56 protein-coding genes (1 of these 56 only partly in view) are annotated in these 55,173 nt (G+C 71.5%); 29 read left to right on the top strand and 27 right to left on the bottom strand.

Annotated elements, in window-relative coordinates:
- The 5 genes from ACFWEE_RS08345 to ACFWEE_RS08325 form a co-directional block, all read left to right on the top strand.
- Positions 1-424, top strand: the 3' portion of a protein-coding gene (locus tag ACFWEE_RS08345) for an ABC transporter permease (protein ID WP_386887530.1). It extends 404 nt beyond the left edge of the window; only the last 424 of its 828 coding nucleotides appear in the window; its start codon lies off the left edge, out of view; the stop codon is at positions 422-424.
- Positions 421-1,623 carry a sensor histidine kinase gene (locus tag ACFWEE_RS08340; RefSeq protein ID WP_386887528.1) on the top strand — a complete coding sequence of 401 codons (1,203 nt, stop codon included), beginning with the start codon at positions 421-423 and terminating at the stop codon, positions 1,621-1,623. The genes ACFWEE_RS08345 and ACFWEE_RS08340 overlap by 4 nt, the downstream gene beginning before the upstream one ends.
- Positions 1,620-2,231 carry a response regulator transcription factor gene (locus tag ACFWEE_RS08335; protein WP_386887527.1) on the top strand — a complete coding sequence of 204 codons (612 nt, stop codon included), beginning with the start codon at positions 1,620-1,622 and terminating at the stop codon, positions 2,229-2,231. Before ACFWEE_RS08340 ends, ACFWEE_RS08335 begins: the two co-directional genes overlap by 4 nt.
- Positions 2,232-2,641: 410 nt before the next feature.
- Complete coding sequence (locus ACFWEE_RS08330) at positions 2,642-3,820, top strand: MarR family transcriptional regulator (protein WP_386887526.1); 1,179 nt, start codon at positions 2,642-2,644, stop codon at positions 3,818-3,820.
- 286 nt (positions 3,821-4,106) lie between these two features.
- The gene (locus ACFWEE_RS08325) at positions 4,107-4,949 is read left to right on the top strand and encodes an IS5 family transposase (protein ID WP_386887524.1); all 843 of its coding nucleotides are present in this window, start codon (positions 4,107-4,109) and stop codon (positions 4,947-4,949) included.
- Positions 4,950-4,975: 26 nt separating this feature from the next.
- Here the strand turns inward: ACFWEE_RS08325 and ACFWEE_RS08320 are convergent, their stop codons facing one another.
- Positions 4,976-5,380: a hypothetical protein gene (locus ACFWEE_RS08320; RefSeq protein ID WP_386887523.1), complete on the bottom strand. Its 405-nt coding sequence runs from the start codon at positions 5,378-5,380 to the stop codon at positions 4,976-4,978.
- Between the two features lie 322 nt (positions 5,381-5,702).
- On the opposite strand from ACFWEE_RS08320, the gene ACFWEE_RS08315 reads away from it, so the two are divergent.
- The 3 genes from ACFWEE_RS08315 (at position 5,703) to ACFWEE_RS08305 (ending at position 8,706) form a co-directional block, all read left to right on the top strand.
- Positions 5,703-7,061 (top strand): HEPN domain-containing protein, encoded by a 1,359-nt coding sequence (locus ACFWEE_RS08315; RefSeq protein WP_386887521.1) that lies wholly within the window; start codon positions 5,703-5,705, stop codon positions 7,059-7,061.
- A 65-nt stretch (positions 7,062-7,126) separates the two neighbouring features.
- Entirely contained in the window at positions 7,127-7,714 is a 588-nt protein-coding gene (locus ACFWEE_RS08310) for an Imm21 family immunity protein (RefSeq protein WP_386887519.1), read from the top strand.
- A 266-nt stretch (positions 7,715-7,980) separates the two neighbouring features.
- Positions 7,981-8,706, top strand: a complete 726-nt coding sequence (locus tag ACFWEE_RS08305; protein WP_386887518.1) for a dienelactone hydrolase family protein — start codon at positions 7,981-7,983, stop codon at positions 8,704-8,706.
- Between the two features lie 180 nt (positions 8,707-8,886).
- Here ACFWEE_RS08305 and ACFWEE_RS08300 read toward each other — a convergent pair whose 3' ends face one another.
- A complete protein-coding gene (locus ACFWEE_RS08300) occupies positions 8,887-9,825 on the bottom strand; it encodes an aldo/keto reductase (protein WP_386887516.1) in 939 nt (312 codons plus the stop codon).
- A 121-nt stretch (positions 9,826-9,946) separates the two neighbouring features.
- Here ACFWEE_RS08300 and ACFWEE_RS08295 point away from each other — a divergent pair, with 121 nt between their 5' ends.
- Positions 9,947-10,540, top strand: a complete 594-nt coding sequence (locus tag ACFWEE_RS08295) for a TetR family transcriptional regulator (protein WP_386887515.1) — start codon at positions 9,947-9,949, stop codon at positions 10,538-10,540.
- 196 nt (positions 10,541-10,736) lie between these two features.
- On the opposite strand, the gene ACFWEE_RS08290 is transcribed toward ACFWEE_RS08295, so the two are convergent.
- Positions 10,737-11,195: a MarR family transcriptional regulator gene (locus ACFWEE_RS08290; protein ID WP_386887513.1), complete on the bottom strand. Its 459-nt coding sequence runs from the start codon at positions 11,193-11,195 to the stop codon at positions 10,737-10,739.
- A 185-nt stretch (positions 11,196-11,380) separates the two neighbouring features.
- Between ACFWEE_RS08290 and ACFWEE_RS08285 the strand changes: the two genes are divergently transcribed.
- Positions 11,381-12,802: a DHA2 family efflux MFS transporter permease subunit gene (locus tag ACFWEE_RS08285; RefSeq protein ID WP_386887511.1), complete on the top strand. Its 1,422-nt coding sequence runs from the start codon at positions 11,381-11,383 to the stop codon at positions 12,800-12,802.
- Between the two features lie 64 nt (positions 12,803-12,866).
- Here ACFWEE_RS08285 and ACFWEE_RS08280 read toward each other — a convergent pair whose 3' ends face one another.
- The 3 genes from ACFWEE_RS08280 to ACFWEE_RS08270 all read right to left on the bottom strand — a co-directional run bounded on the left by ACFWEE_RS08280 (position 12,867) and on the right by ACFWEE_RS08270 (position 14,883).
- Complete coding sequence (locus ACFWEE_RS08280; RefSeq protein ID WP_386887509.1) at positions 12,867-13,304, bottom strand: hypothetical protein; 438 nt, start codon at positions 13,302-13,304, stop codon at positions 12,867-12,869.
- Positions 13,301-14,446, bottom strand: coding sequence for a methyltransferase type 11 (locus tag ACFWEE_RS08275; RefSeq protein ID WP_386887507.1), 1,146 nt, complete (start codon positions 14,444-14,446; stop codon positions 13,301-13,303). The genes ACFWEE_RS08280 and ACFWEE_RS08275 overlap by 4 nt, the downstream gene beginning before the upstream one ends.
- A gap of 176 nt (positions 14,447-14,622) precedes the next feature.
- The gene (locus tag ACFWEE_RS08270) at positions 14,623-14,883 is read right to left on the bottom strand and encodes a hypothetical protein (protein ID WP_386887505.1); all 261 of its coding nucleotides are present in this window, start codon (positions 14,881-14,883) and stop codon (positions 14,623-14,625) included.
- 104 nt (positions 14,884-14,987) lie between these two features.
- Here ACFWEE_RS08270 and ACFWEE_RS08265 point away from each other — a divergent pair, with 104 nt between their 5' ends.
- The 4 genes from ACFWEE_RS08265 (at position 14,988) to ACFWEE_RS08250 (ending at position 17,159) form a co-directional block, all read left to right on the top strand.
- The gene (locus tag ACFWEE_RS08265; protein WP_386887504.1) at positions 14,988-15,827 is read left to right on the top strand and encodes a Scr1 family TA system antitoxin-like transcriptional regulator; all 840 of its coding nucleotides are present in this window, start codon (positions 14,988-14,990) and stop codon (positions 15,825-15,827) included.
- Complete coding sequence (locus tag ACFWEE_RS08260; RefSeq protein ID WP_386887502.1) at positions 15,824-16,033, top strand: DUF397 domain-containing protein; 210 nt, start codon at positions 15,824-15,826, stop codon at positions 16,031-16,033. Before ACFWEE_RS08265 ends, ACFWEE_RS08260 begins: the two co-directional genes overlap by 4 nt.
- 199 nt (positions 16,034-16,232) lie before the next feature.
- Positions 16,233-16,442, top strand: coding sequence for a DUF397 domain-containing protein (locus tag ACFWEE_RS08255; protein WP_386887501.1), 210 nt, complete (start codon positions 16,233-16,235; stop codon positions 16,440-16,442).
- A 183-nt stretch (positions 16,443-16,625) separates the two neighbouring features.
- Entirely contained in the window at positions 16,626-17,159 is a 534-nt protein-coding gene (locus ACFWEE_RS08250; protein ID WP_386887499.1) for a GNAT family N-acetyltransferase, read from the top strand.
- A gap of 44 nt (positions 17,160-17,203) precedes the next feature.
- On the opposite strand, the gene ACFWEE_RS08245 is transcribed toward ACFWEE_RS08250, so the two are convergent.
- The 11 genes from ACFWEE_RS08245 to ACFWEE_RS08195 all read right to left on the bottom strand — a co-directional run bounded on the left by ACFWEE_RS08245 (position 17,204) and on the right by ACFWEE_RS08195 (position 32,488).
- Complete coding sequence (locus ACFWEE_RS08245; protein WP_386887497.1) at positions 17,204-18,928, bottom strand: DUF4157 domain-containing protein; 1,725 nt, start codon at positions 18,926-18,928, stop codon at positions 17,204-17,206.
- Between the two features lie 182 nt (positions 18,929-19,110).
- Positions 19,111-20,379: an MFS transporter gene (locus tag ACFWEE_RS08240; protein ID WP_386887496.1), complete on the bottom strand. Its 1,269-nt coding sequence runs from the start codon at positions 20,377-20,379 to the stop codon at positions 19,111-19,113.
- A 205-nt stretch (positions 20,380-20,584) separates the two neighbouring features.
- The gene (locus ACFWEE_RS08235) at positions 20,585-22,903 is read right to left on the bottom strand and encodes a beta-glucosidase (RefSeq protein WP_386887495.1); all 2,319 of its coding nucleotides are present in this window, start codon (positions 22,901-22,903) and stop codon (positions 20,585-20,587) included.
- 438 nt (positions 22,904-23,341) lie between these two features.
- Positions 23,342-24,022 (bottom strand): GntR family transcriptional regulator, encoded by a 681-nt coding sequence (locus ACFWEE_RS08230; protein WP_386887493.1) that lies wholly within the window; start codon positions 24,020-24,022, stop codon positions 23,342-23,344.
- A gap of 139 nt (positions 24,023-24,161) precedes the next feature.
- Positions 24,162-25,094, bottom strand: coding sequence for an NAD(P)-dependent oxidoreductase (locus tag ACFWEE_RS08225; RefSeq protein ID WP_386887491.1), 933 nt, complete (start codon positions 25,092-25,094; stop codon positions 24,162-24,164).
- Positions 25,095-25,266: 172 nt separating this feature from the next.
- Positions 25,267-26,691 carry a gluconate:H+ symporter gene (locus ACFWEE_RS08220; protein WP_386887489.1) on the bottom strand — a complete coding sequence of 475 codons (1,425 nt, stop codon included), beginning with the start codon at positions 26,689-26,691 and terminating at the stop codon, positions 25,267-25,269.
- A gap of 69 nt (positions 26,692-26,760) precedes the next feature.
- On the bottom strand, positions 26,761-27,273 hold the full coding sequence (locus tag ACFWEE_RS08215) for a ribose-5-phosphate isomerase (RefSeq protein ID WP_386887487.1): 513 nt from the start codon (positions 27,271-27,273) through the stop codon (positions 26,761-26,763).
- Between the two features lie 89 nt (positions 27,274-27,362).
- Positions 27,363-29,105: a dihydroxyacetone kinase family protein gene (locus tag ACFWEE_RS08210; protein WP_386887485.1), complete on the bottom strand. Its 1,743-nt coding sequence runs from the start codon at positions 29,103-29,105 to the stop codon at positions 27,363-27,365.
- Between the two features lie 223 nt (positions 29,106-29,328).
- On the bottom strand, positions 29,329-30,264 hold the full coding sequence (locus ACFWEE_RS08205; protein WP_386887483.1) for a sugar phosphate isomerase/epimerase family protein: 936 nt from the start codon (positions 30,262-30,264) through the stop codon (positions 29,329-29,331).
- A 238-nt stretch (positions 30,265-30,502) separates the two neighbouring features.
- Positions 30,503-31,369: a transglutaminase-like domain-containing protein gene (locus ACFWEE_RS08200; protein WP_386887701.1), complete on the bottom strand. Its 867-nt coding sequence runs from the start codon at positions 31,367-31,369 to the stop codon at positions 30,503-30,505.
- A gap of 117 nt (positions 31,370-31,486) precedes the next feature.
- On the bottom strand, positions 31,487-32,488 hold the full coding sequence (locus tag ACFWEE_RS08195) for a GNAT family N-acetyltransferase (protein WP_386887482.1): 1,002 nt from the start codon (positions 32,486-32,488) through the stop codon (positions 31,487-31,489).
- Positions 32,489-32,605: 117 nt separating this feature from the next.
- On the opposite strand from ACFWEE_RS08195, the gene fdxA reads away from it, so the two are divergent.
- Positions 32,606-32,926, top strand: coding sequence for a ferredoxin (gene fdxA, locus ACFWEE_RS08190; protein WP_065490770.1), 321 nt, complete (start codon positions 32,606-32,608; stop codon positions 32,924-32,926).
- A gap of 121 nt (positions 32,927-33,047) precedes the next feature.
- Entirely contained in the window at positions 33,048-34,148 is a 1,101-nt protein-coding gene (dapC, locus tag ACFWEE_RS08185) for a succinyldiaminopimelate transaminase (RefSeq protein WP_386887480.1), read from the top strand.
- A gap of 106 nt (positions 34,149-34,254) precedes the next feature.
- Here the strand turns inward: dapC and ACFWEE_RS08180 are convergent, their stop codons facing one another.
- Positions 34,255-34,665: an ATP-binding protein gene (locus ACFWEE_RS08180; protein ID WP_386887478.1), complete on the bottom strand. Its 411-nt coding sequence runs from the start codon at positions 34,663-34,665 to the stop codon at positions 34,255-34,257.
- Between the two features lie 290 nt (positions 34,666-34,955).
- Entirely contained in the window at positions 34,956-36,026 is a 1,071-nt protein-coding gene (locus tag ACFWEE_RS08175) for a hypothetical protein (protein WP_386887476.1), read from the bottom strand.
- Between the two features lie 107 nt (positions 36,027-36,133).
- Here ACFWEE_RS08175 and dapE point away from each other — a divergent pair, with 107 nt between their 5' ends.
- Together dapE and ACFWEE_RS08165 are read left to right on the top strand one after the other, a co-directional pair.
- Complete coding sequence (dapE, locus tag ACFWEE_RS08170) at positions 36,134-37,213, top strand: succinyl-diaminopimelate desuccinylase (protein ID WP_386887474.1); 1,080 nt, start codon at positions 36,134-36,136, stop codon at positions 37,211-37,213.
- Between the two features lie 84 nt (positions 37,214-37,297).
- Positions 37,298-38,083: a TIGR00730 family Rossman fold protein gene (locus ACFWEE_RS08165; protein WP_386887473.1), complete on the top strand. Its 786-nt coding sequence runs from the start codon at positions 37,298-37,300 to the stop codon at positions 38,081-38,083.
- A 130-nt stretch (positions 38,084-38,213) separates the two neighbouring features.
- Here ACFWEE_RS08165 and folP read toward each other — a convergent pair whose 3' ends face one another.
- Positions 38,214-39,086 carry a dihydropteroate synthase gene (gene folP, locus ACFWEE_RS08160; RefSeq protein WP_386887471.1) on the bottom strand — a complete coding sequence of 291 codons (873 nt, stop codon included), beginning with the start codon at positions 39,084-39,086 and terminating at the stop codon, positions 38,214-38,216.
- Positions 39,087-39,245: 159 nt separating this feature from the next.
- Here folP and ACFWEE_RS08155 point away from each other — a divergent pair, with 159 nt between their 5' ends.
- Both ACFWEE_RS08155 and ACFWEE_RS08150 read left to right on the top strand, forming a co-directional pair.
- Positions 39,246-39,620, top strand: a complete 375-nt coding sequence (locus tag ACFWEE_RS08155) for a DivIVA domain-containing protein (RefSeq protein WP_386887469.1) — start codon at positions 39,246-39,248, stop codon at positions 39,618-39,620.
- Entirely contained in the window at positions 39,617-40,204 is a 588-nt protein-coding gene (locus ACFWEE_RS08150) for a DNA-3-methyladenine glycosylase I (protein ID WP_386887467.1), read from the top strand. Before ACFWEE_RS08155 ends, ACFWEE_RS08150 begins: the two co-directional genes overlap by 4 nt.
- 99 nt (positions 40,205-40,303) lie before the next feature.
- On the opposite strand, the gene ACFWEE_RS08145 is transcribed toward ACFWEE_RS08150, so the two are convergent.
- On the bottom strand, positions 40,304-41,116 hold the full coding sequence (locus ACFWEE_RS08145) for an enoyl-CoA hydratase/isomerase family protein (protein ID WP_386887465.1): 813 nt from the start codon (positions 41,114-41,116) through the stop codon (positions 40,304-40,306).
- A 315-nt stretch (positions 41,117-41,431) separates the two neighbouring features.
- Here ACFWEE_RS08145 and ACFWEE_RS08140 point away from each other — a divergent pair, with 315 nt between their 5' ends.
- A complete protein-coding gene (locus tag ACFWEE_RS08140) occupies positions 41,432-41,599 on the top strand; it encodes a DUF3117 domain-containing protein (protein WP_003966491.1) in 168 nt (55 codons plus the stop codon).
- Between the two features lie 139 nt (positions 41,600-41,738).
- On the opposite strand, the gene ACFWEE_RS08135 is transcribed toward ACFWEE_RS08140, so the two are convergent.
- A complete protein-coding gene (locus ACFWEE_RS08135; protein ID WP_386887463.1) occupies positions 41,739-42,404 on the bottom strand; it encodes an O-methyltransferase in 666 nt (221 codons plus the stop codon).
- A gap of 179 nt (positions 42,405-42,583) precedes the next feature.
- Here ACFWEE_RS08135 and sigE point away from each other — a divergent pair, with 179 nt between their 5' ends.
- The 5 genes from sigE (at position 42,584) to ACFWEE_RS08110 (ending at position 47,565) form a co-directional block, all read left to right on the top strand.
- Complete coding sequence (sigE, locus tag ACFWEE_RS08130; protein ID WP_386887461.1) at positions 42,584-43,345, top strand: RNA polymerase sigma factor SigE; 762 nt, start codon at positions 42,584-42,586, stop codon at positions 43,343-43,345.
- A complete protein-coding gene (locus ACFWEE_RS08125; RefSeq protein ID WP_386887460.1) occupies positions 43,342-44,397 on the top strand; it encodes a zf-HC2 domain-containing protein in 1,056 nt (351 codons plus the stop codon). The genes sigE and ACFWEE_RS08125 overlap by 4 nt, the downstream gene beginning before the upstream one ends.
- A gap of 145 nt (positions 44,398-44,542) precedes the next feature.
- A complete protein-coding gene (locus tag ACFWEE_RS08120; protein ID WP_386887458.1) occupies positions 44,543-46,141 on the top strand; it encodes a trypsin-like peptidase domain-containing protein in 1,599 nt (532 codons plus the stop codon).
- 120 nt (positions 46,142-46,261) lie between these two features.
- Positions 46,262-46,774, top strand: a complete 513-nt coding sequence (locus tag ACFWEE_RS08115; RefSeq protein ID WP_386887456.1) for a sec-independent translocase — start codon at positions 46,262-46,264, stop codon at positions 46,772-46,774.
- Positions 46,775-46,896: 122 nt separating this feature from the next.
- Positions 46,897-47,565, top strand: a complete 669-nt coding sequence (locus tag ACFWEE_RS08110) for a hypothetical protein (protein ID WP_386887454.1) — start codon at positions 46,897-46,899, stop codon at positions 47,563-47,565.
- A 68-nt stretch (positions 47,566-47,633) separates the two neighbouring features.
- Here ACFWEE_RS08110 and ACFWEE_RS08105 read toward each other — a convergent pair whose 3' ends face one another.
- The 3 genes from ACFWEE_RS08105 to ACFWEE_RS08095 are packed head-to-tail and all read right to left on the bottom strand — an operon-like array spanning position 47,634 to position 50,634.
- On the bottom strand, positions 47,634-48,767 hold the full coding sequence (locus ACFWEE_RS08105) for an Mrp/NBP35 family ATP-binding protein (protein WP_386887452.1): 1,134 nt from the start codon (positions 48,765-48,767) through the stop codon (positions 47,634-47,636).
- Positions 48,768-48,809: 42 nt separating this feature from the next.
- A complete protein-coding gene (locus ACFWEE_RS08100) occupies positions 48,810-49,370 on the bottom strand; it encodes a DUF1003 domain-containing protein (RefSeq protein WP_386887450.1) in 561 nt (186 codons plus the stop codon).
- Positions 49,357-50,634 carry a magnesium transporter MgtE N-terminal domain-containing protein gene (locus tag ACFWEE_RS08095; RefSeq protein WP_386887449.1) on the bottom strand — a complete coding sequence of 426 codons (1,278 nt, stop codon included), beginning with the start codon at positions 50,632-50,634 and terminating at the stop codon, positions 49,357-49,359. The genes ACFWEE_RS08100 and ACFWEE_RS08095 overlap by 14 nt, the downstream gene beginning before the upstream one ends.
- A gap of 230 nt (positions 50,635-50,864) precedes the next feature.
- On the opposite strand from ACFWEE_RS08095, the gene ACFWEE_RS08090 reads away from it, so the two are divergent.
- A complete protein-coding gene (locus ACFWEE_RS08090) occupies positions 50,865-51,638 on the top strand; it encodes a hypothetical protein (RefSeq protein ID WP_386887447.1) in 774 nt (257 codons plus the stop codon).
- Between the two features lie 188 nt (positions 51,639-51,826).
- The gene (locus tag ACFWEE_RS08085) at positions 51,827-52,354 is read left to right on the top strand and encodes an SRPBCC domain-containing protein (RefSeq protein ID WP_386887445.1); all 528 of its coding nucleotides are present in this window, start codon (positions 51,827-51,829) and stop codon (positions 52,352-52,354) included.
- A 48-nt stretch (positions 52,355-52,402) separates the two neighbouring features.
- Here ACFWEE_RS08085 and ACFWEE_RS08080 read toward each other — a convergent pair whose 3' ends face one another.
- Both ACFWEE_RS08080 and ACFWEE_RS08075 read right to left on the bottom strand, forming a co-directional pair.
- Complete coding sequence (locus ACFWEE_RS08080; protein ID WP_386887443.1) at positions 52,403-52,921, bottom strand: hypothetical protein; 519 nt, start codon at positions 52,919-52,921, stop codon at positions 52,403-52,405.
- A gap of 66 nt (positions 52,922-52,987) precedes the next feature.
- The gene (locus tag ACFWEE_RS08075) at positions 52,988-54,115 is read right to left on the bottom strand and encodes a magnesium and cobalt transport protein CorA (protein ID WP_386887441.1); all 1,128 of its coding nucleotides are present in this window, start codon (positions 54,113-54,115) and stop codon (positions 52,988-52,990) included.
- Between the two features lie 418 nt (positions 54,116-54,533).
- Between ACFWEE_RS08075 and ACFWEE_RS08070 the strand changes: the two genes are divergently transcribed.
- Positions 54,534-55,118, top strand: coding sequence for a suppressor of fused domain protein (locus ACFWEE_RS08070; protein ID WP_386887439.1), 585 nt, complete (start codon positions 54,534-54,536; stop codon positions 55,116-55,118).
- The last annotated feature ends 55 nt before the right edge of the window (positions 55,119-55,173 follow it).

Here is a 55,173-nt window from a genome sequence, read left to right as displayed (position 1 = left end):
GATCGTCACCCTGCCCTGCATCGTCGTCGTGTTCGTGGTGGCCGCCGCGGTCAAGGGCGTACGCCTCGAAACCTGGCAGTGGTTCGCGCTGACCGGGGTCATCTGGGCCGGGTCGCTGGTCTTCGCCGCCCTCGGCGTGGCCATCGGCTACGTGGCGAGCGGTGACGCGGTCCGCCCGATCACGATGATCATCTACTTCGGGCTGTCGATCCTCGGCGGGCTGTGGATGCCCGCCTCCACCTTCCCGCAGTGGCTCCAGAACATCGCCCAGTGGCTGCCCACCCACGCGTACGCTGCTCTCGGCCAGGCCATCGAGACGGGCGGCGCCCCGCATGCCAAGGACGTCCTCCTGCTCCTCGCGTACTTCGTGGTCTTCGCGGGCGGCGCGGCCTGGCTCTACCGGAAGGACACTCTGAAGGCGTGAGCGACGACGTCACGGCGATGGGCATCGGCCGCCCGCCGATCACCCGCCGCCAGATCGCGGTGAAGCTGCTCTGGATCTGCGTCTGGCTCGCGTTCCTGAGCGCGCCGGTCTCCGACCTCGTCGGGGGAGACCACAGCCCGTGGGCCACGGCGCTCGGCTGCCTCGGGCTGGCCACCTTCGTCGCCGTGTACCTCCGGCTGTTCTTCCGCCACACCTCCCGGTCCCCGGCCCTCACCCTGGCCGCCTGGACCATCGCCGTCCTGATCGCCTTCGCCACCGCCCTCAGCCTGACGCTCGGGCCGCAGTGGCTGGTGCTCTTCGTCTACGTCAACGTCTCGGCCGGTACCGCGCTCACCCTGCGGGCCGCAGTCCGGCTGATCCCCGCCGTGACGGCGCTGATGGCGGGGATCGGCCTGGCCGACGGCGCCGACAGCGCGGGGGATCTGGTGCTCGGCCTGCTGGTGCCCGCTCTGCTCGGCGGGTTCGCCATGACCGGCGTAAGGGAACTGATCCGCACGACGGTCGAACTGCGCGAGGCCCGCGCCACCGTCGCCCAACTCGCGGCCAACGAGGAGCGGTTGCGGCTCGCCCGTGATCTGCACGACCTGCTCGGCCACTCGCTCTCGCTGATCACGCTGAAGAGCGAGCTGGCCGGGCGGATGCTCCCCGGCCACCCCGAGCAGGCGGCCCTCCAGGTCGCCGACATCGAACGGGTCAGCCGCCAGGCCCTGGCGGACGTACGCGATGCCGTCACCGGCTACCGCCGCCTCACGCTCCCCGGCGAACTGGCCGGAGCCCGTACCGCGTTGGCGGCGGCGGGCATCACCGCGGCCGTCCCCGCCGACGCCCCGGACGCGGACGGCCTGCCCGCAGCCCGCGAGGAGGCCCTCGCCTGGGGGCTGCGGGAAGCCGTCACCAACGTCGTACGCCACAGCGGGGCCAAGACCTGCACGGTCACCCTCGCTTCCCGGCAGACCCTGGCCGGCCGGTTCCTCGAACTGGCGGTCGTGGACGACGGTCGGGGCGGTGCCGTTGTCACCCCCGGCAACGGGCTCACCGGCCTCCGGGAACGCCTCGCCGCCGTGGACGGCACCCTCCTCGCCGGTCCCGCCGACACCGGCCGGGGCTTCCGGCTCACCCTCAGCGTCCCGCTGGACCCGGATCCGGCCGGTGAACGCCCTCTAGAATCACCGGAATGAGCGTGATCAGACTCCTCCTCGCCGAGGACCAGTCCATGGTGCGTGAGGCCCTTGCCGCGCTGCTCGGCCTGGAACCCGACATCGAGGTGGTCGCCCAGGTGGCGCGCGGTGACGAGGTCCTGGACGCCGCCCGTAACCACGGGGTCGACGTGGCCCTGCTGGACATCGAGATGCCGGGCATGACCGGCATCGAGGCCGCCGGAGAGCTGCGGCGCGCACTCCCGGCCGTGAAGATCGTGGTGGTCACGACCTTCGGCCGCCCCGGCTATCTCCGCCGCGCGATGGAGGCGGGCGCCGACGCGTTCCTGGTGAAGGACGCGCCCGCCGCCCAACTCGCGGAGGCGGTACGGAAGGTGGTCGCCGGGGAGCGCGTCATCGACCCGGCACTCGCCGCCGCCGCGCTCGCCGAGGGCGCCAACCCGCTGACCGAACGCGAACGGGACGTGCTGAGCGCCGCGGCGGACGGCTCCACCAACGCCGAGATCGCCGCCGCACTCCACCTCTCGCACGGCACCGTCCGCAACTACCTCTCCGTCGCCATCCAGAAGACCGCCGCCCGCAACCGGGCGGACGCGGTACGGATCGCGGCGGACAAGGGCTGGCTGTAGGCCGTCCCGGTTCCGGGTGCGGCGTGGTGTGGCGCGATGCCGGTTCCGGAGCTCGGCCCTCGGGCCTTGGGTCTCGGGGTCCGGTATCCGAGCTTCGCTGTCGGGTCTCTCACTCGTTCGAGGGAATCGGAGAGGTGCGCGGACCGACGCTTGAGCTTCGGGATTCGGGGGCCGGGACGCGAGGTCCGGGATTCGAGCGGTGTTGTTCATCCGGGAGGTAGGTAGGGGGGTTTGAGGGAACCTTCCCCCCTCCCACCCCCGTCACGGCCAGCAAGTATGACTAATGGTGCTGAAGTTGTGGCGAACCGTCACCCACGTTTACGGTGCCCACAATGAATCGACCCCGACGCGGTGTTGGAGCACCAGGCCGGGGTCTCACCAAAGATCGACAACCCAGAAAGTCCGATCTCGTGGCTACTCAGCACTTTAGCCCTGCCCTGCCCGCGCTTGCAGCTTCCCGCCCCTACCGTCGGGCGAGCGTCGGCTACGGAAAGCAGTCGGTGTCCGGCCAAGTCGCAGCCGGGCCAGATGACTTCGCGTTCCTGTCGGAGCGTGAGCGGTATGTCGCCGCCTATGTGGACCACTTGCCCGACGGCGCGGCGATGGACATCAAGTCGTTGGCCAAGGACCTGCCCCTGTACGGCCAGATGGCCATCGGTACGGCGCTGCGCGCGCTCGGCGTGGCCGGGCACCTGCGGCGGGTACGCAGGCGGGCGGAGGGCGGTGGTCCATGCCGGTGGGTGACGCTCACCTTCTGGTCGCGTACCGCCCACGACAACGAGTGGTGGACCGCCAGGCTCGACGCGGGCGCCGCCGCCGCACCGGAGCAGCCCCTGACGCACCTTGCCGAGCCGTGTCCCGAGCCGTCGTGCGCCGATCCCGTGGTTCCCCGGCAGCGCACTGCGGAGGCGTCCCCGGACCGGCCTCAGATCCCGGGCCGACCCGGGGTCGCGGAGGGGCCGTCGGTGGAGTGCGCCCCGGCCGCAACGGGACCGGACATGCCGGGACACCTCGCCGCACCTCCCGCGCCGGGGCGCACCATGGGGGCATCCGTCCCTCCGGTTGCCGACGCTCCTCCGGCTGCCGATGCCTCTCCGGCGGTCGCGGGCCCCTCGCCCGCCTATGTCGCCCTGGCCGAACTCGGGCGTCGCGAGCCGCGCTTGACGCTCTCGGCGGCGGACTGCGAGGTGCTGGAGCCGCTTGCCGCCGCCTGGTTCGCGCGGGGTGTCAGTGCCGGGTACCTGACGTCGGCGCTCACCGCCGGACTTCCCGAGCAGGTCGGCTCACCCGTCGGGCTGGTGCGCCGCCGCCTCACCGACAAGCTGCCGCCCCGCCTGTCCCCGACCCCCACCCCGCCGCCGCTCCCGGCACCGGGCACCCCCGGCTCCCCAGCACACCGTCTCCTGGTCGAGTGCACCGACTGCGGGCGCCCCGCCCGCGCCGAAGCACTCCCGGACGGCCTCTGCGCCCCCTGCCGTGCCGCCCATCAGGCCCCGGAACCCGCCGACCCGGGTGCGGCCCCGGCCGAGGTCGAACGCGACGTCCCGGCCCTCGTCGCCGGACTCCGCAACCTGATGCGGACCCCATGAAGTCGATTTGATATCACCCGCCACTCGAACTGCAATGAAACGCCCGTTGGAGGATCAAACGCTCTTTAAAAGAGCGTTTCATCCCGACGGGAGTGCTTCGTTGCCATTCAGATGGCAGACCACTTCGAGTTACTTGAGGCGTTAGACGCTTGTTGTGGAAGATGGGGCGGGTGACAGCCTTCGAGGGACCGTTTCGGCCCCTTCGCTCCTGTCTGATCCCAACACGCCCCCAGTCGCGCCTGTTTGCGCCCTGTGGCGGGACGGCGGTTATCGGTACTACGGAAACATGCCTCTCCGAGAGCGGCCGTACCCGAGCGACCTGTCCGATGCCCGTTGGAAACTGCTGGAACCAACCCTGACAGCCTGGCGAGCAGAACGCAGAGGGAAGGGCCTGGACATCGGGCGGCCGCCCGAACACGACCTGCGCCGGATCATGGACGCCATCCTCTACGTCGACCGCACCGGCATCCCCTGGCGCTACCTCCCACACGACTTCGCCCCGTGGGAAACCGTCTACGGATACTTCGCAGCCTGGCAGAAGGACGGCGTCTTCGAGCAGCTCAACGGGCTCCTGCGGCACCTGGTCCGCAAGGCCGAGGGCCGGGACGCCGAGCCCAGCGCCTGCATCCTCGACGCCCAGAGCATCAAGACCTCGGCCAACGTGCCCGCGACCGGCCAGGGCATCGACGCGGGCAAGAAGATCGCTGGCCGCAAACGCCACATCGGCGTCGACACACTCGGCCTCCTCCTGGCCGTGCTGGTCACCGCCGCCAGCGTCTCCGACAACGCCGGCGGAATCCGCCTGCTCTCGAACATCGCCGAGGGCCACCCTCGCATCACGAAGGCGTGGGCCGACAGCGGCTACCGCACCACGGCCATCGACCACGGTGCCACCCTCGGCATCGACGTCGAAGTCACCCGCCGGGACCCTGCCCAGAAGGGTTTCAAGGTGATCCCGCGACGCTGGGTCGTCGAGCGAACCTTCGGCTGGCTCATGCACCACCGCCGCCTCGCCCGCGACTACGAAACCCACCCCCACCGCTCCGAAGCCATGATCAACATAGCGATGATCGACCTCATGAGCCGCAGACTTACCCGCGAATCAACCCACAACTGGCGCGACAGCTGAACGGGCACAGAGCCGGCTCCCGTGAATCACAGCAGGTAGGGCCACAGGCTGACGCTGTTCCGCTCCACGCTGATCTCGACCCACGTTCCATCGACAGCAGTCGATGGCGGCGGGTCGGCGAGGTCGAAAAGGATGTGGGCTCCGCCTACTTCCAACGTGGCTCCACCATCGCCCGTCAGGCCCAGCCGCCCCCGGAAGACGATCCGGTCGTCTTCCTTCTCATCATCCACCCCAGCGCAGAAGGAAGTGGCCGGTCGGGTGTTGCCGCCCCAGGTCACTTCCTCTTCAACCGTCCACTCCACATGGTGTTCGCGGCCCACTCCCGTCGGACCGCCGCACCAGAAGGCCACGGCGGCACCCACATCCGAGCGCACCCGAACCGTCACACGCCCGTCTGCGATCCGCCCCACCGCTTCCACCTGGACCAACACCCCGCAATCATCCATGACAGCTTGGCGTTCCCAAACACTCCCGCCAGGACAAAACGCTCTTTAAGTTCCTTGGTGACGCAACCGCCTTGGACTCGCAGGTTAAAAGCGTCACGGGGAGGGTCAGCAGAAAGCGCCCCACTGGACAGCTGTGGCCGGTACGTTCTGAACACGTTCCAGAGAGGGCGAGCCTCTGCGAAGGTAGATCCGAAGCCCTTATGCCCTGAGTGTCAGGATGCCATATCCGTCCTACCTTCAGACTTAGCCATTTCGGCGCTCAGGAAATCGGCCGAGTCGCAACCGTGCAGGAAGCGAGAAAATCATCATGGATGAAGAGATCCAGGCGCTCATGTCGGGAACGGTTGGATTCTTCTGGCCGATCACGGTGGACGGCAATTTCGATAGTGAACCCGAACGAGGATACATCGGGAAGAGTAAATCGGGCAGACTGGAAATCCGTACCCTTAACGAGAACGCCCAAGACACCCTCTTCTTGGCGAGCAAAGAGACCAAGCCACACGCGATCGCATGTCTCTTCCCGGAAGGCAGTGCAGTAGTTCTCAATATCTCCCGGCGAGGAGGAATGGCGAACATTGGAGGAAGGAAAGCATCTGCGTACGAGTACAGCGCACGAACCGCCGTTTCGCGCTTCCCCGTAGAACAGCTCAAAAAGGGGCGTGTCAACGTTAAGGTCAAAGAACTGACCGCCCACTTCCCTGGAGTTTCCGAATGGGCCGGAATGAAAGTATCCGAAGTGAAGAGTGAGCGCAAAGGCGACGGTCGCGTAAAGACGGCCACCGTTCACCTGAAATCGCCAGAAGAGGTCGTTGCGGATCTCGGCTCCCTCTCACTGGTCATTGGCGGCCACTGGGAGGTCAAAGGGAATGACGACAGATCCTCGATCTATTCCCCGGTGTCAATTGGCGTGAAAGCCAAGAGAGCTCGCGACATCTCCGAAATGCTCCGCATCTTGGTACGCGTTCAGGACCTCGTGAACGTCGCCTACGACACCTTCATTCCAGTCGATGGTGGTAGGGCCGTACTGGGGGCGGAAGGCAGCCCGGCCCAGTATCCGAGATTCTGGAATGACGCACTGATGGAAGAACCAAAAGTGCGCACCAACGGGAAGGCCGGGAAGGGGTTCCCCTTGTTCACTCTCGCTGATATTGATGGCGCTCAAGGCATTAGCCGCTGGGTGAGACTATACGAGCGGTATCCTAGCGCGTTTGACGCCGTGGCGACACCCTATCGGGTCGGAGGGATGACATGGAACAGCTACTTTCGAGACACGGCCGTGGGAATAGAAAGGATGCTAGCGGCACGCAAGCAGGAAGGGAGACCCATGTGGGCGAGGGAAAAGCCACAGAGCTACGCCCTAGCCAAGCGTCTGGGAACTCCATTCAGTGATTTCGTTGGCGACGAAAAAGAGTGGGCCAAACTATTTTGGGGCGTTTATAACGGCATCAAGCATCAAGCAAGCTACGATCCAGACCCACGAGATGTCGTGACTCTCGCCCTATCCGGTAATCTACTCCTGACAACCTACTTGCTGCAGCGGTGCGGAATGTCAAAATCCGCACTTAATCGCCTATTCAATAGGAACGTCAGTTATCTCCTGCGCGACAGGGTTCAGGAACTCGTACAGAGCCCTCCCAAGAATCTAGCGCCCAACAGCTCGTACTAAGGGCTGTCCCGTAACTGCCCCGTGAAGTCGGTGGCGGTGTCAGTGGGCGAGGCCACACTGACTGCATGATCACCTCTTCATCTGTCGCGGACGATGCCTCCGGCCCCTCCCTTGTCTGGGTGGAGTCGATGGGCGGTCCTCTGATCGTCGTCCCCGTCTCCGCCCTGGCTTCCTGGGGCGGGTGCACGGAGGGTGGTCTTGTGGCGGGAGACGCCTCTGCTCCAGACGACTACGACCGGGCCTGCGCGGTGGACGATCTGGCCGGTGTGATCCCCGCCGACGAGAACGGCGCGCAGGCACTGGTGTTGGCGGACGAGCCGGCGACCAGCTGCTATCTGCCCCAACACCGAGCGTTCCTGCGGTGGTGCGCCGCCGACTCCGAGGCTGGACTGAGAGCCGCGGCGAATACTGTCCTTGGAGACCCGGCCACGGTGTGGGAGGAGTGCGGCATCTGGGCCTCGGACGGTCCGGCGGTGCTCATGGACTCTGCCGAAGCAGGTTCCGACCTGGGCGTCGAGTATCCCGACGGGGGGATGCCTGCCGAGGCGCCGGTCCTGCTGCCCGCCGGCCGCTGGAGGGTTCGCGCCGCGCAGGCCAAGGTAAACGAGGAGAACTGGGTCGGCTTGGTCCAGCTCCTGCCCGCCGAATCCTGATCGGGCCGTGCTTCGGTCGGGTGTGGTCAGCCGCGGAGCGTAGACCTACAACAGTTGTTCAAAGAGTTGTTGTGAAGCATTCCAAGTGGTCGGCTCTGTAAATCCCTCGGGGTGACTCCGGAGACTGTGTCGTGCGTGTTGCCGTGGGAACGGGAGTTGTGACGGTTCTTGTGAGACATCGCTGCGTTTCAAGGGATATCCGCGCTGTTCTGCCAGCGGCAAAACCGTAGTCGGACCGGACTCGACGATCACTACCGTCCAGTCTCATGACGACGATCACGACGCATGCGGTCGAGTACCCAGCCGACGGTCTGACGATGATCGGGCACCTCGCGCTCCCGGCCGGCGTCGACCGTCGGCCCGCGGTGCTGCTCGGACCGGAGGGCACGGGGCTCAGCGACGTCGAGCGCCGCCGTGCCGATGCTCTGGCCGAGCTGGGATATGTAGCGCTGGCCTTCGACCTTCACGGCGGACGCTATCTGGGCGACCCCGAGGACATGCTGGCCCGGTGCATGCCCTTGCTCGCTGATCCCGACCGGATGCGGGGCATCGGCCATGCGGCGCTCGACGTGTTGCACGCCGAACCGCGCACCGACCCCGACCGGATCGCCGCCGTCGGCTACGGCACCGGGGGCGCCGTCGGGCTGGAACTCGGGCGCGACGGCGTCGGCCTGCGCGCGATCGGGACAGTCAACGCACTGACCACGGGCCGACCGGGCGAGGCGGCACGCATCCGTTGCCCGGTGTGGGCCGGGGTCGGGTCGGAAGACCCGATCATGCATGCCGCGCAACGGGACGCGTTCACCGCCGAGATGCAGGCCGCAGGCGTCGACTGGCGCCTCACGGTCTACGGCGGCGCCCTGCACGCCTTCCACCACCCGACGGTCGACCACACCGTGCGCCCCGGCGTCGGCTACCACCCACGGCACGCACAGCGAGCCTGGCGTGATGTCGTGGACCTGCTCGCCGAGTGCCTGCCCGTGACGGAGTGATCTGGTCAGTCCAAGTCCGGGCGCCCGCTGACCGCCGCGATGCCTGGGCTCCACTGCCAACGCGGACGGGGAAGGCTGCGGCTTGTCAATGATCCACTTCGGCCGATCGGCCCGCCCGTGCCCGGCCGACGCGGCTCAGGGGGTGCCGACCGGGAATCAGGGCGGTGTCAGCCCAAGTGCTCAGCCCCAGTGCCCCCCGATGCCGCCGCTGGGGGCGATGGCGTCGATCCGGGCAAGGTCCTCGGCCGTCAGCGTCAGTTCGGCGGATGCGATGTTCTGCTCGACGCGCCCGGGGTTGCGTGAACCGGGGATCGGGACGACGAACTCCTTCTTCGCCAGCAGCCACGCGAGGGCCAGCTGCGAGAGGGAGACGCCCTTGGACCGGGCGAACGCGGCCAGTTCGTCGGTGAGGGCCGTGTTCGCCCCGAAGTTCTCCGGTGCCCACCAGGCCAGCCGCTGACGGAAGTCGTTCGCGTCGTACTGCTCGCGCGGCTTGGCGTTGCCGCTGAGGAAGCCGCGCGCGAGCGGCGAGTAGGCGACGAACCCGATGCCGAGCTCCTCCAGGACGGGGAAGAGCGCCTCGGATCCCGGGGCGAAGATCGAGTACTCGTTCTGCAGAACGGAGATCGGGTGCACCGCGTGGGCCCTGCGGACGGTGTCCTCGTCGGCGTTGGAGAGCCCGAGGTAGGCGACCTTTCCGGCGTCGACCAGCTCCTTCATCACGCCGACGACCTCCTCGATCGGCACCCGGGGGTCGGGCATGTGCTGGTAGAGCAGGTCGATCGAGTCGACGGCGAGATTGCGCAGGCTGTTGTCGACCACCTCGCGGATGTGGTCGGGCCGCGAGTCCTGGCCGAACGACTCGGTGAGGCCGAACTTGGTCGCGATCGTGACCTCGTCGCGGATCGGCGCGAGTGCGTGACCGAGCAGCTTTTCGCCCTCGCCCCAGCCGTACATCTCCGCGGTGTCGAAATGGGTGGTGCCGAGTTCGTGCGCGCGGCGGATCGCGGCGATCGACTCGGTGTCGTCGGAGGGGCCGTATCCGGTCGCGGTGCCCATCGCGCCGTAACCGATCGCGGCGGCGGTCAGGCCCTGACTGCCCAGCTTCCTCGTCTCCACGGGTTTCTCCTCTGTCCTTGGCCTCTACCCAAACCAAACTGTTCGGTTTTACCGTACGCCGGTCCCGGGGGCGCGGCAAACCGAACGGTTCGGTCAAGGGGTGGCCAGGTAGATTGGGGCCATGGCCCCTCCCCCCGGCACCGACTCCACCCGCGACCGCATCGTCGCCGCGGCGACGGCGGAGTTCTCCCGGTACGGGATCGCCGGGGCGCGGATCGAGCGCATCGCCCGAGCGGCGCGGACCAGCAAGGAACGCCTCTACGCCCACTTCCGCGGCAAGGAAGAGCTGTACGCGACCATCGCCGCCGCCGAACTCGCCGCGGTCGCCGGGGCCACCCGCCTGGACCCCGCCGACCTGCCCGGCTACGCGGGACGCGTCCACGACTACTTCGCGGCCCACCCCGAGCGCCTGCGCCTCATGAACTGGGGTCGGCTCGAACTGGCCGACGGTACGCCGCCCGACCCGGACGACCCCATGCAGGCGACCGTGCGCCACAAGACGGGGCAAGTGCGCGAGGCGCAGGAGGCGGGCCTGCTCGATCCGGCGTGGGACCCCGCCGACATCCTGATGTTCGTCAACCAGCTCGCCATGTCGTGGGTCGGCCAGCCGGATCTGACGCCCGTCGACCCGGACGAGCGGGCGGCCTTCCTCGCGGAGCGCCGGGCGGCCATCGTCGCGGCCGTGCAGCGCCTGTTCCCGGCCGCGTCGGCGTGACGGGTCCTGGGGCGCGGGGCGAACTCGTCCCTTCCTGAGGGTGGTTGCCGGTCCAGCCCGGCCCCCTGAGCCGACAGGGCCGGGGTAACGGCTGCGGCGGGGGCGGCGTGGAACCTCCGGGGGGAGCGGGTGTCGGCTCCCGGAGTTCCGTCCTGCGGGCGAACCGGCCGGTCCCTGCCCCCGCCGGGTCCCTCTTCTACGGGCGCAGGTTGGCCAGGGCCTGCGGGGTCAGGTGCCGGGCGAGTACGGCCAGGGCGTCGGAGACCTCCTGGAGCCGCTGCGGATCGTCGGCGCCGAGCGCCTTGGCGAGTGCGTCGTCGACCGTGGTCGCCCGGACCTCAGCCACCCGGCCGGAGAGGTCGGCGGACTGGCGGACCAGCAGGCGGCGGCGGTCGGCCGGGTCGGGTGCCGTCCTGATCGCGCCCGCCTCCTTGAGGCGGGCCACGGCGGTGGACACCTGACTCTGCGGCAGGCCGGTGCGTGCGGCGATCTCGCCGACGGCGCTGTCCGGATGGGCGGCGATGTCGCTCGCCGCGATCAGTACGGACCGTACGGAACCGGGGTGGCGGCCGTTGCCGCCCTCCGGCTCCGGCATGGCCTCCTCGCCGATCTTCATCAGGGTCCGGCCCAGCAGGAACAGCTCGACTCCGTTCATGGGGCCACGGTACATCGCACTCGATACATCTCTCCAGATTCATCGAGGTTGATGTATCTGTATTGATGTATCCAAAACGATGGAATACCTTCGGGGTGGGGCACGGGACCGGAGATGCCGGGGCGGCCCCCAGGCGAAGGGTGGACCCTGTGCGGACACGGCACGCGAACCCGTGGGCAGTCCTCGTGACGCTCTCCCTCGGGTTCTTCATGACACTGCTCGATCTGACGATCGTGAACATCGCCATTCCCGAGATGATCGACGGGCTCGGCGCCTCGCTCGACCAGACCCTCTGGGTGGTCAGCGGCTACGCGCTGGTCCTGGCGGTGCTGCTGATCACCGCCGGCCGTCTCGGCGACCTGTTCGGGCCGCGCAACCTCTTCGCCGCGGGCGTGGTGGTCTTCACGCTGGCCAGCGTGGCCTGCGGGATGGCACGGGACCCCGCGCAACTGATCGCCGCCCGAGCCGTCCAGGGCCTCGGCGCCGCCCTGCTCGTCCCCCAGACGACGACCCTGATCGTCTCGGTCTTCCCCGCCGCCCGGCGCGGTACGGCCATGGGCGTCTGGGGCATGGTCGCCGGTCTCGCCACCCTGTCCGGCCCCACCGTGGGCGGCGTCCTGGTCTCCACGGTGGGATGGCGCTGGATCTTCCTGGTGAACGTGCCCGTCGGCCTCGCCGCGCTCGTCCTCACCTTCCTGGTGGTCCCCGACCTCCGCCCCGGCCGCAGGCACCGCCTCGACGTGGTGGGCGTACTGATCGCCACAGCGGCCCTCTTCTGCCTGGCCTTCGGCCTCCAGGAGGGCGAGCGCTACCACTGGGGTCCCGGCATCCTGACCCTGCTGACCTGCGGTCTCGCGCTCGTCGCGGGATTCCTGCTGCACCAGCGCGGCAGGCAGGACCGGGAGCCCCTGGTGCCCTTCGCGCTCTTCCGGGACCGGGGCTTCACCCTGATGACCGTGCTGGTCGCCCTGGTGTCCGTCGCGATGATCGGACTGGTGCTGCCGTTCAACCTCTACCTGCAGACGGTCCTGCACCTGAGCGCGATCAAGGCCGGAGCGGTGCTTGCCCCGTCCTCGCTGGTGTCGATGACCGTCGGTCCGTTCGCCGGACGGCTCTCGGACCGTATCGGCGGGAAGTACCTCCTGATGGCCGGACTGACGCTGTACGCGGCCGGGATGACCGCGATCACGCTGATCGCGGGGGCGGCCACACCCTGGTACGCGTTCGTCCCGGCGACCGTGGTCACCGGCCTGGGGGTCGGCTGCGTGGTCGCCCCGATGTCCGCCGAAGCGATGCGGAACGTGCCGCCCCGGCTGGCCGGTGCCGCCTCGGGCGTCAACAACACGTTCCGGCAGATCGGTTCCGTCGTCGGCGCGGCCACCGTCGGCGCCCTGCTCCAAGGCAGGCTCGCCGCCGAACTCGCCTCGGGCCGGACGTACGAGGACGCGTTCCTCGCCACGCTGCACGTCACGACGGTCCTCCCGGTCGCGGTGGTGCTGGCCGGGGCGCTCGCCTGCCTGCTGGTACGCACCCCGGCGCGGACCCGGTCCGCCGGTCGCGTACCGACGGCGGCCACCCCGGGGGCGGGGGCGGCGGCCGAGAAGTGACCGCCGCTGAACTCGGCCCGTGGGTCGGGCCCGTGGGAACCGCCGGTGAACCGGTCCCGTGGACTCAGCCGGTCGACGCCTCCCCGCCCGGAGGCGAATCCTCGCCCGGAGCCGAATCCCCGCGCTGGGCGGGCAGTTCGGGAGGGCCGTCCTCGGCGGTGTCGACGATCCGCCACGAGTGCGCCGACGGGTGGTTGTCGAAGAGGCCGCAGGCATCGCCGAGTTCGTCGGACGCGGTGCACCAGAACAGCATCACCCGGTACATCCGGGTGTCGGTCCACCGCACCCAGAGCGCCCCGCCGAGCCGGTCGTCCTCCCACAGCAATTCGGCGTGCTCGGCACGGTGGTGCTCCGCCAGCTCGCAGCGGAGCGGCCGGGCCCGCCCTCCGGTTCCCCCGGCGGTGGGGGCCGCTCCCGCGACCGGAGGCGGCATCAGGGCGGTGGCGGGACAGCGGTTCAGGGGGTGGCCGGACTCCTCCGGCCCCTGCCGCCCGGCGCTCATCGGTCACCGACCGAGGTGTGCCACTCGCCCCGGGACAGGTGGACGACCCCGTCCGGGGTGATGCGGACCCGCGCCCCGAGCAGGGGGAGGGAGCCGTCCGCGTTGAGCCGGTTCCGGAGGCGTTCCAGTACGTCCCAGAGGCGTCGCGGGCCGCTCTGGTGCACGGCGGGAGGGTCGGTCCACTCGGCGGACGCGCGGGCCCAGGAGCCGTCCGGATGCACCAGGTAGGCGGTACGCGTCTTCCCCCGGGCACCGAAACCGAGCTCCACCCCGGGCACGGTGACCTCCAGCATGGACCGCAGCTCCCACGCGTTCTCCAGGTCCACCACCGGGTAGCGGCCCGTACCGATGTCGTCCCCCTCCGCCACGCGCGCGAGCGCGAACAGGTCGGCGCGGGCGTCCGGGTAGGCGTCGCCGGACCGGGCCGGCATGAACCCGGCCATGTCCCGCTCGACCTGCCCCACCACGTCCCCGTCGGCACGCTTCCAGCCGGTGACGATCAGGGTCGTACGGGCCAGCGTCATGGCGAGCCGTCCGCCGGGCACGAGTGAGGCGAGCACCGCGCGGAGACCGGGCCCGGCCGGCAGTCCGACCGTGGACACGATTCGCTCGTACGTCCCCGGCACGTGCTCGGTCGCGTCCGCCGTGAGCATCGTCGGGAAGTACCCCAGCTCCGCGAGCCGTTCGCCCGCAGCGACGGAGAGGTAGGAGTCCACGTCCAGGCTCGTCACGTGCTTGTCCCCGATGCGGAACGACGCGTACGCGGTGAGCCCGCCCGCCCCCGTACCCAGGTCCAGCAGCGGAAGCCCGTCCCCGAGCCGCGCGTGCCGGAGCATCCGGACGGCGAGGCTCGGTGGCGTCGCCGACGACGTGGGCAGCCCCTCCGGCCGGTCCTCGGGCGTGGCGTGATCCGCGTGTAAACCACCCACCCGGGTGACCAACGACCGGTCCGCGTACGCCGCTTCGGCCCATGCCGACGGGTCGTCCGCCCCGTCGCGCAGCGCCCACGCCCCCGTACCGTCCGGCTCCCACCAGCGGGGCACCAACTGATGCCGGGGTACGCGCGCCACCGGCGGGAGCCAGCGGGACACCGGGTCCACGATGTCGGAGGCGAGTTGCTCCGCTTGCGTCTGCCAGTCCATGGGTCGGCCTTTCCGTTGCTTCAGCTGCTGCTTCAAGTACTTCGGGCGCTTCAAGTACTTCGGGTGATTTCCGTCGATCCGTGATCGACGCTGAGCGCGTGGGTGCCGGCGGGGCGCGTACGCCTCCGTAGAGGGCCACGCGCCCCGCCTTCGGTGCCGCGGTGTCCGCGGGTACGTCAGAGCGCTTCGCCCCGACTCCGCGCGTTGCGGCGGGCGTTCTCGGCCCGCAGCCGCTCCATCGGGCTCGCCGGGCGTACGTGCTCGGGCGCGGCTTCCCATTCGATCCCGCCGCCGAGAGGGCGTATGGCCCAGTAAGGGCCGGAGCGCCCACGGAATTCGCCGACCCGGTCCTGACGGCTCGTGTCGACCATGACTGCGCCGAGGACGGGGGCCGGGGGACGACCCATGGCATTCGGACTGACGTTCTCTCCGGACACCTTTCGCTCCTCTCTGTAGCGGTTTCACTACGGGGGGTCTTCAGGGTGTCCTAGAGTCAACTTCCCTTCAACTAGCGAGATTGGAAGGAAGAGGAGGCCCCGGCATGGTCAACCGCCTGGAGTTGAACCCGGAAGCAAGTCCGCGTGCGGCATACGGCGCGCGTATCAGACGTATGCGGGAGAGGCGTGGGTGGAGCCAGGAGGAGCTGGCATCCCATCTGACATATTCCAGCCAGCATATTTCAGCGGTCGAAACTGCTCGGAAACCGCCAACTCTCCGATTCTCACGTGAGCTCGACGCCGTATTCGGCATCGCCGGTTCGGCCGAGTCGTTCGAGAACGAGTGGCGCGAGATCCGGCACGGCGTGCTGCTGGAGGGGTTCCCGGAGTTCGTCGCGTACGAGGGGCGGGCGGTGGAGATCCGGCTCTTCGAGGTGGGGATCATCCCTGGTCTGTTGCAGACGCCGGAGTACGCACAGGTGCTGGCGTACAGTGCGGTGCGGAGGGGCGTCATCACGCCCGAGCAGGCGGACGAGCGAGTGGACCTGCTGGCGGAGCGTCAAGCGGTGCTGGTTCGCCCCCGCCCGCCCATGATGATGGTGGTGATGGACGAGAGCTGCATCCGCAGGCAGGTCGGCGGGGCCACGGTGATGGACGCGCAGCTCGCGCGCCTCGTCGAGTTCGCCGAGCTGCCGAACACCGTGCTCCACATCGCCCCCTACGACATGGGCGAGCGCCGTCCGTTCAACCTCCCGATGAGCCTGCTCACGCTGGCTGACCTGTCCGTGATGGCCTATGCGGAGTCGCAGATGCGCGGGCATCTGGAGCGCGAAACGACTTCCGTGCTCCCTCAGTTGGTGGCCTACCATCAACTGCAGGCCGAAGCGCTGTCTCAGGCGGCCTCGGTGGCCATGATTGAACAGGCACGAAAGGGCACCCCATGACGTCCGAATCCCCCCGTTGGTTCAAGTCCTCGTACAGTGACAACGGTGGCCAGTGTGTCGAGGTCGCAGCCAACCTTGCCGTGGCGCACAACGTCGTCCCCGTCCGTGACTCCAAGGTCCTCGGTGGGCCGGTTCTGGGCTTCACCACCAACTCCTTCACCTCGTTCGTGGCGGGCGTGAAGGCCGGAGAGTTCGGCGCCGTCTGACCCCCGGCGTCGGGCCAACCGCACCAGACAGAAGGAAGCCCCACCGTGCGCGGTGGGGCTTCCTCGTGTTCGGAGGCCAGGTAGGCGTGGTTTCCCCTCGTTGGGGCGGAAGTTGGCGTCCTACGATCGCCCTGCGAGGTGAGCCCTCGTTGCGTGCGGCATACGCGTTCCTGAGTGAGCGTCGACGAAAGGGCATCCTGTGGCGACTGAATCCCCGCGCTGGTTCAAGTCCTCGTACAGCGACAACGGTGGCCAGTGTGTCGAGGTCGCCATCAACCTCGCCGTGGCGCACGACCTGGTGCCGGTTCGTGACGCCAAGGTCTCCGGTGGGCCGGTTCTGAGCTTCACCGTCGACTCCTTCGCGTCGTTCGTGGCGGGCGTGAAGGCCGGAGAGTTCGGCCCCGTCTGACCCCCGGCGACAGCCCTTCTGCATGAGAACAAGGGAAGCCGACCGCCCCGTTCGGCCGGCTGCTCGTGCAGGCAGTCCTCACCCTGCATCTCGAACCAGCCTGAAGCGGGAAGCGGCCCCGCAAGCGTGTGGAACGACGAATGCCGAAAGACAACCCGAAGGACCACGTTGGACAATGCCCAGGTGGACTTCGTGATCGACACCCCCCGAGTGGAGGACGCCGCAGCCCTTGCCCACACCCTCCTGGCGGCGTGGCTGCTGACCTACCCCAACCAGGACGCAGGGATCGACGAGGCATGGATCCGGGCGCAGCGTGGCGACGTGGTCACCACCGAGGGCATCGCCCAGTGGCGGGAGTTCATCGAGGAGGCTGAGCGCAGGCCCGCACATCTCTTCTGCCGTGTGGTGCGCCAGGGAGACGAGATCATCGGCTTCCTGTGTGGGCGCCGCGACGAAGCGGTCAGTCTCGGACCGATGTACCTGCTGCCCCAGGCGCAAGGCCGAAGCATCGGACGCAACTTGATGACGGCATTCCTCACCTGGGCCGACGACGCACCCATCCGCTTGTGGGTTACCGCCTACAACGATCGGGCCATCGACTTCTACCAGCGCTACGGGTTCGAGGACACCGGCGAGCGGCACCTGTGGCGGGACAAGCTGCCGAACCTCCGCATGGCCCGGGCCTGCCCGCCGGAACAACGAGAAGACCAGCCCTGATCGGCTTCACTCCGGGTGTCCACTTCTCGGATCGGAGAGTCGGCTCAGTAGTTCTGGTTCTCGCTCTCCGCCGTCAGCCACTCCATGTGCTCCTGGAAATGCTGCCCCGCCTGCTGGAACAGCTGGTGCTCCCCGTTCTGGAGGCTCTGGACCCCGAACTCCGAGCTGAGGTGCCGGTCGATGACCTTGAGGAGGGCGAAGGGCCCGGTCAACGCGGGCCCGTTGTCGTGGAGTTCATCGGCGGGCATGTCCGCGATGGGGCCGGCGACCATGTCGATCAGCTTGTCCATCACGGCGGAGTTCCGCTGCGCACCGATGAAGTGGTTGCCGTACCCGCCCGTGTCGAGGAGGTACTGGGCCGCGGTCCTGACCTGCTCGGCGGTCACGGCCCCCTCGACGGGCGCCGCCCCCGCGGCCCTCAGTGGGGCGTCGATGCCCTGCTTGTCCCGGATGAGGGGTCCGAAGAAGGGCATGTCCTTCTCGCGGAGCGCCGGACGCGTCTGCCGCAGGTCGACCGTTCCGGACCCCAGGTCCACGTCGGCGTACACACCTCCGTGCTTCTTGAGGATGCTGTACCGGGCGATGTCCGAAGCCAGGGGATAGGCCATGGCCGGACCCGCGGTGGCCCTCTCGTACGTGGCCGCGACCCGCTCGTCGATGGCGTCCTCGATGTACTTGAACTCGATCGCCTTGGCCACCCTCACCTGGGCCTTGTCCAAGAACGACCAGGAACTACGCTTGTCCGTCCAGAGGTTGATGCGCCAGTCGGTGTTCTGGGCCTTCGCAGCCCACGCCAGGACGTTGTTGAACGCCTCCCGGCTGATACCGCGGCCGATCCAGATGAAATGGACCAGGGCCGGGATGTGAACGCGTTCCTCGGCGGGGAACTGGGACACCACCTCGCGGAGGTTGGCGAGATAGGCCGGCTGCGGATCGAGGGCTTCGAGCCGCTTCATGACGAGCGAGACCGCCTCGTGGTCGCCCTTGCCGAGCGCGTCGAAGACGAAGCGGCGGACGTCCTCCTCGTTGTCGGAGTCCACGGCCTCCCGGCCCGCGGTCCCCTCTCCCGCGCGCGTGACGTTGAGCGGAGCGCGTTGCACGGCCGGCCCGGTTCCCGAGGAGGCGGCGGCTTCCGGCGTAACGGGCGTGGCACCGTCCGCCTTCCGCTGCACCGGCGCTGGTGCGCGCATCACCTCGTGGGCCTGCCGTTCGGCGGCCACCTCCAGCGGATCGTCGGGCTTGGAGATGCGCAGGCCGCGCGGGTCGGCTTCACCGCCCACCGGCCCCTGCCGCTGTTGAAGGACATGCCCGAGCTCGTGGGCGAGGGTGTGCTTGTCGCCGCCGCCGTCACCGATGACGATGCTGCTGCCGGACGTGTAGGCACGCGCACCGATCTCCGCGGCCGAGTGGCGCGCCCGGGACCCGGTGTGCAGACGCACGTCGGAGAAGTCCGCGCCGCCGAACCGGGACTCCATCTCCTGCCGCAGCTCACCGCCCATTGGCTGACCCGGACCGCGCAGCACCTCGTGGACGGCCGACCGCTGTACGGCCGTGTCCCCGTGCCCGCAGTCGGGGCCGTGCGCGTGCCGCTGCTCGTCGACCAGCCGGGCGACCGCCGCGTTGCCCGCCGACCGCTGGAGGGAGGTCATGTCGGCGTGGCCCAGGGGCGTCCCGGGAGTCCAGCCCTTGGCGGCGACCGACCGGGACACCGGCTTGGGCTTCGACTCCCGCTGCGTGGACGTGCCTGTCGCCACGTGCTCGTGCGTCAAAAGATCTCCCTGGTCTCATGCCGGACGCCCGGGCCGAGGCAGTCCTCACCGGGACACCCTGGACAACGGCTCGCCCCACCACAAGGACCGCACGGCCCTCCTCACGGGCACACCTCGATGCCCGCGAGGCCCAACCGCGCGGCCGACCAGCCGTTGCCCGGGGTAACCGCCGGGAGCGGCGGTCAGCGCACCTTGCGCACCGGCAGGATCGCCAGCGCCCCGCAGAGGCAGACCGCCGAGGCGGTGATCAGCAGGATCGAATAGTTGTGGCCGCCGCCCAGGGAGATCAGCAGCGCGCCGAGCGCGGGGGCGAAGATCTGCGGGGCCGACATCGCGATGTTGAAGATGCCGAGGTCCTTGGAGGGGTTCTCCGGATCCGGCAGTACGTCGATGACCAGGGCGAGGTCGACGCCGAGGTAGGTGCCGAAGCCCAGGCCCAGGACGAGTTCCGCGCAGTAGAACACGCCGATCGTGTCGGCCTGGCTGAGGATCACCATGCCGATGCCGAAGAGGACCGCGGCGGCGGCGATGAACGGCTTGCGGCGCCCGAAGCGGTCCGAGAGCCAGCCCGCGGCCTGCGCGGAACCCATCACGCAGAAGCCGTACATGAGGACGCCGGTGGCGAGCGTCTCGGTCGCCTCGGCGCTGGTGAGCCGCATCTCGTGCTGGAGGTAGATGAGGCGGAAGGTGGTGAACATCCAGTTGGCCAGCGTCAGCAGGAAGCGCGACAGCCAGGCCCAGGCGAAGTCCGGGTGCTGCTTGGGGCTGACCCAGTAGGTGCGCAGAACTGCCTTGAACCCCTCCCGAGGGGGCTTCGTCTCCAGCGGCTTGTCCGGCAGGACCAGGACGTAGCCGATCACCAGCAGGATGCCGATGACGCTGGGGACCAGGAAGAGCAGCAGCATCTGGTCGGTGAAGCACTTCGCGATCCAGGTGCCCGCGGTGGGGGCCAGGTTCTGCATGATGCCGAGCAGCCCGCTGATCTTGCCGCGCTTGTGCTCGGGGACGTTGTCCGCGACGGTCGCGACGAAGGCGGCGAGGGCCGCGTTGGCGGACGCCGAGGAGATGACGAAGCCGACGGTGACCACGGCGACGCTGTTCGCCGTCGCGATGATCAGCAGACCGGCCAGCAGGCCCAGCATGCCGAGGATCAGCCAGGGACGACGGCGGCCGAACCGGCTGGTGGTGCGGTCGCTGAGCCGCCCGAAGAACGGGTTCGCCAGCATCGCCGCCACCGAACCGGTGGTGGTGATGACGCCGAGCGAGGCGACCTGGTCGTCCTCCGGGACGAACGACTGCACCTTGAGCTGGAGGCTCACCAGGATCGGGGTCAAGAGGGCGAGGAACAGGCCGAGTTGGCCCGCCGCCATGCCGACGACCAGCCGGGGACGGGGGACCTTGGCGGTGGCGGGGGAGGTGCCGGTTGGCGGGCGGAGCGTGTCCGTGGTCACGGTGAGGGCTGCTTCCTGTTGAGCGGGCAGGACATCGCGCAGGCAGAGGGAGGGGAGAGAGGGGAGGGCCCGGGCGCGTACGCCGTGGACCTGTGCGGGGGACGGGGGACGGGGGACGGGGAACGGGGGCGGACGAGGGGGACGGGGAGAGGGGGCCGCCGCCCCGCGGGACGTCTGCGCGCGCGGCGGCCGGGCGGGAGAGGCGCTACGCGTGGACGAGGTGGCGGTCCGCGCCCACCACGCGCTGCGGGCCGGTGAGTTCGACGTCGGCACTCAGCCGGACGTCACCGCTGGACGAGCCGAGCATCAGGCGGATGGTGCCGGGTTCGACGACGCGCCGCCCGTCGCCCGAGGCGTCCTTGGTGTACGAGGTCTGGTCGGCGTGGACCTTGAACGCGACCCGCTTCGCCTCACCGGGGGCCAGCTCCACGACGTCGAAGGCGGCCAACTGCTGGGTGGGCCGGGCGACCTGGGCGACCGGGTCGTCGTAGTACAGCTGGACCGTCTCGCGGCCGGCCCGCTCGCCCGTGTTCCGGACCAGGCAGGAGACCTCGACGAACCCGTCGGTGGGCACCCGGCCCTCCCCGGCGACCCGCAGGTCCTCGTAGCCGAAGGAGGTGTAGGAGATGCCGTGCCCGAACGGGTACAGCGGCGTGTTGTCCAGGACGCTGATGCCCTGGCTGAAACGGCCGAGCGGCGGGTTGAGGTAGGTGCCGGGGCCGCTCCCCGGGAGGGCCGGGATCTGCACGGGCAGCTTGCCGCCGGGGTTCACCCGGCCGGAGAGCACGCGGGCCAGCGCGGGGCCGCCCTCCTCGCCGGGCATGAACGCCTGCACCACGGCCGCGCAGCGCTCCGCGAGACCGCCGAGCGCGTACGGGCGGCCCGAGACGACGAGCAGCACCACCGGGACGCCGGTGGCCAGCACCTCCTCGACCAGCTCCACCTGGACGCCCGGCAGCCGGAGGTCGGGCGCGTCGCACCCCTCGCCCGAGGTGCCGTTGCCGAACATGCCGGAACGGTCGCCGACGACGACCAGCGCCAGATCCGCCGAGGCGGCGGTACGGACGGCGGCGGGCAGCCCGGAGCGGTCGGTGCCGCTGACCGCGCAGCCCCGCTCGTAGGCGAAGTCGACGTCCCTCAGCTCGGCGGTCAGCGCCTCGCGCAGGCTCGGCAGTGCGAGACCCGCCGGGTGGCCGGGGTGCTTCGGCAGCACGTGGTTCGGGAAGGAGTAGCAGCCCAGGAAGGTGCCCGAGTCGTCGGCGCCCGGCCCGATCAGCGCGATCCGGGGCGTGCGCGCCGCATCCAGGGGGAGAGCGGCGCCCTCGTTGGCGAGCAGCACGACGGAGCGCTCGGCGAGGGTACGGGCGAGGGCGCGGTTGGCCGGGGAGTCCAGGTCGACGGGGACACCCAGGCCCGCGTCCGCCTCCGGGGTCCAGCCGGCGTCCAGCAGACCGAGCCGCAGCTTGTGGCGCAGGACGCGCTCGACGGCACGGTCCAGCAGCGCGGGGTCGACCCGGCCGTCATCGAGCTGCTCGGCCAGCGGGTCGCCGTAGCAGCGGGTGTTGGGGAGCTCGACGTCCATGCCTGCGGTCAGCGCGACACGGGCCGCGTCCCCCTCGGTGGCGGCGACCCGGTGCATGGTCCGCAGGAACGCGATCGACCCGTAGTCGGAGACGACCGTGCCGTCGAAGCCCCACTGCTCGCGCAACACCTCCGTCAGCAGGTGCTCGTCGGCGCAGGCGGGGACACCGTCCTGGTCGGTGTAGGTGTTCATCACCGAACCGACGGCACCCTCGCGCACCGCCATCTCGAACGGCGGCAGAATCACGTCGGCCATCTCGCGGGCGCCGACGGAGACGGGCGCGTGGTTGCGGGCGCCCCGCGAGGCGGCGTGCCCGGCGAAGTGCTTGAGCGTGGCGATGACGCCCTCGGACTGCACCCCGCGCACATAGGCGGTGCCCACCAGACCGGTCAGGTACGGGTCCTCGCCGAGGGTCTCCTCCACGCGCCCCCAGCGGTAGTCGCGTACGACGTCCAGGACCGGGGCGAGACCCTGGTGCACGCCGACGGACGCCATGTCCCGGCCGATCGCGGCGCCCATCTCCTCGACCAGCCCGGTGTCGAAGGTCGCGGCCCAGGCCAGCGGAGTGGGGTAGACCGTGGCGCCGAAGGCGGCGAAGCCGGTGAGGCATTCCTCGTGGGCGATGGCGGGGATGCCGAGGCGGGTGTGGTCGGTCAGCATCCGCTGGAGCCGGATCAGTTCGGCGCGGCCCTCCTCGGGGGTGAGGGGCCGGGTGCCGTACGGGCGGGTGAGCTGGCCGATGCCCTGCGCGAGGGCCGCGGACTCGGTGGAACCGGCGGCGAGCGCTTCCTCGATCGGCGCGACCCGGGCGTCACCGCTGCCGACGTTGGCCTTGCCCCAGTAGCTGCCCAACTGGGCGAGCTTCTCGGCCCGCGTCATCGCGGACATGAGGGCTTCGACCCGCTCGTCGTCACCGAGCGAGGTGTCGTTCCACTGGTTCATCGGGGCTCCCGCTTCCGGCCCGTACGCCTGCGCCGCCACGTCGTCGGGAGGGCGGACCGGATAGATAAATTCACGTCATTGACAAAAAGGTGCCGTCAGCATGCGCAGGGATAAACGCCGAGGTCAATGGGTTGCGAAGGAGATTCTGAGGTAAGTGGAAGAACTGATTCCGGGCATGCCGAAGAGCGGCTGCGGCCCCGGTCGGGGGCAGCGCGCAGCCGCTCTTCGGCCTTCGGCCGGCCTTCAGGGACGCAGAGCCGTGACGCCTTTCGGAGAGCTGCCCGGGAGACCTCGGACAGCCCGGATTCAGTGGGCCCCGAGACGGGGCACGCCGGTGTCGGTGGACCCGGAGACAACAAGCCAGCCGGTGTCAGCGGGCTCTCGGACGACAGGGCCCGCCGGTGTCGGTGGACCCGGAGACGACAGGCTTCGCCGGTGTCAGTGGCCGAACGACCGGTGCGCCACACCTTCGAGGTGCGCACGCATCGCCGCCTCGCAGGCGTCCACGTCCGCCGCCTCGAACGCGTCGAGGACGGCCGCGTGCTCGGCGAGCGCCTCCCGCGTGTCGGTGACCCGGCCGCCGGTGAAACGCCGGAAGCGCTGGATGTGCGCGCCCAGCGGATCGATGGCCGCCGACAGGAACCGGTTGCCCGCCGCGCGGGCGATCGTCGCGTGGAAGGCGGAGTCGGCCTGGAGGTACGCCCGGAAGTCGTCCGCCACCCGCTGCCCCGCCGCCGCCTCCATCAGCCGGTGGCTCTCGGCCAGCGCACGCGCCGTCCCCGCCGCGTCCCGCTCGCACGCCTGACGCGCGCTGAACGGCTCGATGAGCAGCCGGGCACCCATCAGCTCACGGAACCCGCCGTCGTCCAGAAGCGGGGCGACCGTGTAGCCGCGGTGCGGGACGCGCACGACCAGGCCGGTGTTCTCCAGCTTGGCGAGCGCTTCCCGCAACGGCGTCGGCGAGACGCCCCAGTCCTTGGCGATGGTGTCGATGCGCAGCGGCGTCCCCGGCTCCAGGCCCTCGTCGAGGATCAGCGCGAGCAGCGCGTCGTACGCCTCGTCCATGAGCACGGTCCTGCCGAGCCCCGCCGGACGTACCTGCCTGCCGGCTGGTCCCATCGTCGACTCTCCCTGTGATGTGCCGGACCCGTCCGGCGGACCGGGTGTCGGCCCGGCGTTCAGCCCGGCGGTCAGCCTGGATTCCAGCCGGGTTTTCAGCCTAACCGGCGCCGCCGTCCCTCCCCCCACGGGGCAGCACTCAGCGCGCGGTGCGCGGGGAGAGGAGGGTGACCAGCGCCGAGTCGTCCTCGGCGGCCAGGCCCTGGCTGATGGCGAGCTGGTAGAGCTGGTCGGCCGCGGCGGCCACCGAGGTCGCGACCCCGGCCTTCTTCGCGAGGGACACCACGATGTTCATGTCCTTGCGGATGATGTCGAGGCGGGAGCGCAGCTCGGGGCCACCGGTGCCGTCCTCCTTCACCTCGTACTGCTGGACCATCCGCGGACCGCGGTCGGCCAGCATGAAGGAGGCGGCGGCGCCCTGGCCGAGCACGTCGACGGCGCGGTCCAGGTCGATGCCGAGGGCGCGGGCCAGCGCGAGGGACTCGGCCGCCGCCGCCGTGTGGATGCCGCACAGCAGCTGGTTGACGGTCTTCATGATCTGGCCGTCGCCCACCCGGGGCCCGACGACGTGCAGCGTCGAGCCCAGCCGGGCGAGGACCGGCTCGGCGGCGGCGCGCGCCTCGTCGTCCGCGCCGACCATGATCAGCAGGTCGCCGGTACCGGCCCGCACCGCCCCACCGCTCACCGGAGCGTCGACCAGCCGCACCCCCTGCTCGGCCAGGCGCGCCGCGACGGACTGCACGCCGTCGACGCCGACCGTCGAGGTGACCACGACGACCGCACCCGCACTCAGCGACTCGGCGGCCCCGCGCTCGACGATCCCGCCGCCGAACAGGCAGGACTCCAGCTGCTCCTGGTCGCGGACGGCGATGACGACCACATCGGCGCCCTCGGCGGCCTCGGCCGGCGTGGCGGCGGGTACGGCACCGGCCTCGGCGGCGAGCGTACGGCGCTCCTCGAAGACGTCGAAGGCGCGGACCGGGAAGGCACCGGCGAGACGGGTGGCCATCGGCAGGCCCATCGCGCCGAGACCGAGGACGGCGGTGGTGGGGGTGGGGTTCTCAGCGGACATGGGGTGCTTCTTCCTTGCGGGATGCGGTCGTGAGGGCCGCAGGGTCAGGTTCTCTTACGGGGCCGCCCCGGGCGTGACGCCTCTCCGGGGCCGCCCCGGGCGTGACGCCTCTCCGGGGCGGCCCCACGGGCGGGGCGGGTCGACGGGCGGGGCGGGTCGACGGGCGGGCGGGTCAGACGAAGACCGCGTACAGCAGCAGGGACATGGCCAGGCCCATCACCGCGACGATCGTCGACAGGGCCGACCAGGTCTTGATGTTCTGGGAGACGCTCATCCCGAAGTACTCCTTCGCCAGCCAGAAACCGGCGTCGTTGACGTGCGAGAAGAAGAGCGAACCCGCGCCCACGGCGAGCGCGATCAACGAGGCCTCCACCGGCGGGACGCCCGCCGCGAGCGGCGCCATGATCCCGGCGGCGGCGGTCGTGGCGACGGTCGCCGAACCGGTCGCCAGCCGGATCAGGACGGCCAGCAGCCAGCCGAGGACCAGCAGCGGCAGATGCGCCTCCGCGGCGAACTTGCCGATGGCGTCCGCGACCCCGGTGTCGACGATGAGCTGCTTGAAGCCGCCGCCCGCACCGACGATCAGCAGGATCCCGGCCACCGCGGGCAGGCCCGCGCTCACGGTCGCACGGACCTCGGCGCGGTCGCGGCCGAGCCGGAACCCGAAGACGACCATGGCGAAGAGCACCGCGATGAACATCGCGATCAGCGGAGTGCCGAGGAAGTCCAGCAGGTGGTTGAACCAGGCGTCGCCCGGGAACGCGATGTCGGCGATCGACTTGGCGAGCATCAGCACGACCGGCAGCGCGATCGCACCGACGGAGACGGCGAAGCTCGGCGTCCGGCGGTCCGTGCCCGGCTCCCGCGCCTGGTCGGCCTCCTTGACCAGCGAGGCGATGAGCGCGGCGGGCGCCTCGGTGCGCACGTGGCGGGCGATGAACTTCCCGTACAGCGGTCCCGCGAGGATCACCGTCGGGATCGCCGCGAGGAGGCCCAGGCCGAGGGTGGTGCCCACATCGGCCTTGAGCGCGCTGACCGCGACCAGCGGGCCGGGGTGCGGCGGCACGAACGCGTGCATGGTGCCCAGGCCCGCGAGGGCGGGCACGGCGAGCAGCACCAGCGGCGTCTTCGTCCGCTTGGCCATGACCACGATGATCGGCACCAGCAGGACGAGACCGACCTCGAAGAACATCGGCAGCCCGATGACCGCGGCGATCAGCGCCATCGACCACGGCAGCAGACGCGGACCCGACCGCGAACCGATGGTGTCGACGATGCGGTCCACACCCCCGGAGTCGGCGAGGAGTTTGCCGAGGATCGCGCCGAGCGCGATCAGGGCGCCGGTCGAGCCGAGGGTGGAGCCCATCCCGGCGCTGAACGAGTCGACGACCTCGGAGAGTCCGGTCCCCGAGCCGATGCCGAGCAGAACCGATCCGCCGATGAGGGCGACGAACGGGTGGAAGTCGAGGATCGCGATCAGCGAGACGATCACGCCGATCGCGAGGGCGACCATGACGATGAGCCGGGTGTCGTGTCCGGTCCACGGCGCGGTCGCCGCCGCCAGTGTCTCGGGTCTGGCCAGGGCGGATATGGACATGCGGGGTGCACCTTACGTCGTTGTAAGCGGTGGCGGGGGTGGGAACGCGGGGTGGCGGGAGGGGCCGGCTCAGCAGCCGGCGGAACCGTCCTCGGCACCGGCGGGCGCGGCGGTGTCGTACGCGTCGAGGACGGCGACCTTCTCGCCCGACGGGGAGGACTCGTCGAAGCGGTAGCCGACCCACTCGCGGACCAGACGGCGGGCGAGTTCGAGGCCGATGACACGCTGGCCCATGGTGAGGACCTGGGCGTTGTTGCTGAGGACCGCCCGCTCCACGGAGAAGCTGTCGTGGGCGGTCACCGCGCGGATGCCCTTCACCTTGTTGGCGCTGATCGCGACGCCGAGCCCGGTGCCGCAGAACAGCAGGGCGCGGTCCGCGTCCCCGTCGGCCACCACACGTGCGGCGGCCACCCCGATGTGCGGGTAGGCGGTGTGCTCGTCGGCCTTGACGCCGACGTCGACGACGGACGCCACGCGCGGATCGGCTTCCAGATCGGCCTTGAGGGCTTCCTTGTACGCGTATCCGGCGTCGTCGCAGCCGATGACGATGCGGAGCGGAGCGAGGGTCTGGTTCTGCGTCATGTCGGGGTTCCCGGGGGTGATGGGGTGGTCGGGGACGTTCGCGGCGCGGGCGCGGGCGGGGGCGCGGGGCAGCCGGTCTTGGGCGCGGGTCAGCCGGTCGTGGTGCCGGTGCCGGTGCCGGTGCCGTCGCCGAGCAGCGCGGCGACGGTCCGGGCGCACAGGGCCAGCGAGAGGGCACCGGCGTCGGGGGTGCCGACGCTGCGCTCGGCGAGCGGCCGGGCGCGGCCCAGGCGCGGGGTGAGCGCGGCGGTGGCGTCGGCGGCCTCGGTGGCCGCGGTCGCGGCCTCGGCGAAGGCGGACCGGGGGGCCGTACCGCGCGCGACGCCCGCGGTGAAGGTGTCGACCAGCGGGACGAGCGCGTCCACGAGCGTCTTGTCGCCGGGCTTCGCCCCGCCGAGCGAGGTGACGGCGTCCAGCGCGGCCCGGGCGCCCCCGGCGGCGCGCACCCCGTCGGCCCGGCCCGCGTCACCGAGCTCCTGGGCCAGGGCGCGCAGCGCGACACCCCACAGCACACCGGAGGTGCCACCGGCCTGGTCGGCCCAGGCGTCGGCGGCGGCGCTCAGCAGCGAACGCGCCCCGGCCCCGGCCGCGTCGGCCTCCTCGGCGGCCCGGACGGCCGCGTCGACGCCCTTGGTCATGCCGCGCCCGTGGTCACCGTCACCGGCGACCGCGTCGATCCGGCCCAGCTCCTCGGCGGCCTCGTGCAGCGCGGTGCGCAGTGCCCGCAGCGCGGCGAGGACATCGGCCGCGGCGGCACGGGACGCGGCGTCGCCCACCACGACCGGGGCCTTCGCCTGCTCGCCGGAGACGACGCGCGGCGCGTCCGGGACCTTCGGCAGCGGCAGGCGGCGGAAGCCGGGGGCGTCGGCCGAGGCGCACCAACGGCGCTCCAGGTCCTCGTCGAGCCACATCAGGGTGAGGGAGCAGGCGGCCATGTCGAGGCTGGTCACGAGCTCGCCGACCTCGGGGCGGACCACCGTGAGACCGGCCTCGGCCAGGGCGTCGGAGACATGGCCCCAGACCAGGAACAGCTCCTCGTACTTGGTGGCGCCCAGCCCGTTGAGGATGGCGGCGACGCGCGGCCCGGCCCCTTCCGGGCGCTCTTCGAGGAGGCGGTCGACGAGCGTGCGGGCGATCGTCGGGGCGTCGGCCATGTCGGCGTCGCGCACGCCCGGTTCGCCGTGGATGCCGAGGCCGATGGCCATCTTGCCCTCGGGGACCGTGAAGAGCGGGGTGTCGGCGCCCGGCATGGTGCAGCCGTCGAAGGCGATGCCGAACGAGAACGTACGGTCGTTGGCACGGCGGGCCGCGGCCTCCACGCCGTCCAGGTCCAGGCCCTCCTCGGCGGCGGCGCCGGCGACCTTGAAGACGGTGAAGTCGCCCGCTATGCCCCGGCGTTCGTGGCGGCGCTCGGCGGGGGCGCTGGCCACGTCGTCGGTGACCATGACCGTACGCGTGTCGATCCCGGCGTCCCGCAGCCTGGCCTGGGCCATGCCGAAGTTCATGCGGTCGCCCGCGTAGTTGCCGAAGGAGAAGAGGACGCCCGCGCCGGTGTCGGCGGCCCGTGCCACCGACTCGGCCTGCCGGGCGGACGGCGAGGTGAAGATGTTGCCGACCACGGCACCCGCCGCGAGCCCTTCGCCCACCAGCCCGCTGAACGCGGGGTAGTGCCCCGAACCACCGCCGACGACCACCGCCACCCGGCCCGCCTCCTGCGGCCGGGAGCGGACGACACCGCCGGGCACCACGGTGACGTGCTCCGGGTAGACCGCGGCGAAACCTCGCAGCTGGTCCTCGCTGAAGCGGTCGGGGTCGTCGAAGAGCCGGGTCATGGCGGGTGAACTCCCAGTCGGAGAGGTACGGATGGGTGCGGGCGCGGGGGATCGCCCCGCGCGCCGGGGGACGCCCGCGGGGCTCGTGCGCGCGGGCGTGGGGCCGCACGCAGAGAGGTACGCGGGCGGTGGGGCCCGCTGGTCGGGCGGGCGGGCCCCACCGCCCGCCGCCAGGGGGGCCGGGTACGGCCCGGTGGGGCGGCGGGTGCGGCGGACGGGGAGGTCAGGCCCCGGTGCCGCGCGGCAGGATGCGCCGGATGTACTCGCGGTTGGAGGCCGCCACGCTCAGGCCGTCGCCGCCGTAGTGCTCGACGCAGAACGCGCCGGTGTAGCCGTGCGCGAGGGCGATCCTGATCGCCTGGCGGTAGCTGACGAAGCCGGACTCCATCGGCGCCGGGGAGGTCAGAACCGTGCCCGTGGCCGGGTCCTCGACGCGGTAATAGCTCTTCACGTGCCAGTAGTTGGCGTGCGGCAGCGTCTTGGTGACCATCGACTCCCAGGACTCGATGGGGCGCTGCATCCGGATGAGGTTGCCCAGGTCCGGGTTGAGGCCGACGTTGGAGCGGTCGATGTCGGTGAGCAGGGCGACGGAGGAGTCCGCGGTGCCGAGGTAGGTGTCCTCGTACATCTCCAGCGACAGCTCGACGCCCACCGAGGCGGCGTGGTCGGCGAGTTCGCGCAGCCGGGTGACGGCCTTGTTCCAGGTCTCCTGGTCACCGACCGGGTCCTTGGGGCCCGGCACCGTCCAGAACCAGAGCACGGCCTGCTGCTCGGGGGTGAGCGGCCGGTGCAGACCGACCGAGACGAGCGGGACGCCGAGGGCGGCAGCCGCGTCGATGGTGCGGTGCGAGTAGGCGAGGTTGTCGTCGCCGTCGACGGGGTCGATGACGCTGCGCCGGATCGCGGAGATGGCCGGGGCGGTCAGGCCGACCTCCGTGAGCGTGGCCCGCAGCTCCTCCAGGCGGGCGGGGGCCAGATCGCCGGGGCGCAGCCAGCCGTCCGTGAGGTCGACCTCGGTGAACCCGGCGTCCGCGACGTCCCGCAGGCTCGTGGCCCACTGCTCGGCGGTCTGCTCCTGGGTGGAGACACCGTCGGGTCCGACGTTCGGGAACTGCAGCAGGGCGGCGGCGATCGGCCAGGTTTCTGCGGTGTGAGTCATCATCGGCTCCCTTTCTCTATTTCCTATAGGATCTAGAATCCTGGGAGCTGTCAATGTGCTCCATCTCACCAACTGGTTCCCTGTGGCCGGTCGCCGCGCGGGGCGCGGCCGGGGGCCGGATCGGGCCGGGGTGCGGTCCGGCAGGTGACCCGGTCCCGCCCGGAGCCGACGCGCACGGGACGGCCGGAGGGGCTCGGGGGTCAGCCGGGCGCCGCCGCGCGGCGGGCCGCCGGGCGGATCAGTTCAGCCGGGCCCGGGCCGCCCGTGCCGCGTTCCGTATCGACTCCGCCGCCGCCGGCTCGATGCCGCCGATGACCTCCGCGTACTCCTCCATCTCCGACGCGCCGCGCAGGAACTCGCCCCGCTGGACGAGGAGTTGAGCGCGCTCGTACCTCAGGCGCGCCGGATGCGAGGGAAGCAGGAGCGAGAGTTCGACCGCCCACAGCGCCACGTCGGAGCGTTCGGGACGGGCCGAGGCCCAGGCGCGGATGTTGTTGAGGATGCGCAGCACGATCGCCTGCGGCCGGGCGGGCGTCGGCAGCGACCCGCGCAGCGGCACCCCGGTCGAGCCCGCCACCATCAACTCGGCGTCCTCGCCGGTCAGGACCACGCCCCCGGCGAACGGATCGGCCAGCACGTGCTCCGCCGGATCGCCGAAACCGACCACGAAGTGGCCCGGCAGTGCGACCCCGTGCACCGGGGCGCCCGCCCGCCGCGCCACCTCCATCCACACCACGGAGAGCAGGATCGGCAGCCCCCGGCGGCGGTCCAGCACCTGCTGGAGGAGCGACGACTCCAGCCGCTGGTAGTCGGGGGACGCGCCGCAGAAGCCGTAGCGCCCGCCGAGGAGTTCGCCCAGCGCCGTCGCCCACTCCAGCGGGGTGGCCAGGCCGTGCGGGAGGAGACCGGCCAGCCGGTCCAGTTCGATCTGCGCCGCGTCGATGCCGTACGGATCGGGGGAACCCGGCGGCGGCTCCGGCATCGCCTCCGCGCCCACCAGCAGGCAGAGCAACGCGAGATCGGGGCGCTCCGAGCGGGCCTCCTCGGCGAACAGCGCCCGCCGCCCGGCGGTGGAGAAGTCCTCGGAAGCCGATCCGTCGTCCACGGGTTCCACGTCTGACACCTGCTCCGCCACTCCGAACGCCCGTGCCGTCAGGGCGTGTTGCTGAAGTCCCGCCTGTCCCGCCCGCCGTGCGGACGGCGGCCCCTGCCGAAACCCGCCCTACGCGGAACGGAAGTGGTGGTACCGGTGGTGGGTCGCGAAGCCCATCCGGTCGTACAGGGCGATCGCCCCGGCGTTGTCCTCCTCCACCTGGAGCCAGGCCGCCGAAGCGCCCTCCGCCAGCGCGGTACGCGCCAGCGCGGTCATCACCGTGGTGGCGAGGCCCCGGCGCCGGTAGTCCGGGTTCACCTCTATCGCCCCGAAGCCTGCCCACCGGCCGTCCACCACGCACCGGCCGATCGCCGCGGGCGCGCCCGCCGGGTCGTCGCCCGGCACCGTCGCGAACCAGACCGACGGGCCCTGGGACAGCACCCGGAGCATCGGAGCCGAGTCCGCTCCGGCGCGGTGGTAGCGCTCCAGCCACCGGGCGTCGGCCGTCCGCTCCAGCAGCACCCGGGAGACGTCCGCGTCCAGGTCACCGACCGGGGCCAGCGCGGCGATCCGCACCTCGGCGGAGACCTCGCGCCGCCAGCCGTGCTCCTCCAGCTCGGCGCAGAGCACCTCCTGGGTGTCGGCGGCCCCCGTTCCGGCCTGGACGTAGGCGGGCAGGCCGCGCTCCGCGTACCACCGCGTCGCGTGCGCCAGCGCGTCGGCGACCGGCATCCCCGGATCGCCCAGCGGAAGGACCGAGTTGGCGCGACGGGTGAAGCCGCTCGCGGCGCGCAGCTCCCACTCGCCCAACGCCTCGCTCTCCACCGGCTGCCAGGCGCGGGCCGTCACCCGGGTGAGTTCCGCGAACGTGGCCGCGGGACCGGGGCGGCGGGCCGGGGCGGGGGGAACGACCTTGCCGGCGACGAGCGTGGATTCCGCGATGTGGACGCCCTGTCCGCTCCTGGGTGTGATCCGGAGCACGCCCGCGTCCCAGGATGTGAGAACCCCGACGGTGTCCGTGAACCCGGCGCCTTCGGCGCCACCCTCGCAACGACGGCGGACGGACACGCGTTTTCCCACATCAGCCTGGGTAATACGGACCTCAAGGCGTCCGCCGACGGTGAATTCCACGGCTCCTACCGCCCCTCCTGTTCGGATCGTGCTGAACTACGGAGATACTAGGTGAGGGCATCATCGACGCCGCGCTCCCGCGCGAGAGCCAACGCCCTACCGAGGAGGAACGACAGCGTGACCTACGTCATCGCGCAGCCTTGTGTCGACGTAAAGGACAAGGCCTGCATCGAAGAGTGCCCCGTCGACTGCATCTACGAGGGCCAGCGGTCCTTGTACATCCACCCGGACGAGTGTGTCGACTGCGGTGCCTGTGAGCCGGTCTGTCCGGTCGAGGCCATCTTCTACGAGGACGACACCCCCGAGGAGTGGAAGGACTACTACAAGGCGAACGTCGAGTTCTTCGACGACCTCGGCTCGCCCGGTGGCGCTTCCAAGCTGGGGCTCATCGAGCGCGACCACGCCTTCGTGGCCGCGCTGCCGCCCCAGAACCAGTAACAAACCGCCGCAGCCGCGCCGCAGCCAGAACCACGCGGCAGCAGATGTGGCGCCCGGTCCCGTACGGCTCGTCACCGTGCGGGACCGAGGTGTTTTCCCCCGTACGAGAAAGCAGAGTTCCGTGTCCTCAGCACTCTCCTCCCGCCTCCCGGAATTTCCCTGGGACCGCCTCGCGCCCCACAAGGCCACCGCCGAAGCCCACCCCGACGGCATCGTGGACCTGTCCATCGGCACCCCCGTCGACCCGGTGCCCGAGGTGATCCAGAAGGCGCTCGCCGCGGCGGCCGACAGCCCCGGCTATCCGACGGTCTGGGGTACGGGAGAGCTGCGGGACGCGCTCAGCGGCTGGGTGGAGCGGCGCCTCGGCGCGACGGGCGTCACCCACCACCACGTCCTGCCGGTCGTCGGCTCCAAGGAACTCGTGGCCTGGCTGCCGACCCAGCTCGGCCTGGGCCCCGGCGACAAGGTCGCCTTCCCGGAGCTCGCCTACCCGACGTACGAGATCGGCGCCCGGCTCTGCGGCGCGGAGGCCGTCACCTACGACGACCCGACCACGCTCGACCCGGCCGGACTCAAGCTCCTCTGGCTGAACTCCCCGTCCAACCCGACCGGCCGCGTGCTCTCCGGCGAGGAACTCACCCGGATCGTCGCCTGGGCCCGCGCCCACGACATCCTGGTCGTCAGCGACGAGTGCTACCTGGAACTCGGCTGGGAGGCCGAACCGGTCTCGGTGCTCCACCCGGACGTCAGCGGCGGCTCGTTCGACGGCCTCGTCGCCGTCCACTCGCTCTCCAAGCGGTCCAACCTGGCCGGATACCGCTCGGCGTTCATCGCGGGCGACCCGGCCGTCCTCGGCGAACTGCTCCAGATCCGCAAGCACGGCGGCATGATGACCCCCGCCCCGGTGCAGGCGGCCACCGCGGCGGCCCTCGCCGACGACACCCACGTCAACGAACAGCGCGCCCGCTACGCCGACCGGCGCGCGGCGCTGCGTTCGGCCCTGGAGGGCCACGGCTTCCGCGTCGAGCACAGCGAGGCGAGCCTCTACCTCTGGGTGACCCGCGACGAACCCTGCTGGGACACCGTGGCGTACCTGGCCGGACTCGGCATCCTCGTGGCGCCCGGCGAGTTCTACGGCCCGGCCGGAGACCGCTTCGTGCGGGTCGCGTTCACCGCGACCGACGAGCGGATCGTGGCGGCCGTGAAGCGGCTGACCGCCTGAACCACAGGGCCCGACCACGCCGGGGGGCCTGATCACGCCGAGGGGCCACGGGACCGAGTCCCGTGGCCCCTCGGCGTCACTGGTGTCCTGCGGGTACGCGGCCGGTTCAGCCGCCGAGCGGCAGGGCGCCGGCGATCTTCTCCACGGGCAGCGAACCGCCGGTCGCCTTGTTGGCGGCGCCACCGAGGACCTCGGCCGTCTGGCCGGTGGTCTTGCCGGCCTTGTCCTTGGCCTCGGGGGCGACCAGCTCGCCCGCCTGGTTCACCGTCTTCGCGGCGACCGGGACGGCCGTGCCGACCAGCTTGCCGCCCGTCTCGTTCAGCGTCTTCGCGCCCTGCTGGGCGGTGCTGTCGAGGGTGCTGCTCAGGTGCGTGCTGTCCAGCTTGGTCAGGCCGCCCAGGTCCGGCGTCTGCGGGAGACCCGCGGCGTTCGCGGCACCGGCCGCGCCGATCACCGGAGCGGCGGCGGCGATCAGCAGGGCGGCGCGGGCGATGCGGCGGGTCAGGGGGAGGGACATGATGCTCCTTCGGCGGGAAGTTCGGCAGTGCTCGTCCGGCGTTCCGGACGGACTGATCAACTGCGCCGGGGGCGGGGGAGGTTGCGGTGGCCCGAGGTAAAGAGTCGGCAATGCGTCGGATTATCCGCACCCCGGACGCAGGGGCGGGACGCACCCGTCCGGGCCGCCCGGAGTACCGTCACTTCCCTGCTGCCGCAAGGGAAACGGTGCGCCCGCCCGGTGCTCCGGGCCGGCGTGCGGGCGCTCCGGCGGCAGACGCCCGGGATGGCCCCTGCGGGGGATCGGCCGCGCTACTGTGCGAGGCGCATCCGGACCTCGCCGCTGTCTGAATCTGCCGCATCCGCCGCTTTCGTCGCTTCCTTCGATCCCGCCTCGTCCGCGCGCCACCCCGTGCCCGGGGTCCACACCCGGCCCGCGTAGCGGATCTCGTCGATGCCGAGTTCGCCGGAGCGGGCGACCGCCCAGAGCGCCACCGACCAGCCCCGCCGCGCCCCCGTCGCCGCGTCGGTGGAGCCGGTGGAGTCGGTGGAGTCGGTCGCTCCGGTGCTGGACGCGTCGCCGCCGTCGGTCCCACCGGCGTCCGCCGGCTCCGCCCCGCCCGTCGCGCGCTCCGCGACCGGAACCGCCACCGTCCGCGCCGCAGGAGCCGCGGACTCCTCGGCCGGCAGGACCCCCTTGCCGAAGTCCCGTACCAACTCGGTGCGGAGCCGGTCCGGATCGCCCGGCGCCGCGGCCGTCGCGGTGACCGGCGCCGCGCAGTTGAGCGCGGCGGGCATCCGCCCGGTCAGCGCGGACGCCAGGAGTATCGCGTCCGGCTCGTGCTGCGCGTACGCCTCCGGGAAACCGCTGCGCTGCACGCGCTGCGCCGCCTCCGTCAGCGGCAGGTCCTGGTAGCCGCTGATCTTCGCGAGGTGCTCGTAGAACTTCCCCGACGCGTACACCGGGTCCTGGATCTGCTCCGCACTGCCCCAGCCCTGCGAGGGGCGCTGCTGGAAGAGGCCGAGGGAATCCCGGTCGCCGTAGTCGATGTTGCGCAGCTGCGACTCCTGGATCGCGGTCGCCAGCGCGATGGCCACGGCCCGCTCCGGCATCCCGTGCGCGGCCCCCACCGCGGCGATCGTCGCCGCGCTGGCGGCCTGGTCGGCGCCCATCTCGTACGTGCGTACCCCGGCGTCCTTCGTGCCGTCGTCGTAGCGCACCTCGCAGCCGGTCAGCAGGTCCTTGCTGCCGGAGAGGTACTGCACGGCGAGATAACCGGCCAGCGCCGCGAGCACGACGAACGCCGCCAGCACTTGGTAGACGCGGCGGCGGCCGGAGCGGCGGCCGGAGGGGGAGGAGAGTGTCGTCCGAGGCACGGGCATACCGTACTGGAGGGTACGGCCGGGGCCGAGATCCGTGCCGCCACCGGAACGCCCGCCCGGAACGCCCCCGGCGAGGCCGCGCCCTCCGGAGTAATAGGGTCGGAGCCATGGCCGAACGCACGCTTGACCTCGCTCTGGACGCACCCGCACTCACCGCCCGGCTCGTCGACTTCCCGTCGGTGAGCGGTCAGGAGAAGGACCTGGCGGACGCCATCGAGGCGGCGCTGCGCGCCCTGCCGCACCTGACGGTCGACCGGCACGGCAACAACGTGGTCGCCCGCACCCACCTCGGCCGCCCCGAACGCGTCGTCCTCGCCGGTCACATCGACACCGTGCCCATCGCCGACAACGTGCCCTCCCGGCTCGACGAGAACGGCGTCCTCTGGGGCTGCGGCACCTCCGACATGAAGTCCGGGGTCGCCGTCCAGCTGCGGATCGCCGCGACCGTCCCCGAACCCAACCGCGACCTCACCTTCGTCTTCTACGACAACGAAGAGGTCGCCGCCCACCTCAACGGCCTCGGCCACGTCGCCGCCGCCCACCCCGACTGGCTGGAAGGCGACTTCGCCGTCCTCCTGGAGCCCTCCGACGCCCAGGTCGAGGGCGGCTGCCAGGGCACCCTGCGCGTCATCCTGCACACCGAGGGCGAACGCGCCCACTCCGCCCGCAGCTGGATGGGGTCCAACGCCATCCACGCCGCCACCCCGATCCTCGCGGCGCTCGCCGCGTACGAACCGCGCCGCCCGGTCATCGACGGCCTCGAATACCGCGAGGGCCTCAACGCGGTGAAGATCGAAGGCGGGGTCGCCACCAACGTGATCCCGGACGCCTGCACCGTCACCGTCAACTACCGCTACGCCCCCGACCGCACCGCCGAGGAAGCCCTCGCGCACGTCCGCGAGGTCTTCGCCGACTGCCCCGTCACCGAGTTCACCGTGGACGACCACTCCACCGCCGCCATGCCGGGCCTCTCGCACCCGGCGGCGAAGGCGTTCATGGCGGCCGTCGGCGGCACCGCCCAGCCCAAGTTCGGCTGGACCGACGTCTCCCGCTTCGGCGACCTCGGCGTCCCCGCCGTCAACTACGGTCCCGGAGACGCGCTCTACGCCCACAAGCGCGACGAACACGTGGCCACCGCACGGATCACCCACTGCGAGGAACGCCTGCGCTCCTGGCTCACCAGCTGACCCACGGCATTACCCCGCTCGTAACCTCGACCGATCTAGGCTGACGGGGAACAGCCACAACGCAGGTCGGTGGAGGGAGCAGTCATGGGCAACCCGGAGGACGCGCGGATTCCCGAGCACGCCGAAATTCCCGAGGGCGCGGTCAAGCCCGAGGAACAGCGGCTCGGCCCGGTGCTGCGCCGCAGGGAGCAGGTACAGCCCGGCACGACCGATCAGCGGCTGCTGGACTCCGAGGACGACTCGGAATGGGTGCACACCGACCCCTGGCGGGTCATGCGGATCCAGTCCGAGTTCGTCGAAGGGTTCGGGGCGCTCGCCGAGCTGCCCAGCGCCATCAGCGTCTTCGGCTCCGCCCGCACCGCGGCGGACACCCCGGAGTACGACGCCGGGGTACGCATCGGCCGGGCACTCGTCGACGCGGGCTTCGCCGTCATCACCGGCGGCGGCCCCGGCGCGATGGAGGCCGCCAACAAGGGCGCCAGGGAGGCGAAGGGGATCTCGGTCGGACTCGGCATCGAGCTGCCCTTCGAGTCCGGGCTGAACCCGCACGTCGACATCGGCGTCAACTTCCGCTACTTCTTCGTCAGAAAGACGATGTTCGTGAAGTACGCCCAGGGGTTCGTCGTCCTCCCCGGCGGCCTCGGCACCCTGGACGAACTCTTCGAGGCGCTGACCCTCGTGCAGACCGGCAAGGTCACCCGGTTCCCGATCGTGCTCTTCGGCTCCGCCTACTGGAGCGGTCTCGTCGACTGGCTCCGGAACACCGTGGTCGCCCAGGGCAAGGCGTCCGAGAGGGACCTGCTGCTGTTCCACGTCACCGACGACGTGGACGAGGCGGTGGCCCTGGTGACGAAGGAGGTCGGCCGTTAGGTGGTGTCCGGCGGATCAAGGTCGGACACCACCTGGGCCCCTCCCCGGGGTTTTCCCGGTGAGCCCCGGCCGTCCGGCCCCTCCCGGGCCGGACGGCCGGGGCCCGGGAAGCCCGAGCGCGGCGCACGCCTCACGCCAGCCCGCGCCGCGCCACCGCGGGCGGCCGGTGACCGGCGATCGACGCGACCATGTCCAGCACCTGACGCGTCTCCGCGACCTCGTGCACCCGGTACACCTGGGCCCCCAGCCACGCCGACACCGCCGTCGTCGCCAGCGTCCCGATCACCCGCTCCTTCACCGGGCGGTCCAGGGTCTCGCCCACGAAGTCCTTGTTGGAGAGCGAGACCAGCACCGGCCAGCCGGTCGCCGTCATCTCGTCGAGGCGGCGGGTGGCCTCCAGCGAGTGCCGGGTGTTCTTCCCGAAGTCGTGACCGGGATCGATCATGATCCCGTCCCGCCGCACTCCCAGCGCGACCGCCCGCTCGGCCAGCCCCAGGGTGACCCGCAGGATGTCCGCCATCACGTCCTCGTACTCCACCCGGTGCGGGCGGGTACGCGGCTCCGCGCCCCCGGCGTGGGTGCACACCAGCCCCGCGCCGTACCGGGCGGCGACCTCCGCCAGCTTCGGGTCCACCCCGCCCCACGCGTCGTTCAGCACGTCGGCGCCCGCCTCGCAGACCGCCTCGCCCACGTCGTGCCGCCAGGTGTCCACGCTGATCACCACGTCCGGGTGGCGGCGGCGGACCTCCGCGACGAACCCGACCGTGCGCCGCGCCTCCTCCTCGGCGGACACCTCCTCGCCCGGTCCCGCCTTCACGCCGCCGATGTCGATGATCGCGGCACCCTCCGCGACCGCCTGCTCGACCCGGGCGAGCGCCGGCTCGTCCCGGAACGTGGCGCCCTGGTCGTAGAAGGAGTCGGGGGTCCGGTTCACGATGGCCATGACCACCGGTTCGCGCGGACCGAATTCCCGCCGTCCCAGCCTGAGTGGACCGCTTCGCATCCCGTGTTCCTCCTCGTTGGTCGCTCGCACCGGACCTTGCACCCCGGCCGCCCCGATGCGGCATGATCCAGACGAGAGACCCTAACCGCCGGCCTTGACCGTCACTGCCGCATGGCACGATCGGACCCGGACCGATTCCCGCCCTCTGGGGAGGCGCACGTGTTCTTCTTCCTGCTGCTCGCGATGGTCGTGGTCGTCGCCGCGGTCACCCTTGCCGTGGTCGGCGGGGGCGACCGCACGGTGCTCCAGGACACCGCGCCCGAGTTCCCCACCGACCCGCTGCCGGTGACCCGGCCCCTGGTCACCGCCGACATAGAGCACCTCCGGCTGCCGATGGCCGTACGCGGCTACCGCATGGCCGACGTCGACGAGGCGCTCGACCGGGTCGCCGCCGAGCTCGCCGAGCGCGACGCCCGGATCGCCGACCTGGAGTCGGCGCTCGCCGGAGCCCTCACACAGGGCGCGCCCGGCCCCGACCTCCACAAGCGGCCCACCGACAACAAGCCCGGCGACGAGGACGGAGAGACCCGATGAGCGGCGGAGCCGAACCGGGCCCGGACGGCAGGCTGCGCTGCCCCTGGGGCCTCAGCACCGAGGACTACCTCGCCTACCACGACACCGAGTGGGGACGGCCGGTCCACGGCGACGACGCGCTCTTCGAACGCCTCTGCCTGGAGGCGTTCCAGTCCGGCCTCTCCTGGCTGACGATCCTGCGCCGCCGGGAGGGCTTCCGCGCCGCCTTCGCCGGGTTCGAGATCGCCGAGGTCGCCCGGTTCACCGACGCCGACAAGGAACGGCTCCTCGCCGACGCGGGCATCATCCGCAACCGCGCCAAGATCGACGCCACCCTCGCCAACGCCCGGGTGCTCGCCGAGTGGGCCCCCGGCGAGCTGGACGCGCTGATCTGGTCCTACGCCCCCGACCCGGCCACCCGCCCCGCCCCCCGGAAGCTCGGGGACGTGGCGGCCGTCACCCCGGAGTCCACCGCGCTCGCGAAGGCGCTGAAGAAGCGGTCCGTGCGCTTCGTCGGCCCGACCACCGCGCACGCCCTGATGCAGGCGTGCGGTCTGGTGGACGACCACCTCGCCGACTGCGTGGCGCGGGGCGCCAACGGCTGAGACCGGTCTCCCGGCCGCCCCCCGCGCGCTGCCACCGGCCGACACCGGTCTCCCGGTCTCCGGGGCTCCGGGCCGCCCGGCGGGCGGCCCGGACCGGCCTCACTTCCCGAGGTACCGCGGCTTCTCCTTCGCCAGGAAGGCCTTCACCGCGATGGTGTGGTCCTGCGAGGCGCCCGCCTTCGTCTGGAGCTCGTCCTCCTTCTCCAGCGTCTCGGCCAGGGTGTGCCCCGCGCCGTACGCCATCGACGCCTTCAGCGCCGCGTAGGCCACGGTCGGCCCGTCCGCCAGCGCGCGCGCCACCGACGCGGCCTCGGCCGCGAGGTCCGCCGCCGGGACGACCCGGTTGACCAGGCCCAGCTCGTACGCCTCCGCCGCCGTGATCGACCGCGGGAAGAGCAGCAGGTCCGCGGCGCGGCTCGGCCCGATCAGCCGGGGCAGCGTCCACGACATCCCGGAGTCGGCGGTCAGCGCGACCCCCGCGAACGAGGTGTTGAAGGAGGCGGTGTCGGCGACCACCCGGTAGTCGGCCGCGAGCGCGAAGCCGAAGCCCGCCCCGGCGGCGACCCCGTTCACCCCCGCCACGACCGGCTTCTCCATCTCGGTGAGGGCGCGCACGATCGGGTTGTAGTGCTCGCTCACCGTGCTCAGCGCGTTGCCGCCGCCCGTCTCCTGCGCGGTCGCCAGCGAGGCGATGTGCTCCTTCAGGTCCTGGCCGACGCAGAAGGCGCGCCCGGTGGCCGTGAGGAGGACGGCGCGCACCGAGGAGTCGCCGGCGGCGGCGCGCAGCGCGTCCCGCAGCGCGACCTTGGCCGCCGTGTTCATGGCGTTCATCGCGTCCGGCCGGTTGAGGGTGATCGTCGCCAGCCCGTCGCTCACCTCGTAGAGCACGGTGCTCGCCAGTTCCTCGGCCATGGTGGTGTCCCCTCGCTGTCCTGGTTCGGTGCTTCGCCAGGCAAGCATGGCCGACGCCCCGCCGGGCCGACATGTGACCTGCGTCTAACGATTGGCTCTCACCTCGGGCCGCGAGGGGGCGAAGTATCGCAGCCGGATCGCCGAATTGGGTGGTTTTGGTGGTGTGCGTTGCGCAAGCGATGCCGATCGATGTTGGTCATCGGGGTGTCGCATGCGGGATAATGACCTGGAAGCAATGTGTTCGATGCCGGTGAGGCAGCGCCTGTCATGGGGCCGCCGGTTGCGATTGAGCTGGTTTCAGGAAGGGGAACGAGCATGGCGGCCATGAAGCCGCGGACGGGCGACGGCCCGCTCGAGGTGACAAAGGAGGGGCGGGGCATCGTCATGCGCGTTCCGCTCGAAGGCGGCGGTCGGCTTGTTGTCGAGCTGACTCCGGACGAGGCAGACGCGCTCGGCGACGCGCTCAAGAAGGTTGTCGGCTGACCCTCCTGCGTGCCCACACTTCACTTCTGCCCCGGCACGGACACCCGTGCCGGGGCAGAAGCGTGTCCGGGGCCGTATACGAAAGGGGCGCGCGGCCCGCGGCGGTGAGCGGCCCCCGATCCGGTCCGGGGCGTACGGCTCAGCCGCGGCGGACCGCGCAGAGCAGCCCGTCGCCGACCGGCAGCAGCGTGGACATCAGCTCCTGGCTCTCCCGCACCGCCCGCAGCAGCTCCCGGATGCGCTGGACCTCCGCGGGCTGCGCCGCCGCGTCGACCGTACGGCCGTCGGCGAAGACCCCCTCGAAGCAGACGACCCCGCCCCGGCGGAGCAGCCGCAACGATTCGGCCAGGTACTCCAGGCTCTCCAGCCGGTCGCCGTCGCAGAAGACGAGGTCGTACCCGCCGTCCGCGAGGCGCGGCAGGACGTCGAGCGCGCGGCCGGGGATGAAGCGGGACCGGTTGGTGGCGAAGCCAGCGGAGCGGAACGCCTCGCGGGCGAACTGCTGGCGCTCCGGCTCGGGATCGACCGTGGTCAGCACCCCGTCCGGGCGCATCCCGTTCAACAGGTAGATGCCGGACACGCCCGTACCCGTGCCGATTTCCGCCACCGCTTTGGCGTCCGCCGCGGCGGCGAGCAGCCGCAGCGCGGCCCCCGTGCCGGGGGAGACGGAGCGGATCCCGAACGACCTGGACCGCTCGCGGGCCAGGTACAGAGCCTCGTCCTCGGGGACAAAGGCGTCGGCGAACGCCCAGCTCGTCTGCCGGTTGGCGGTAATGACCCTCTCCTGTCCCCGTAGTTGGCGCAACGGTGACTGTATCCGCTGCGCAGGGGAACCCGCAGATGGGACCGGACGTTGGGGAGGGAGAGGGGAAAGCGCCCGAAGGGGGCCCGCGGATCGGGCCCGCCGGACCGGCGAGAGCAGGCCCCGGGCATGGCCCGGCCCCTCCGAAAAAGGCTTATACGGAGCTAACGGGCGAGGTGGCTATGGTAGGGGCTCCACTGGACACCACCAGAGCCGACAGGGGAGGTGCGGCTGCGCCTGGGGATCGGGGAGGAGCGCTGCGGCGCTTTCTCAGGTCGGCGGGTGAGCCGAAATCCGTGACCAACACCGCTGACCGTTCTTCCAACGATTCCGCAACGACCGCGACCTTCGCCTCCGACACGGAATCCCCGGCGTGGACCCCGCCCTCATGGGAAGAGATCGTCAGCACCCACAGCGGTCGCGTGTACCGACTCGCGTACCGGCTGACGGGCAACCAGCACGACGCGGAGGACCTCACCCAAGAGGTGTTCGTCCGCGTCTTCCGGTCGCTGTCGACCTACACCCCCGGCACCTTCGAGGGGTGGCTGCACCGCATCACCACCAACCTCTTCCTCGACATGGTCCGCCGCAAGCAGCGCATCCGTTTCGACTCCCTGGGGGACGACGCGGCCGAGCGGCTGCCCAGCCGTGAGCCGTCGCCGCAGCAGGCGTTCAACGACACCCACTTCGACGCGGACGTGCAGCAGGCGCTGGACACCCTCGCGCCCGAGTTCCGTGCCGCCGTGGTGCTCTGCGACATCGAGGGACTGAGCTACGAGGAGATCGCGGCGACCCTCGGCGTCAAGCTGGGCACCGTGCGCAGCCGCATCCACCGGGGCCGTTCGCATCTGCGCAAGGCGCTCAAGCACCGGTCCCCCGAAGCCCGTGCCGAGCAGCGCTCCCTGGCGGGCGCGGTCCTCGTGGGGGAGGGCGGAACGGCGTGACCCCCACAGGCCCCACCCCTGCCGAGCAGCACTTGGGGGACCGGCTCGCCGCCCTGGTCGACGGCGAGCTCAAACACGACGCCCGCGAACGCGTCCTGGCCCACCTCGCCACCTGCGCCCGCTGCAAGGCGGAAGCCGACGCCCAACGGCGGGTCAAGTCCGTGTTCGCGCAGACGGCTCCCCCCGCACCCAGCGAGGGCTTCCTCGCCCGCCTCCAGGGCCTCCCCGGGGGCACCGGCGCCGACAACGGGTTCGGGAGCGGGCCCTTCGGTCCCGACGGCCGGCCGGTCGACGACTACCGCCTCCCCGGTGGCCCCGGCGGACGGCGGACGGAGCAGGGCCCCTCGCCGCTGGACGGCTTCGGCTACCTCCCCACCACGCACGGAGCGGGTTCCGTGCTGCCCGGCGGTGCCGCCGGTTCCGCCTTCCCCCTGCACGGGGTGGCCCGTGAGGCCGACCGCTCCCCCTGGCGCGCCCGCCGGTTCGCGTTCGCGGCGGCCAGCGCCGTCTCGCTGGCGGCGATCGCCCTGGGCGGAGCCGTCCCGGTGGACGACGCGTTCGACGCTCCGCTGCGCGCCGAGGGCGCCGGCGCCGCGGCGACCCCGCTCGACGCCGACGAGCGCGCGGCGAGCGGAATCGCCTCGGCCAGCCGGGGCAGTTCCCAGGGCGGCGCCCTCTCCGTGGAGGACCGTTCCGGCATCGCCTCCACCTTCGCGGCGTCCTCCGCACCGGTGGGGCTCACCGCCGCCACCGCGCCGGTCCTGTCCGGCACCGGTACCGACACCCTCCTCGGGGCCGGGCGGGCCTCCGCGCAGCCGACGCGGAACGTCTCGCTGGCCGCGCTGATATGCCCCCGCACGGCGTCCCCGCTCCTCGCGCCGCTCTTCCCCGCCGAGGCCGCGCAGCCGAGGGTCACCGCGTCCGCCACCGGCGCAGCCGCCCCGTCCCCCTCGGCCCCGGCGCCGTCCGCCGCGTCCTCCGCCGCCCCGTCCCCGTCCCCCTCCGCCACGCCGCTGTCGGCCCTGTCGTCACCGCAGCAGACGCTGCGCTGACCTCCCCCGCGCCGGTCCTGCCCGGCGCGGGACCGGCGTCCCCGGGGGCCCGCACCGACGGGCCCGTCACCGGCTCCCCAAACCTGGTTGAATTCCGGTCGGAGCGCTCCGGGGAGGGCGCGCGGAGGCCACGTGCGGGGAGAGTATGGACGAGGGAAAGCCCACCGGACCGAAGCCGAAGTGGTGGAGCCGCCCCGCCACGGGCCCCGCGCCCCTCGCACCGGAACCCGCACCGGCCGCCGACGGCCCCGCACCGGTGGCCGACGCACCCGCCGCTCCGACGACCGGCGCACCCGCGCCGACCGTCCCGGAGGTCCCCGGGCCCCGTACCCCGGGAGCCGCGCGCCCCTTGCACGAGCCCGACGAGTACGGCACCCCGCCCTACGGCGGCCCCGGCCCCTGGGCGCCCGCCCCGCCGGTCCAGCACCCCGCCGCGACCCCCGCGCACGGCACCCCCGCACCACCGGCGTACGCGACGCACACGGCGCACCCGGCCCCCACGACCCATGCGGCGGCCCCCGGCACACCGCCGCCCTGGCAGACCTACGACCCGTGGGCCGCGGGCTCCGCCGGGCAGCCGCTGATCCGGACCGTCCCGGGGACCTCCGGGATCGTCCCGGCGGCGGGACGACCGGGCGGGCGGCGCGGGTCGCTGCTCGTCGGAGCCGTACTCCTCGCGCTGGTCGCGGGCGCCGTCGGGGGCGGGGTCGGCGCCTACGTCGAACGGAACGGCGGCCTCACCACCGTGCACCTCCCGCAGGCCGACGGCGTCCCCGCCGGACGGGCACCGGACAGCGTCGCCGGGATCGCCGCGAGCGCCCTGCCGGGCGTGGTCACCCTGCACGTCAGCGGCGCCGAGGAGTCCGGCACGGGCACCGGGTTCGTCCTCGACGACCAGGGCCACATCCTCACCAACAACCACGTCGTCGCGCCCGCCGGTCCGTCCGGCGACATCACCGTGACGTTCAGCGGCGGCGAGAGCGCCGTCGCCGAGGTGGTCGGCAAGGACAGCGGCTACGACCTGGCCGTGGTCAAGGTCAGCGGGGTCTCCGGGCTGACGCCGCTAACACTCGGCAACTCCGACGACGTCGAGGTCGGCGACCCGGTGGTGGCGATCGGCGCCCCGTACGACCTGTCGAACACCGTCACCTCCGGGATCATCAGCGCCAAGCAGCGCCCGATCACCTCGGGCGGCGAGGAGGCCGGCGCCACCGACGTCAGCTACGTCGACGCCCTCCAGACCGACGCGCCCATCAACCCCGGCAACTCCGGCGGCCCGCTCCTCGACGCCCGGGCGCAGGTGATCGGCATCAACAGCGCCATCCGTGCCGCCGACACCGGCTCCTCCGGGTCCGGCGCCCAGGCCGGGTCGATCGGCCTCGGCTTCGCCATACCGATCAACCAGGGCAAGCGCGTCGCCGAGGAGCTCATCAACACCGGCAAGGCCACCCACCCGGTCATCGGCGTCACCCTCGACATGGAGTACCTGGGCGACGGCGCGAAGGTGAACACCCGGGGCGAGGGCGGTTCCGCCGCCGTCACCGAGGGCGGCCCCGGCGACCTGGCGGGCATCCGGCCGGGCGACGTCATCACGGCGGTGGACGGCGTACGCGTCCACAACGGCGAGGAGCTGATCGTGAAGATCCGCGCCCACCGCCCCGGAGACCGGCTCGGCCTCAAGCTCACACGCGGGGGTAAAGAGCTGTCCATGACTTTGACCCTGGGGTCCGTGACCGGCACCTGAACGTCCACGCGAGGTACCGTCCGTACAGCTTGGCCAGGTACCGTTTGCACGGCCGGACTTTCCGGCCGTGCCGGTGGGAGACCACGCGACGAACACGCGGAGCACACGAGGAGCGGCAAAGTGTTCAACGACATAGGCGCACTTGAGCTGCTTACTCTCGGGATTCTCGCCGTCCTGGTCTTCGGCCCGGACAAGCTGCCGAAGGTCATCCAGGACATCACGCGCACGATCCGCAAGATCCGCGAGTTCTCGGACAGCGCCAAGGAAGACATCCGCTCCGAGCTGGGCCCGCAGTTCAAGGACTTCGAGTTCGAGGACCTGAACCCGAAGACGTTCATCCGCAAGCAGCTGATGGACGGCGAAGACGATCTCGGTCTCAAGGAGATCCGCGAGAGCTTCGACCTCCGCAAGGAGATCACCGACATGACGGACGCCGTGCACGGCCGCGAGAGCGTGGCCTCCGCGGCAGCCGCGACGGTGGCCTCGGCCGGTTCCGACGTGGGTGCGCTGACGAAGTCCCCGGCCGCCGACCCCCTGGCGAAGACGGACCCCCTGGCGAAGGCGGACCCCCTGAAGAAGGCCGCTCCGGCCGCTCAGGACGACCGTCCGCCGTTCGACGCCGACGCCACCTGAGACCCGTCATTCCCGGCTCGTCCGGACGGTATGGCTATTCTCCATCTGTCCGGTTGCGAGGATGCCCGAGCCCGCGGGGGGCGGGCCGCTCCGGATCTGAGATCGAGGAGGCGGCCGGGCAGATGGAGACCACGAGTCGGGTTGACACGGATGGCACGCCCAGCACGGACACCGCGGAGGCGGAGGGGGTGCCCTCGGCCCGGCCTGCGGTCGTCGACGGCTATCTGCAGGCGTCCTTCCCCTGGTACGCGCTGGACGAGGCGTTCACCGGTCCGCGCCGGCTGACCCCGGTCGGCCGCGCGGCGGACGGCACCGTCCAGCACGGCGCGATCGGCCACGGCGACGAGCCGCTGGCACGCCCCGACGCGGGCCCCGAGAAGGAGCGGTTCGCCGTCGTGGTGACCGTGGCCAGCAGCCCCGTACGCGGCAGCGGCGACGGCACCGGGACCCTGGAGGCCACCACGGTGTCCACGGCGGCCTGGCTGGCCGGCTCCGGGCTGCTCGCCTGCACCTGGCCGCAGCAGCTCGACCACGGCCTGCGCGACGACTGGCTCGACCAGCAGACGGAGATCGCGTTCGAGCTCGCCGACGAGCTGGACGAGGCGCCCTGGTCGACGCTCTCGCTGCCGGTGGACGGCGTACCGGTCGAGTTCCACTACCGCGAGTCCGAGTTCGGCTGGGTGCTGGCCGGGTCAGCGAAGGGCGTGCACCTCGGCGCGTACGGGCGGGGGATGAGCGCGTACGGGCTGGGCTTCTCGGCCGTCGAGGACGTCGCCGCCTACGCTGCCTGAGCCGTACGCGTCACGACGGAGGAGCCGGGCGGTCCGTGCGGAACGGACCGCCCGGCTCCTCGGGCGTCTCAGAACTTGTTGCGCGGGGTGATGCCCAGCGACATGCCGGACAGGCCGCGCTGACGGCCACCCAGCTTCTCGGCGATCGAGCGCAGCGCGCGCCCGGCGGGGGAGTCCGGGTCGGAGAGCACGACCGGCTTGCCCTCGTCGCCGCCCTCGCGGAGCCGTACGTCGATCGGGATCGAGCCGAGCACCGGCACCTCGGCGCCGACCGTCTTCGTCAGACCGTCGGCCACCCGCTGCCCACCGCCGCTGCCGAACACGTCGACCATCTCGTCGCAGTGCGGGCACGGCATGCCCGACATGTTCTCCACGACACCGGCGATCTTCTGGTGCGTCTGCACCGCGATCGAACCGGCCCGCTCGGCGACCTCGGCCGCCGCCTGCTGCGGGGTGGTGACGACCAGGATCTCGGCGTTCGGCACGAGCTGCGCCACCGAGATCGCGATGTCACCGGTGCCCGGCGGCAGGTCGAGCAGCAGGACGTCGAGGTCGCCCCAGTAGACGTCGGCGAGGAACTGCTGGAGCGCGCGGTGCAGCATCGGGCCGCGCCAGACCACCGGGGCGTTGCCCGGGGTGAACATGCCGATGGAGATGACCTTCACGCCGTGCGAGGACGGCGGCATGATCATGTTCTCGACCTGGGTGGGCCTGCCGTCCGCACCGAGCATGCGGGGCACGCTGTGGCCGTAGATGTCCGCGTCCACCACGCCGACCTTCAGCCCGTCGGCCGCCATCGCCGCCGCGAGGTTGACCGTCACCGAGGACTTGCCGACGCCGCCCTTGCCGGACGCGACCGCGTAGACACGGGTGAGCGAGCCCGGCTTGGCGAACGGCACCTCGCGCTCGGCGGTACCGCCGCGCAGCGCGCCCGCCAGCTCCTTGCGCTGCTCGTCGCTCATCACGTCGAGGGTGACCTCGACCCGCGAGACGCCCTCCACCGCGGCGACCGCGTCGGTCACGTTCCTGGTGATGGTCTCGCGCATCGGGCAGCCGGAGACCGTGAGGTACACCGTGACAGCCACCACACCGTCAGGATCGATCTCGACCGATTTCACCATGCCGAGTTCGGTGATCGGGCGGTGGATCTCCGGGTCGTTCACTGTCGCCAGTGCTTCGCGCACCGCGTCTTCCGTAGCCATACGACGATGTTACGGCGCGCGACGCTACGCGCGGGTAGCCCCTCAGCGGTCGCCTTCGTCACTCTCGTGCGGAAGGAGGACGCGCCGGTCCTCCAGATCCCTCATGAGGTCCTCCAGCTCCGAGCGGATCCAGTCGCGGGTGGCGACCTCGCCGAGCCCCATCCGCAGCGCCGCGATCTCCCGGGTGAGGAACTCGGTGTCGGCGATGGACCGCTCGTTCTGCTTGCGGTCCTGCTCGTGGGTGACCCGGTCCCGGTCGTCCTGCCGGTTCTGCGCGAGCAGGATCAGCGGCGCCGCGTACGAGGCCTGGAGCGAGAGCATCAGCGTCAGGAAGATGAACGGGTACTCGTCGAACCGCAGGGCGGTCGGCGCGAAGATGTTCCAGAGCACCCAGACGACGATGATCAGCGTCATCCAGACGATGAACCGCCCGGTGCCCAGGAAGCGGGCGATCCGTTCCGAGAACCGGCCGAACGCCTCGGGGTCGTACTCCGGAAGGAGCCGGCGGCGCGGCGCCCTGGGCTGGTCCAGCCGGAACCTGGGCGGGCGCACCATCCCGGACGAACCGGTGGACGCCGCCTTCGCGCGCTCATCGGCTGCCACGGGCGATCCCCTCCTCGCCGTGGAAGTCGGTCTCCCGCCAGTCCTCCGGCAGCAGGTGGTCCAGCACGTCGTCGACGGTCACCGCGCCCAGCAGCGAACCGCTCTCGTCCACCACGGGCACCGAGACCAGGTTGTACGCGGCCAGGTAGCTGGTGACCACCGCCAGCGGGGTGTGCGGCGGCAGCGGTACGAGGTCGCTGTCCACGATCGAACTGACCAGCGCGAACGGCGGGTCCCGCAGCAGCCGCTGGAAGTGGACGGTGCCGAGGTACTTGCCGGTGGGCGTCTCGTCGGGCGACCGGCAGACGTACACCTGGGCGGCGAGCGCGGGGGAGAGGTCCGACTGCCGCACCCGGGCGAGCGCGTCCGCGACGGTGGCGTCCGGGCGCAGCACGATCGGCTCGGTCGTCATCAGACCGCCCGCCGTCCGGTCCTCGTAACTCATCAGCCGCCGCACGTCGGCCGCGTCGTCCGGGCGCATCAGCGTCAGCAGCCGCTCCTTGTCCTCCTCGGGCAGCTCGGAAAGGAGGTCCGCCGCGTCGTCCGGGTCCATCGCCTCCAGCACGTCCGCCGCGCGCTCCTCCTTGAGCTTGCCGAGGATCTCCACCTGGTCGTCCTCGGGCAGCTCCTCCAGCACGTCGGCGAGCCGGTCGTCGTCGAGGGCGGCGGCCACCTCCGCCCGGCGCTTGGGCGTCAGATGGTGCAACGCGTTGGCGACGTCGGCGGGACGCAGCCGCTCGAAGGTGGCGACCAGGTTCTCCGCCCCCTGCCCGTGCTCCTCCAGGGCGAAGCCGCTGACCGCCGACCAGTCGACGGTCAGGGTCTCGCCCTTGCGGCGCAGCGCCCCGCCGCGCCCCTTGCGGACGAAGTACTTGTCGATCTCCCAGTCGCGGCGGGCCGGCAGCTGGTGGATGGCGACGTCGAGGATGGTGACCTCCTCGCCGGTCTCGGCGAGCGTCACCCGCCTGTCCAGGAACTCACCGAGCACCAGACGCTCGGTGGGGCGCTGCTCGAAGCGGCGCATGTTGACCACGCCGGTGGTGATGACCTGGCCGGACTCCACGCCCGTCACCCGGGTCATCGGCAGGAAGATGCGCCGCCGGCTCACCACCTCCACCACCATGCCGAGCAGCCGCGGCGGCCGGCCGCCGACGCGCAGCATCGCCACCAGGTCGCGGACCCGGCCGACCTGGTCGCCGGTGGGGTCGAAGACCGGCACCCCGGAGAGGTGCGAGACGAAGACCCTGGGCGCGCCCGATGCCATTGCGCACCCCTTCCGTGCCGGTTGCCGCGAGCAGTGCCCGACGCGGCCCCTTCACGGCCCGTCAGGGGCGTCGGTGACGCCGGTATGCCGGATTCAGGCTAGCCCGTCCCCCTGCGTACCGCTCCGTACCGGCCCCGGAGCACGCCCGGACGGCTCCCTTCCGGACGGCGCCCGAACCCCGGGTACGCTGCCGCTTGCCATCCCACACGCATGACGAGAGGCAAGTACGCGTGACCTCCTACGCTCCCGCCGTACGGGCCCGCCGGACCGCGCTCGCCGTGGTGCTCGGGGCGCAGCTCGCCCTGGGCCTCACCGGCTGCGCGGGCGACGACCCCGACGCGGGCACGAACGGAATCGGCAAGCTCTCCGCCGAGGAGATCGACACCCGGGCCAGAGCCGCCGCCGACGCCGCCACGGCTGTGCACCTCGCGGGCACCCTCATCAGCAAGGACGGCAGCTACACCCTCGACATGCGGCTCAACGCCGACGGCGGCACCGGCTCCGTCACCTCGAAGGAGAACACCTTCGCCGTGCTCCGGGTCGGCGACGACCTCTACCTCAAGGCGGACGCCGCCTTCTGGAGCGCCGAGCAGGACGGCAAGGGCGCGGCGGGCACGGGCGAGGACGGCGACGCGGAGGCCGCCGAGAAGCTCGACGGCAAGTACGTCAAGGTCCCCGCGGACGACCCCACGTACAAGCGGCTGCGCGGCTTCACCGAGAAGGACACCCTGCTCGACGGAGTGCTGTCCCTGCACGGCACCGTCAACAAGGGCGACCGCGACAGGATCAGCGGGGTCCCCACCATCCAGATCCTGGGCGGGAAGGGCGAGGGCGGCGCGCTCGACGTCGCGCTCAAGGGCACGCCCTACCCCGTCAGGGTGGCGCGCGGCGGCGGAGGCGGCACGGTCACCCTCGCGGACTGGGGGCGCTCCTTCGAACTGGCGGCCCCGCCCGAGGACGACACCGTCGACTACGGCGGCCAGCTGCCGAAGACCTCCGGCTGACCCGTTCGTACGGTCGGGCCGCGCACCGGTCGGCGGACTTCCGGCCGGTGCGTGCGCGACGGGACCCGTTCGGGTGGCGGCGGGTACCGGGGGCCGGTCCGGTGGCGGCGTGCGTCGGGGGCCGTGAGGATGACGTGAGGCGGGGCACCGCGGTCCGAAACCCGCCCGCATCCGAGGAAGGGCCCCGCATGACCACACAGAACGCGATCGACTGGCCGGAGAAGTACCTGCCCGGCACCACCGACAACTTCGTCTCCAACGAGGTGGTCGTCCACGGCGTGAGTGCCACCCGGGTGTGGAGCCTCCTCGTGGACACCTCGACCTGGGAGTCGTACTACGACAACGTCGCCGACATCTCCTTCCCCCGGGGCGGCGGGCCCGAGCTGAGGAAGGATCTCTCCTTCAGCTTCGGCACCTTCGGCTTCCCGCCCCTGGACGCCCTCGTCGTCGAGTTCCAGGCCCCCGCTCCGGACGTGCCCGGACGCCTGTCGTGGACCGCGGTGCAGCACGGCACGCCCGAGGAACAGCTCGACGTGCTGCACGCCTGGCTCGTGGAGGACCTGCCGGGGGGCCGGGTCCGCATCCTGACCCAGGAGTCGCAGATCGGACAGCCTGCGGCGGCGCTCGCCGGGGAGCGGCCGAACCCGATGCTCAACGGGCACCAGGCGTGGCTGGACGGTCTGGTCGGCGCCGCGTCCGGGCGGCCGGCCCGCTGAGCCGCCCCCGGCCACCGACCGGGCGGGGCATCGCTGCGGTTGCCGTGCTCAGCCCGCGCGGCGGCGCTTCTTCCTCAGCAGCAGGCGGGGGAGGCCGGCCGGTACCGGCTCCCGGGTGATCGCCGGGGTGTCGAGCGGGCGGGCGGCGAGCGAGTCGTCCGGCAGGTCGGTGGTGTGCGTCACCGGCGTCAGCCGCACCACCCGGCAGTCGGCGGCCCAGCGCTCCGTCAGCCGCTCGGCGTCCGGCGCGTTCAGCCGCTTTCCCTTGAGCTCCGCGACCGCCGCCTCCCACGCCTCGGAGTGCGGGGCGAGTTCGGCCACCTCGGCGGTCCACGCGACGATCCGGCCGCCCTTGTCCTTGCTGCGCACCGTCACCCCGGCCCGCGCGCCGTCCGCCAGGCCGTCGGGGAGCGGCTGCTCACCGGGGCCGCCGACGAGCAGCGCCGCGCCCTCGTGCCAGACGTGCCAGAGCGCCCGGGCGGCGCCGGAGGCGCGCACCCAGATCAGGCCGGACTTCTTGGTGGCCTCCTCGACGAGGGCCTGCCCGAGCAACGAGTCAGCAGTCATGGCGAAGAGCCTAACGGCCCGCCGTCCGGGCCCTGGTGGGCCGGTGGGACGCGGGCCGGACACGGCCTACAGCCAGCCGTTGCGCTTCAGCGTCCGGTGGATGGAGAAACAGACCACCGCGATGACGCCCAGCACCATCGGGTAGCCGTACGTCCAGCGCAGCTCCGGCATGTGGTCGAAGTTCATGCCGTAGACCCCGCAGATCATCGTGGGTACGGCGACGATGGCGGCCCAGGACGTGATCTTGCGCATGTCCTCGTTCTGGGTGACGGTCGCCTGCGCCAGATTGGCCTGGAGGATCGAGTTCAGCAGCTCGTCGAAGCCGAGGACTTCCTCCTGCACCCGCGCGAGGTGGTCGGCCACGTCGCGGAAGTACTTCTGGATGTCCGGGTCGATCAGCCGCATCGGCCGCTCGCTCAGGAGCTGCATCGGCCGCTGGAGCGGCGAGACGGCTCGCTTGAACTCCAGTACCTCACGCTTGAGTTGGTAGATGCGCCCGGCGTCGGTGCCGCGTGCGCTGCCCTTCGTCGGGGTGGAGAAGACGTCGATCTCGACCTCGTCGATGTCGTCCTGCATCGCACCCGCCACCGCGATGTACCCGTCCACCACGTGGTCGGCGATGGAGTGCAGCACGGCGGACGGCCCCTTGGCCAGCAGCTCCGGATCGTCCTGGAGGCGGTGGCGCAGCGCGCGCAGCGAACCCTGGCCGCCGTGCCGGACGGTGATCACGAAGTCCCGGCCGGTGAAGCACATCACCTCGCCGGTCTCGACGACCTCGCTGGTCGCGGTGAGCTCGGCGTGCTCGACGTAGTGGATGGTCTTGAAGACCGTGAAGAGCGTGTCGTCGTACCGCTCCAGCTTCGGCCGCTGGTGGGCGTGGACCGCGTCCTCCACCGCCAGCGGGTGCAGCCCGAACTCCCGTGCGATGACGGCGAATTCGGCTTCGGTGGGCTCGTGGAGCCCGATCCAGGCGAAGCCGCCGCCCTCGCGCACCCGCAGCATCGCCTCGTGCGGGGTCTGGCAGGCGGACGCCTCCATGCGGCGGCCGTCGCGGTAGACCGCGCAGTCCACCACGGCGCTGGAGGCGGACGGGTCGCGGGTGGTGTCGTAACCGGTGTGCGGGGAGGGGTTCTTGCGGAGGCTGGGCCGCAGGGAGGGGCGCACGGCGGCGCGCAGGTCACGGATCATGGACATGGCTGGCTCCTACACGAAAGGGCCGTGCGGTGCGCGCAGGCGGAACAGCCCGGAATGGAGACGTGTGCACCACGTCCGCAAAGCGGGCGGCACCGCGGAGCGGTGGCGACGGCGTTCGCTACAGACAGGCGAAAACGGGATGCTCTTCCGTCGTGCGACAAGCCACGAGCCCTGACCGAGAGGGCTTAAGAAATCACCGGGACGCGGTGGAGGCGGAAGAGCGCTTGGTACTGCACGGTCGACTTGGATCCATGGCAGTCCCCACCTCCTCCGGCCGGTCCCCCGTGGGGGACGACGTGCTGTCGGGACTTCAGGGGGCGCCGCGTCGCGCGCTGTCCCGACCGGCGGCCAGGCTATCAGCCCGGCCAAGGGTCAATCCCTTACTTTGCCCGTTCGATACGCGTTCTATGCTCGCGACATGGAAGAAATTCTCGCGCTCGTCGAAGCCCGGCTGTGCACCGCCCTCGGGGAGCCGGACGCCCGTGCCGCCGTGACCTTCCTGGGCACGGACCGCATCGAAGTGCTGCGCTTCCTCGACGGCGACGTGGTCCGCTACGCCACCCTCGGCATGTCCGCCCAGCCCATGGCGGACCCCACCGCACCGCTCGCCGATCCGGTGAAGGGCCCCCGCGCCGAGCTGGTCCTCTCCGTGCGCGCCGGGCTCGCCGCCACCGACCAGGTGCTCCGCCCGCTCGCCGTACTGGCGGCGTCCCCGCAGGTCGAAGGCGTGATCGTGGCCCCCGGCGCCTCCCTCGACCTGGGCGACCCGCTCTGGCCGTCCGCCCCCTTCTCCTCGGTGCTGGTCGCCGAGTCCGGCGGGCTGGTGGAGGACCTGGAGCTGGACGCGCCGATGGACCCGGTGCGCTTCCTGCCGCTGCTCCCGATGACCGCGAACGAGGCCGCCTGGAAGCGTGTCCGGGGCGGCCAGGAGCTCCAGGAGCGCTGGCTCTCGCACGGTACGGACCTGCGGGACCCGCTGCGTACCTCCGTACCGCTGGACTGAGCCGCAGACGTACGAGGAGGGGCCCCCCGACCCGCGGGGCCCACCACGTACGTAC

Origin of the sequence: Streptomyces sp. NPDC060184 (assembly GCF_042728795.1) — a bacterium.
In the GTDB taxonomy this organism is placed as follows: domain Bacteria; phylum Actinomycetota; class Actinomycetes; order Streptomycetales; family Streptomycetaceae; genus Streptomyces.
Note: the sequence above shows the minus strand (reverse complement) of the source record. Positions and strands in the feature narration are given on the sequence as shown.

Excerpts from the sequence above, each read along its gene's own strand:
- ACFWEE_RS08335 (WP_386887527.1), top strand. The coding sequence starts at position 1,620 with ATGAGCGTGATCAGACTCCTCCTCGCCGAGGACCAGTCCATGGTGCGT.
- ACFWEE_RS08325 (WP_386887524.1), top strand. The coding sequence starts at position 4,107 with ATGCCTCTCCGAGAGCGGCCGTACCCGAGCGACCTGTCCGATGCCCGT.
- ACFWEE_RS08315 (WP_386887521.1), top strand. The coding sequence starts at position 5,703 with ATGGATGAAGAGATCCAGGCGCTCATGTCGGGAACGGTTGGATTCTTC.
- ACFWEE_RS08310 (WP_386887519.1), top strand. The coding sequence starts at position 7,127 with ATGATCACCTCTTCATCTGTCGCGGACGATGCCTCCGGCCCCTCCCTT.
- ACFWEE_RS08305 (WP_386887518.1), top strand. The coding sequence starts at position 7,981 with ATGACGACGATCACGACGCATGCGGTCGAGTACCCAGCCGACGGTCTG.
- ACFWEE_RS08295 (WP_386887515.1), top strand. The coding sequence starts at position 9,947 with ATGGCCCCTCCCCCCGGCACCGACTCCACCCGCGACCGCATCGTCGCC.
- ACFWEE_RS08290 (WP_386887513.1), bottom strand. The coding sequence starts at position 11,195 with ATGAACGGAGTCGAGCTGTTCCTGCTGGGCCGGACCCTGATGAAGATC.
- ACFWEE_RS08280 (WP_386887509.1), bottom strand. The coding sequence starts at position 13,304 with ATGAGCGCCGGGCGGCAGGGGCCGGAGGAGTCCGGCCACCCCCTGAAC.
- ACFWEE_RS08275 (WP_386887507.1), bottom strand. The coding sequence starts at position 14,446 with ATGGACTGGCAGACGCAAGCGGAGCAACTCGCCTCCGACATCGTGGAC.
- ACFWEE_RS08265 (WP_386887504.1), top strand. The coding sequence starts at position 14,988 with ATGGTCAACCGCCTGGAGTTGAACCCGGAAGCAAGTCCGCGTGCGGCA.
- ACFWEE_RS08260 (WP_386887502.1), top strand. The coding sequence starts at position 15,824 with ATGACGTCCGAATCCCCCCGTTGGTTCAAGTCCTCGTACAGTGACAAC.
- ACFWEE_RS08235 (WP_386887495.1), bottom strand. The coding sequence starts at position 22,903 with ATGAACCAGTGGAACGACACCTCGCTCGGTGACGACGAGCGGGTCGAA.
- ACFWEE_RS08230 (WP_386887493.1), bottom strand. The coding sequence starts at position 24,022 with ATGGGACCAGCCGGCAGGCAGGTACGTCCGGCGGGGCTCGGCAGGACC.
- ACFWEE_RS08225 (WP_386887491.1), bottom strand. The coding sequence starts at position 25,094 with ATGTCCGCTGAGAACCCCACCCCCACCACCGCCGTCCTCGGTCTCGGC.
- ACFWEE_RS08220 (WP_386887489.1), bottom strand. The coding sequence starts at position 26,691 with ATGTCCATATCCGCCCTGGCCAGACCCGAGACACTGGCGGCGGCGACC.
- ACFWEE_RS08215 (WP_386887487.1), bottom strand. The coding sequence starts at position 27,273 with ATGACGCAGAACCAGACCCTCGCTCCGCTCCGCATCGTCATCGGCTGC.
- ACFWEE_RS08210 (WP_386887485.1), bottom strand. The coding sequence starts at position 29,105 with ATGACCCGGCTCTTCGACGACCCCGACCGCTTCAGCGAGGACCAGCTG.
- ACFWEE_RS08205 (WP_386887483.1), bottom strand. The coding sequence starts at position 30,264 with ATGACTCACACCGCAGAAACCTGGCCGATCGCCGCCGCCCTGCTGCAG.
- ACFWEE_RS08180 (WP_386887478.1), bottom strand. The coding sequence starts at position 34,665 with ATGTCCCTCCCCCTGACCCGCCGCATCGCCCGCGCCGCCCTGCTGATC.
- ACFWEE_RS08175 (WP_386887476.1), bottom strand. The coding sequence starts at position 36,026 with ATGCCCGTGCCTCGGACGACACTCTCCTCCCCCTCCGGCCGCCGCTCC.
- dapE (WP_386887474.1), top strand. The coding sequence starts at position 36,134 with ATGGCCGAACGCACGCTTGACCTCGCTCTGGACGCACCCGCACTCACC.
- ACFWEE_RS08165 (WP_386887473.1), top strand. The coding sequence starts at position 37,298 with ATGGGCAACCCGGAGGACGCGCGGATTCCCGAGCACGCCGAAATTCCC.
- folP (WP_386887471.1), bottom strand. The coding sequence starts at position 39,086 with ATGCGAAGCGGTCCACTCAGGCTGGGACGGCGGGAATTCGGTCCGCGC.
- ACFWEE_RS08150 (WP_386887467.1), top strand. The coding sequence starts at position 39,617 with ATGAGCGGCGGAGCCGAACCGGGCCCGGACGGCAGGCTGCGCTGCCCC.
- ACFWEE_RS08145 (WP_386887465.1), bottom strand. The coding sequence starts at position 41,116 with ATGGCCGAGGAACTGGCGAGCACCGTGCTCTACGAGGTGAGCGACGGG.
- ACFWEE_RS08140 (WP_003966491.1), top strand. The coding sequence starts at position 41,432 with ATGGCGGCCATGAAGCCGCGGACGGGCGACGGCCCGCTCGAGGTGACA.
- sigE (WP_386887461.1), top strand. The coding sequence starts at position 42,584 with ATGGTAGGGGCTCCACTGGACACCACCAGAGCCGACAGGGGAGGTGCG.
- ACFWEE_RS08120 (WP_386887458.1), top strand. The coding sequence starts at position 44,543 with ATGGACGAGGGAAAGCCCACCGGACCGAAGCCGAAGTGGTGGAGCCGC.
- ACFWEE_RS08110 (WP_386887454.1), top strand. The coding sequence starts at position 46,897 with ATGGAGACCACGAGTCGGGTTGACACGGATGGCACGCCCAGCACGGAC.
- ACFWEE_RS08105 (WP_386887452.1), bottom strand. The coding sequence starts at position 48,767 with ATGGCTACGGAAGACGCGGTGCGCGAAGCACTGGCGACAGTGAACGAC.
- ACFWEE_RS08095 (WP_386887449.1), bottom strand. The coding sequence starts at position 50,634 with ATGGCATCGGGCGCGCCCAGGGTCTTCGTCTCGCACCTCTCCGGGGTG.
- ACFWEE_RS08085 (WP_386887445.1), top strand. The coding sequence starts at position 51,827 with ATGACCACACAGAACGCGATCGACTGGCCGGAGAAGTACCTGCCCGGC.
- ACFWEE_RS08080 (WP_386887443.1), bottom strand. The coding sequence starts at position 52,921 with ATGACTGCTGACTCGTTGCTCGGGCAGGCCCTCGTCGAGGAGGCCACC.
- ACFWEE_RS08075 (WP_386887441.1), bottom strand. The coding sequence starts at position 54,115 with ATGTCCATGATCCGTGACCTGCGCGCCGCCGTGCGCCCCTCCCTGCGG.
- ACFWEE_RS08070 (WP_386887439.1), top strand. The coding sequence starts at position 54,534 with ATGGAAGAAATTCTCGCGCTCGTCGAAGCCCGGCTGTGCACCGCCCTC.